The organism is Actinocrispum wychmicini (assembly GCF_004345645.1).
Lineage (GTDB): Bacteria > Actinomycetota > Actinomycetes > Mycobacteriales > Pseudonocardiaceae > Kibdelosporangium > Kibdelosporangium wychmicini.
Genome location: NZ_SLWS01000008.1, coordinates 345,844 through 402,811 on the forward strand (window position 1 = coordinate 345,844; position 56,968 = coordinate 402,811).

53 protein-coding genes and 1 pseudogene (2 of these 54 running past the window's edge) are annotated in these 56,968 nt (G+C 68.5%); 30 read left to right on the forward strand and 24 right to left on the reverse strand.

Annotation, left to right across the window (positions count from 1 at the left end):
* Together EV192_RS34455 and EV192_RS34460 are read left to right on the forward strand one after the other, a co-directional pair.
* Positions 1-874, forward strand: the 3' portion of a protein-coding gene (locus tag EV192_RS34455) for a nucleotide disphospho-sugar-binding domain-containing protein (RefSeq protein ID WP_132122774.1). Its footprint begins 239 nt before the window's first position; the window shows 874 of its 1,113 coding nt (coding positions 240-1,113); the start codon falls outside the window, past its left edge; its stop codon occupies positions 872-874.
* 12 nt (positions 875-886) lie between these two features.
* Positions 887-2,746, forward strand: coding sequence for an AAA family ATPase (locus EV192_RS34460; protein WP_132122775.1), 1,860 nt, complete (start codon positions 887-889; stop codon positions 2,744-2,746).
* Here EV192_RS34460 and EV192_RS34465 read toward each other — a convergent pair.
* Both EV192_RS34465 and EV192_RS34470 read right to left on the reverse strand, forming a co-directional pair.
* Positions 2,701-4,329, reverse strand: a complete 1,629-nt coding sequence (locus tag EV192_RS34465) for a hypothetical protein (RefSeq protein ID WP_132122776.1) — start codon at positions 4,327-4,329, stop codon at positions 2,701-2,703. The genes EV192_RS34460 and EV192_RS34465 overlap by 46 nt on opposite strands.
* 87 nt (positions 4,330-4,416) lie before the next feature.
* Positions 4,417-5,268, reverse strand: a complete 852-nt coding sequence (locus EV192_RS34470) for a mechanosensitive ion channel family protein (protein ID WP_132122777.1) — start codon at positions 5,266-5,268, stop codon at positions 4,417-4,419.
* 111 nt (positions 5,269-5,379) lie between these two features.
* On the opposite strand from EV192_RS34470, the gene EV192_RS34475 reads away from it, so the two are divergent.
* Genes EV192_RS34475 through EV192_RS34490 form a run of 4 tightly spaced genes read left to right on the forward strand, consistent with a single transcriptional unit; the run spans position 5,380 to position 10,795 of the window.
* Positions 5,380-6,240: a DUF6807 domain-containing protein gene (locus tag EV192_RS34475; protein WP_132122778.1), complete on the forward strand. Its 861-nt coding sequence runs from the start codon at positions 5,380-5,382 to the stop codon at positions 6,238-6,240.
* 32 nt (positions 6,241-6,272) lie between these two features.
* Positions 6,273-7,859, forward strand: a complete 1,587-nt coding sequence (gene boxC, locus EV192_RS34480; protein WP_132122779.1) for a 2,3-epoxybenzoyl-CoA dihydrolase — start codon at positions 6,273-6,275, stop codon at positions 7,857-7,859.
* A 5-nt stretch (positions 7,860-7,864) separates the two neighbouring features.
* Entirely contained in the window at positions 7,865-9,283 is a 1,419-nt protein-coding gene (gene boxB, locus EV192_RS34485; protein ID WP_132123017.1) for a benzoyl-CoA 2,3-epoxidase subunit BoxB, read from the forward strand.
* A gap of 6 nt (positions 9,284-9,289) precedes the next feature.
* On the forward strand, positions 9,290-10,795 hold the full coding sequence (locus EV192_RS34490) for a benzoate-CoA ligase family protein (RefSeq protein WP_132122780.1): 1,506 nt from the start codon (positions 9,290-9,292) through the stop codon (positions 10,793-10,795).
* A gap of 42 nt (positions 10,796-10,837) precedes the next feature.
* On the opposite strand, the gene EV192_RS34495 is transcribed toward EV192_RS34490, so the two are convergent.
* Together EV192_RS34495 and EV192_RS34500 are read right to left on the reverse strand one after the other, a co-directional pair.
* Positions 10,838-11,893, reverse strand: coding sequence for an LCP family protein (locus EV192_RS34495; RefSeq protein WP_132122781.1), 1,056 nt, complete (start codon positions 11,891-11,893; stop codon positions 10,838-10,840).
* Positions 11,890-12,387, reverse strand: coding sequence for a SigE family RNA polymerase sigma factor (locus tag EV192_RS34500; protein WP_243727254.1), 498 nt, complete (start codon positions 12,385-12,387; stop codon positions 11,890-11,892). Before EV192_RS34500 ends, EV192_RS34495 begins: the two co-directional genes overlap by 4 nt.
* 127 nt (positions 12,388-12,514) lie before the next feature.
* Here EV192_RS34500 and EV192_RS34505 point away from each other — a divergent pair, with 127 nt between their 5' ends.
* Positions 12,515-13,654, forward strand: coding sequence for a VanZ family protein (locus EV192_RS34505; protein ID WP_132122783.1), 1,140 nt, complete (start codon positions 12,515-12,517; stop codon positions 13,652-13,654).
* Here EV192_RS34505 and EV192_RS34510 read toward each other — a convergent pair.
* Complete coding sequence (locus EV192_RS34510; protein WP_132122784.1) at positions 13,623-15,677, reverse strand: glycoside hydrolase family 2 protein; 2,055 nt, start codon at positions 15,675-15,677, stop codon at positions 13,623-13,625. The two genes, EV192_RS34505 and EV192_RS34510, sit on opposite strands and share 32 nt — an antisense overlap.
* Positions 15,678-15,774: 97 nt before the next feature.
* Complete coding sequence (locus EV192_RS34515) at positions 15,775-16,692, reverse strand: C1 family peptidase (RefSeq protein WP_207926364.1); 918 nt, start codon at positions 16,690-16,692, stop codon at positions 15,775-15,777.
* Between the two features lie 268 nt (positions 16,693-16,960).
* Here EV192_RS34515 and EV192_RS34520 point away from each other — a divergent pair, with 268 nt between their 5' ends.
* Entirely contained in the window at positions 16,961-18,670 is a 1,710-nt protein-coding gene (locus EV192_RS34520; protein ID WP_132122785.1) for a DUF2339 domain-containing protein, read from the forward strand.
* On the opposite strand, the gene EV192_RS34525 is transcribed toward EV192_RS34520, so the two are convergent.
* On the reverse strand, positions 18,618-18,980 hold the full coding sequence (locus EV192_RS34525) for an ArsR/SmtB family transcription factor (RefSeq protein WP_132122786.1): 363 nt from the start codon (positions 18,978-18,980) through the stop codon (positions 18,618-18,620). The genes EV192_RS34520 and EV192_RS34525 overlap by 53 nt on opposite strands.
* Before the next feature lie 62 nt (positions 18,981-19,042).
* On the opposite strand from EV192_RS34525, the gene EV192_RS34530 reads away from it, so the two are divergent.
* A complete protein-coding gene (locus EV192_RS34530) occupies positions 19,043-20,215 on the forward strand; it encodes an MFS transporter (protein ID WP_132122787.1) in 1,173 nt (390 codons plus the stop codon).
* Between the two features lie 344 nt (positions 20,216-20,559).
* Here EV192_RS34530 and EV192_RS34535 read toward each other — a convergent pair whose 3' ends face one another.
* On the reverse strand, positions 20,560-21,795 hold the full coding sequence (locus EV192_RS34535; RefSeq protein ID WP_132122788.1) for an HNH endonuclease signature motif containing protein: 1,236 nt from the start codon (positions 21,793-21,795) through the stop codon (positions 20,560-20,562).
* A gap of 816 nt (positions 21,796-22,611) precedes the next feature.
* The gene (locus tag EV192_RS34540; protein WP_165960770.1) at positions 22,612-23,337 is read right to left on the reverse strand and encodes an AfsR/SARP family transcriptional regulator; all 726 of its coding nucleotides are present in this window, start codon (positions 23,335-23,337) and stop codon (positions 22,612-22,614) included.
* A gap of 105 nt (positions 23,338-23,442) precedes the next feature.
* Between EV192_RS34540 and EV192_RS34545 the strand changes: the two genes are divergently transcribed.
* The gene (locus tag EV192_RS34545; RefSeq protein WP_207926366.1) at positions 23,443-25,329 is read left to right on the forward strand and encodes an N-6 DNA methylase; all 1,887 of its coding nucleotides are present in this window, start codon (positions 23,443-23,445) and stop codon (positions 25,327-25,329) included.
* A gap of 16 nt (positions 25,330-25,345) precedes the next feature.
* Positions 25,346-26,803: a serine/threonine-protein kinase gene (locus EV192_RS34550; protein WP_165960771.1), complete on the forward strand. Its 1,458-nt coding sequence runs from the start codon at positions 25,346-25,348 to the stop codon at positions 26,801-26,803.
* Here the strand turns inward: EV192_RS34550 and EV192_RS34555 are convergent.
* Complete coding sequence (locus EV192_RS34555) at positions 26,785-27,339, reverse strand: class I SAM-dependent methyltransferase (RefSeq protein WP_132122791.1); 555 nt, start codon at positions 27,337-27,339, stop codon at positions 26,785-26,787. The two genes, EV192_RS34550 and EV192_RS34555, sit on opposite strands and share 19 nt — an antisense overlap.
* On the opposite strand from EV192_RS34555, the gene EV192_RS34560 reads away from it, so the two are divergent.
* Entirely contained in the window at positions 27,338-27,727 is a 390-nt protein-coding gene (locus tag EV192_RS34560) for a hypothetical protein (protein ID WP_132122792.1), read from the forward strand. The two genes, EV192_RS34555 and EV192_RS34560, sit on opposite strands and share 2 nt — an antisense overlap.
* On the opposite strand, the gene EV192_RS34565 is transcribed toward EV192_RS34560, so the two are convergent.
* Positions 27,724-28,563 carry an alpha/beta fold hydrolase gene (locus tag EV192_RS34565; protein WP_132122793.1) on the reverse strand — a complete coding sequence of 280 codons (840 nt, stop codon included), beginning with the start codon at positions 28,561-28,563 and terminating at the stop codon, positions 27,724-27,726. The two genes, EV192_RS34560 and EV192_RS34565, sit on opposite strands and share 4 nt — an antisense overlap.
* Positions 28,564-28,660: 97 nt before the next feature.
* On the opposite strand from EV192_RS34565, the gene EV192_RS34570 reads away from it, so the two are divergent.
* On the forward strand, positions 28,661-29,326 hold the full coding sequence (locus EV192_RS34570) for an FMN reductase (protein WP_243727255.1): 666 nt from the start codon (positions 28,661-28,663) through the stop codon (positions 29,324-29,326).
* Here EV192_RS34570 and EV192_RS34575 read toward each other — a convergent pair.
* Positions 29,252-29,734, reverse strand: coding sequence for a DUF5134 domain-containing protein (locus tag EV192_RS34575; protein WP_132122795.1), 483 nt, complete (start codon positions 29,732-29,734; stop codon positions 29,252-29,254). The two genes, EV192_RS34570 and EV192_RS34575, sit on opposite strands and share 75 nt — an antisense overlap.
* 149 nt (positions 29,735-29,883) lie before the next feature.
* Between EV192_RS34575 and EV192_RS34580 the strand changes: the two genes are divergently transcribed.
* The 4 genes from EV192_RS34580 (at position 29,884) to EV192_RS34595 (ending at position 33,488) form a co-directional block, all read left to right on the forward strand.
* Complete coding sequence (locus EV192_RS34580) at positions 29,884-30,552, forward strand: rhomboid-like protein (RefSeq protein ID WP_132122796.1); 669 nt, start codon at positions 29,884-29,886, stop codon at positions 30,550-30,552.
* A gap of 89 nt (positions 30,553-30,641) precedes the next feature.
* Complete coding sequence (locus EV192_RS34585) at positions 30,642-30,908, forward strand: helix-turn-helix domain-containing protein (RefSeq protein ID WP_132122797.1); 267 nt, start codon at positions 30,642-30,644, stop codon at positions 30,906-30,908.
* A 46-nt stretch (positions 30,909-30,954) separates the two neighbouring features.
* Positions 30,955-31,263 carry a hypothetical protein gene (locus EV192_RS34590; RefSeq protein ID WP_132122798.1) on the forward strand — a complete coding sequence of 103 codons (309 nt, stop codon included), beginning with the start codon at positions 30,955-30,957 and terminating at the stop codon, positions 31,261-31,263.
* A 98-nt stretch (positions 31,264-31,361) separates the two neighbouring features.
* Positions 31,362-33,488, forward strand: a complete 2,127-nt coding sequence (locus EV192_RS34595) for a diguanylate cyclase (RefSeq protein WP_132122799.1) — start codon at positions 31,362-31,364, stop codon at positions 33,486-33,488.
* On the opposite strand, the gene EV192_RS34600 is transcribed toward EV192_RS34595, so the two are convergent.
* Positions 33,466-34,890, reverse strand: a complete 1,425-nt coding sequence (locus tag EV192_RS34600; protein ID WP_165960772.1) for a cytosine permease — start codon at positions 34,888-34,890, stop codon at positions 33,466-33,468. The genes EV192_RS34595 and EV192_RS34600 overlap by 23 nt on opposite strands.
* Before the next feature lie 204 nt (positions 34,891-35,094).
* Here EV192_RS34600 and EV192_RS34605 point away from each other — a divergent pair, with 204 nt between their 5' ends.
* Positions 35,095-35,934, forward strand: coding sequence for an LLM class F420-dependent oxidoreductase (locus tag EV192_RS34605; protein ID WP_132122801.1), 840 nt, complete (start codon positions 35,095-35,097; stop codon positions 35,932-35,934).
* A 76-nt stretch (positions 35,935-36,010) separates the two neighbouring features.
* Positions 36,011-37,645, forward strand: coding sequence for a flavin monoamine oxidase family protein (locus tag EV192_RS34610; protein ID WP_207926367.1), 1,635 nt, complete (start codon positions 36,011-36,013; stop codon positions 37,643-37,645).
* Between the two features lie 10 nt (positions 37,646-37,655).
* Here the strand turns inward: EV192_RS34610 and EV192_RS34615 are convergent, their stop codons facing one another.
* Both EV192_RS34615 and EV192_RS34620 read right to left on the reverse strand, forming a co-directional pair.
* Complete coding sequence (locus tag EV192_RS34615; RefSeq protein WP_132122802.1) at positions 37,656-39,026, reverse strand: aspartate aminotransferase family protein; 1,371 nt, start codon at positions 39,024-39,026, stop codon at positions 37,656-37,658.
* 78 nt (positions 39,027-39,104) lie between these two features.
* On the reverse strand, positions 39,105-39,578 hold the full coding sequence (locus tag EV192_RS34620; protein WP_243727256.1) for an Lrp/AsnC family transcriptional regulator: 474 nt from the start codon (positions 39,576-39,578) through the stop codon (positions 39,105-39,107).
* A gap of 178 nt (positions 39,579-39,756) precedes the next feature.
* Here EV192_RS34620 and EV192_RS34625 point away from each other — a divergent pair, with 178 nt between their 5' ends.
* Both EV192_RS34625 and EV192_RS34630 read left to right on the forward strand, forming a co-directional pair.
* Positions 39,757-41,133, forward strand: a complete 1,377-nt coding sequence (locus EV192_RS34625; protein ID WP_132122804.1) for an APC family permease — start codon at positions 39,757-39,759, stop codon at positions 41,131-41,133.
* A gap of 12 nt (positions 41,134-41,145) precedes the next feature.
* Positions 41,146-42,576 carry a gamma-aminobutyraldehyde dehydrogenase gene (locus EV192_RS34630; protein ID WP_132122805.1) on the forward strand — a complete coding sequence of 477 codons (1,431 nt, stop codon included), beginning with the start codon at positions 41,146-41,148 and terminating at the stop codon, positions 42,574-42,576.
* A gap of 3 nt (positions 42,577-42,579) precedes the next feature.
* Here the strand turns inward: EV192_RS34630 and EV192_RS34635 are convergent, their stop codons facing one another.
* The 3 genes from EV192_RS34635 to EV192_RS34645 are packed head-to-tail and all read right to left on the reverse strand — an operon-like array spanning position 42,580 to position 44,801.
* Complete coding sequence (locus EV192_RS34635) at positions 42,580-42,786, reverse strand: hypothetical protein (RefSeq protein ID WP_132122806.1); 207 nt, start codon at positions 42,784-42,786, stop codon at positions 42,580-42,582.
* A 3-nt stretch (positions 42,787-42,789) separates the two neighbouring features.
* Complete coding sequence (locus EV192_RS34640) at positions 42,790-43,911, reverse strand: inorganic phosphate transporter (RefSeq protein ID WP_132123021.1); 1,122 nt, start codon at positions 43,909-43,911, stop codon at positions 42,790-42,792.
* A 50-nt stretch (positions 43,912-43,961) separates the two neighbouring features.
* Entirely contained in the window at positions 43,962-44,801 is an 840-nt protein-coding gene (locus EV192_RS34645; RefSeq protein WP_165960773.1) for a helix-turn-helix domain-containing protein, read from the reverse strand.
* A 154-nt stretch (positions 44,802-44,955) separates the two neighbouring features.
* Between EV192_RS34645 and EV192_RS34650 the strand changes: the two genes are divergently transcribed.
* On the forward strand, positions 44,956-45,762 hold the full coding sequence (locus EV192_RS34650) for a helix-turn-helix domain-containing protein (protein WP_243727283.1): 807 nt from the start codon (positions 44,956-44,958) through the stop codon (positions 45,760-45,762).
* A gap of 112 nt (positions 45,763-45,874) precedes the next feature.
* Here EV192_RS34650 and EV192_RS34655 read toward each other — a convergent pair whose 3' ends face one another.
* Complete coding sequence (locus EV192_RS34655; protein WP_132122809.1) at positions 45,875-47,026, reverse strand: trans-sulfuration enzyme family protein; 1,152 nt, start codon at positions 47,024-47,026, stop codon at positions 45,875-45,877.
* 61 nt (positions 47,027-47,087) lie between these two features.
* Between EV192_RS34655 and EV192_RS34660 the strand changes: the two genes are divergently transcribed.
* A complete protein-coding gene (locus EV192_RS34660; RefSeq protein ID WP_132122810.1) occupies positions 47,088-48,512 on the forward strand; it encodes an aminotransferase-like domain-containing protein in 1,425 nt (474 codons plus the stop codon).
* A gap of 87 nt (positions 48,513-48,599) precedes the next feature.
* On the opposite strand, the gene EV192_RS34665 is transcribed toward EV192_RS34660, so the two are convergent.
* Complete coding sequence (locus EV192_RS34665; RefSeq protein WP_132122811.1) at positions 48,600-48,983, reverse strand: hypothetical protein; 384 nt, start codon at positions 48,981-48,983, stop codon at positions 48,600-48,602.
* Positions 48,984-49,006: 23 nt separating this feature from the next.
* Here EV192_RS34665 and EV192_RS34670 point away from each other — a divergent pair, with 23 nt between their 5' ends.
* From EV192_RS34670 to dmpI, 5 genes and pseudogenes are all read left to right on the forward strand, one after another.
* The gene (locus EV192_RS34670; protein WP_279494781.1) at positions 49,007-49,924 is read left to right on the forward strand and encodes a LamG domain-containing protein; all 918 of its coding nucleotides are present in this window, start codon (positions 49,007-49,009) and stop codon (positions 49,922-49,924) included.
* A 73-nt stretch (positions 49,925-49,997) separates the two neighbouring features.
* On the forward strand, positions 49,998-50,219 hold the full coding sequence (locus tag EV192_RS56245) for a hypothetical protein (RefSeq protein WP_243727257.1): 222 nt from the start codon (positions 49,998-50,000) through the stop codon (positions 50,217-50,219).
* 42 nt (positions 50,220-50,261) lie between these two features.
* Positions 50,262-50,839 (forward strand): annotated as a pseudogene (locus tag EV192_RS34675) (class I SAM-dependent methyltransferase).
* A 10-nt stretch (positions 50,840-50,849) separates the two neighbouring features.
* On the forward strand, positions 50,850-51,701 hold the full coding sequence (locus tag EV192_RS34680) for a LysR family transcriptional regulator (RefSeq protein WP_132122813.1): 852 nt from the start codon (positions 50,850-50,852) through the stop codon (positions 51,699-51,701).
* Positions 51,702-51,793: 92 nt separating this feature from the next.
* Positions 51,794-51,976, forward strand: coding sequence for a 4-oxalocrotonate tautomerase DmpI (gene dmpI / locus EV192_RS34685; protein ID WP_132122814.1), 183 nt, complete (start codon positions 51,794-51,796; stop codon positions 51,974-51,976).
* A 281-nt stretch (positions 51,977-52,257) separates the two neighbouring features.
* Here dmpI and EV192_RS34690 read toward each other — a convergent pair whose 3' ends face one another.
* Entirely contained in the window at positions 52,258-52,782 is a 525-nt protein-coding gene (locus EV192_RS34690) for a polyketide cyclase (protein WP_207926371.1), read from the reverse strand.
* A gap of 51 nt (positions 52,783-52,833) precedes the next feature.
* On the opposite strand from EV192_RS34690, the gene EV192_RS34695 reads away from it, so the two are divergent.
* Both EV192_RS34695 and EV192_RS34700 read left to right on the forward strand, forming a co-directional pair.
* Positions 52,834-53,391, forward strand: a complete 558-nt coding sequence (locus tag EV192_RS34695) for a TetR/AcrR family transcriptional regulator (RefSeq protein ID WP_132122815.1) — start codon at positions 52,834-52,836, stop codon at positions 53,389-53,391.
* Between the two features lie 19 nt (positions 53,392-53,410).
* Entirely contained in the window at positions 53,411-53,944 is a 534-nt protein-coding gene (locus EV192_RS34700; RefSeq protein WP_132122816.1) for a hypothetical protein, read from the forward strand.
* Between the two features lie 46 nt (positions 53,945-53,990).
* Here the strand turns inward: EV192_RS34700 and EV192_RS34705 are convergent, their stop codons facing one another.
* The 3 genes in view from EV192_RS34705 to EV192_RS56250 are tightly spaced (at most 24 nt apart) and all read right to left on the reverse strand, a layout consistent with a single transcriptional unit that may run on beyond the window.
* Complete coding sequence (locus EV192_RS34705; RefSeq protein ID WP_132122817.1) at positions 53,991-55,604, reverse strand: phospholipase C; 1,614 nt, start codon at positions 55,602-55,604, stop codon at positions 53,991-53,993.
* A gap of 24 nt (positions 55,605-55,628) precedes the next feature.
* Positions 55,629-56,789, reverse strand: coding sequence for a Dyp-type peroxidase (locus tag EV192_RS34710; RefSeq protein WP_243727258.1), 1,161 nt, complete (start codon positions 56,787-56,789; stop codon positions 55,629-55,631).
* Positions 56,786-56,968, reverse strand: the end of a protein-coding gene (locus tag EV192_RS56250) for an EfeM/EfeO family lipoprotein (RefSeq protein ID WP_132122819.1). It continues 975 nt past the right edge of the window; the window shows 183 of its 1,158 coding nt (coding positions 976-1,158); the start codon falls outside the window, past its right edge; it ends in the stop codon at positions 56,786-56,788. The genes EV192_RS34710 and EV192_RS56250 overlap by 4 nt, the downstream gene beginning before the upstream one ends.

The following is a 56,968-nucleotide window of genomic DNA, read 5'->3' on the forward strand; positions in this document are numbered from 1 at the left end:
GGCGAACTGGGGTGCCAGCCGGCTGCTGGCGAGCGAGTTCACGCGGGCCAGGCCGGATCTGGTGGTGACGGACCCGATGGCGGCGTGGGCTGAGCGAGCCGCGCGCCGGGTCGCGTTGCCGACCGTCCTGTTCAGCACCACATTCGCCACGAACGAGCACGTCATGGCCGAGTGGATGTCGTCGCGATACCGGGTCACGGTGCCGCGGCCGTTGTTCCGGCTGCATCCGCGGGTCCGGCGGCACCGGCGGGACCTGGTGCTGGTCAACAGCCTGCCGGAGACACAGCCGGCCCGCGACAGCCTCGGCGCCGAGGTCCGGTTCGTCGGCCCGCTGCTGCGGGACCGCGAACCGGAAGCCGGCGACCTGCCCTGGCCCGCCATCCACAGTGGACCGACCCTGGCCGTGTCGCCGGGCACGGTGTTCGCCCGCCGGCCGGCGTTCTTCCGGGCCGTCGCGGCCGCGTTCGGGGACACCGAATGGGTGGTGGTGATGGCCACCGGCCGGGTGGATCCCGGCGAGCTGGGGCCGCTGCCGGCGAACGTCATCGCCCGCCGAACCGTGCCGCAGCTCGCGTTGTTACGGCACAGCACGGTGTTTCTGACGCACGGCGGGATGAACTCGGCGCTGGAGGCCCTGGCGTCCGGTGTGCCGATGGTGGTGACACCTCGGGCCGGTGACCAGTTCCTGGTCGCCCGCCAACTGGTCGCCCTGGGGGTCGGAGTCCAGTTGGACCCCGGGCTGGCGGGTCTGCGCGCGACGGTCGAGCGCCTAGCCACTGATCAGCGGGTGCGGGCCGCCGTCGCGGCGATTCGTAGCAGGCTCACGGCCGGCGCCGACACCGCCGCCGAACTGCTGCGCCGGCACGTGACTTGATACCTTTGCCCGATGCTTGATGTGCCACGGTTGTTGCCGGCACGGCCGTCCCTGTTCGTCGACCGGGGCGACGAGTACCGCGGGTTCAACGCCGCCACCAGGCACGTCTTCCTGACCGGCCAGCCCGGGGTCGGCAAGACCACGGCAGCCGTCGAGTTCGGCTACCGTTCGGCCGAGCTGTTCCCGGACGGCCAGCTGTACTACGACCTGGGCGGATCAACGCGGGCCCCGGCCACTCCCGCGGAGGTGTTGCAGCACTTTCTCGAACTCCTCGGGGTGGCCAAGCCGCCGGAGCGCGAGCAGCAGATGGGCAACGTGTTCCGGTCGGCGACGCGCGACCGGCGGATGCTGATCGTGCTCGACGACGCGGACACCATGGCCCAGGTGCGCGCGTTGCTCCCGTCGTCGGAGTCGTGCAAGGTCATCGTGACGAGCCGCAAGCAGTTGATGTTCGACACTGGGACGTTCCGCGAGATCGTCCTGGAGCCGCTGGCCGACGACCACGCACTGGCGCTCGTGTCCACGTTGTCCGAAAAGGACGGACTGGCCGCCGAGCCCGGGGTGGGCACGCTGCTGACCAGGTGCGGCGGGCTCCCGCTCGCGCTGGAGCTGGCCGCGAACCGACTGCGCCGGCGGTCCGTGCCCGCTCTCGTCGCGCGCATCGACGCCGCGCTTGAAGTCGTCGACCAGCTCCTTGACCTGTCCTACCAGGAGCTGACGCCGGACGAGCAGCGCGCCTACCGGGTCCTCGGGCGGCACTTCGGGCCGGAGTTCGGCGCCGAGGTGGCAGCGGCGATGCTGGGCGTACCCGACGCCGAGGACCTGCTGGAAGCGTTGGCGGAAGCCAACTTGCTGCGCCGGCTCGGCGACCGCTACGGCTTCCACTCCCTGATCGGCGCGCACGCCCGTCGATCCGAGGACGAACCGGGCGCGGCCGGCCGGGCCATCGACTGGTACCTGCGACGGGCGGTCGGGCTCGCCAAGGTGATCACCCGGCGGTGGTGGGCGGCGGACATCTTCACGCAGGTCCCTCGCCTGTTCGACGGCGAGGGTGCGGTGCCGCGGGCGTTGGCCGAGTTCAAGCTGGAGGGCACCAACATGCTCGCCGCGGTGCTCGCCGCCGAAGAACTGTCCGCCGACGACGTGATTCCCGCCTTCTGCGAAGCATTGTGGGCCTGGTACTACAACACCGACCGGAACGACGACATGATCACCACCCACAGGTTGGGTGCGGCCGCCGCGTTGCGGTTGGGCGACAAGAAGGTCGCCATGCGCATGCACAACGAGATCGGTACGCGACACGAGAAGCTGCGCGAGTTCGCCGAGGCGCGGGCGCAGTTCGAGCGTTCGCTGGTGCTGGCCGAGGAGATCCAGGACGTGCTCGGCCAGGAAAGCAACTTGGAGTGGCTGGGAATCGTGTCCGACGGACTCGGCGACCACGACACCGCGCTCGACTTCTTCGACCGGTCACGAGTGTTCGCCGAACAGGTACCGGACCCGGACCGGCGAGAACGCGCGCTCATGCTGCTGCGCATGCACACCGGCCGGGTGCAGACCAAAACCGGCGCGGTCGACCAGGCTCTGGCGAACCTTCGCCAGGCCGAGACGTACTTCGAGACCACAGGCGACGCGGTCAACACCGGCCGGGTCAAGGAGAACCTCAGCCGGATCCTGCCGCCCACGCAAGCAAGGCCGTTGCTGGAGCGGGCGGTGGAGCTCTTCACCCAGGCGCATGCCCGGTCGCTGCTCGCCGACGGCCTGGTGTCGTTGGCGCGGCTGGTGGACCCGGACACGGCTCTGGTGCTGCGTCGTCGGGCCGCGGCGATCTACCGCGAGCTGGGGGAGTTCCCGCTCGCGGAGGAACTCGGGTGAACCGGCGTCCCGTTGACGGTGATGGTCGTGGGCAACGGTTCGCCTGAGTCCAGCCAGGCCTGGATCACCGGGGCGTAGTCGGGGTTCCCGACGTCGATGTGCCTGCCGTCGCGGGTGGTCAGCGTGCCGTCCGGGGTCGCCACCATGGCACAGCCGGGGTGGGCGGCCAGGAGGTCCGTGGGGTCTTCGTGGTCGGTGCCGAGGATGTCCGCGTTGGCCCGGAGTGTCCGCTGTGGATGTCCGATGTGGACCATCAGGTGCGTGCCGGCGGCCGGCTGGATCTCGGCGGGGTACCGGACCATGGTCGCTTGGCCGTTCGGGATGTCCAGGGTGACGTGGGCGGAGACGGCCGTCGGGGCCGGCCGCGCGGTCAACCCGGAGTCGGATATCCGGGCGGTGACCGGTTCGGTCGGCGGCTCGGAGAGGCCCATCAGCCGGTAGAACAGCGCACGCAGGAGCCGGGTCGACTCGCCCGGCACGGCCGTCACCAGGTCACGGACCTCGGGCACCGACACAGCCCGGTCGAGCTGGGCACGCAACGGCCGGCGGCGGTCCAACCGGCCGGCAAGGCGACCGAGCAGACCCACCGCGGACTCGGCGACCACGTCGTCGTCCGGGAACGCGGCGAGCAGCACCGGGCGGCCGATGGCGGCGGCATACGTCGTGGTGGCGCCGTGATCACCGACGACAACGTCCGCCGCGATCAACGCCGCCCGCCACCCCTCCGCGGGCGGCACCAGCACCAAACCGGCCCGCAGACAGTCAGCCAACCAGGTCCGAATCTGCCACGGCCCGTGCGCCGCCCACGCGTTCGGATGCGCGAACGCCACCACCTGGTATTCGTCAATCGGTAACTCAGCGAGAAGACTACGCAACAATTCCGGCCACGAACCCAGCAACGAACCGTCGGACCATGTCGACGACACCGTCACGACTTTCCGGTCATCAGCACCCAACAGCCGCCGGTAATGCCGGCGCAGGCCAAGACTGGCGAGCATCCGGTCATAACACGGATCGCCGGCGATGACAGCGGTGTGCGCGGCCTCGGGAACGTCCCGTTCCAGTCGCGCCACCTGCTCGGGATGGGAGAACACCAGGGCTTCGGCGATCGGCTGGCCGTCGTAGAGCAGCCATTGCGGGGACAGGCCAAACGTTTGCCGCTGGCCGTTCACCGATTTCCGATTTCCGATTTCCGATTTCCGATTTCCCGGCGAGTATTTAGTGTATCCAATTCCGTGCGACATGATCGCCACGGGGGCGTTGATCTCAGTGAGTCCGCCGCCGTGATGGCTGGCGGCGATCGCCAGGTCGAACTCGGTCCGCAACGCCTGCTCCCACGGAATGGTGACCACGCCGAGCCGCCGCATGAAGTCGTCGAGACCGAGGGTGAACGGGTCCGTCCCGCTCCAACTGACCACCACCTGCACCCGGAAGTCCGAGTCGAACACGCTGAGCACGTCCATTAGCCGGGTCACCGTGGTCAGGTTGTGCGCGATGACCAGGACCCGCTTCGCCGCGGGCACGGTCATCCACTGGTGGGCCCGGACACCGACCGGCACGTCGACCCACGAACGTTCACCCACAGGGCTGAGTATCCCAGCTACCGGTGGTGGGGAGGCGGTCCGGGCTCTTTCCGCCGGACCGCCTCCCTGACTGGCAGGGCCGCGGTGTCAGTTCTTGGGCGGCTCGTCGGTTGGGCGCCCGGTCGTCCCGTTGCCGGCGGCCGGGAACTGGTCGGTGGGCGGGCCGCTGTTCTCGGCCTGGTTGTCCATCGCACCGGCGCCGGCGCGGGCCATGGCTCGGCCGGGTTCGCCGTTGTGGGCTTCCATGGTTTCGCGCATGCGCGGGATCTCGTGTTCCGCTTTGTCGAGCCACTGCTCCCAGCGCTGCTGCATCGGGCGCATCAGGCCGCCGCCGACACCGACGATCGCGATGCCGCCGATCGTGGCCAGGACGGCGATCAGCACCGGGGTGGTGACCGTGGTGGCCACGCCGATCTGGTTCAGGGCGGCGATCACGCCAAGCGCCAGGATGAACACCGAGGCGATGGTGGCCACCGCGCGCCCGTACGACAGGCCGCTCATGGTGTTGGTGATCAGGTCCTTCACCGCGCTGGCGATCGCGGCCGCGACGACCACGATGACGATCGCGATGATCAGGCGCGGCAGCCAGGCCACCACGGCGGTGAGCAGATCCGACACGGGGTTGGGACCCCACACGTTGAACGCGATCTGCAGGGTCATCAACACGATGGCGTAGTAGACGATCTTCGCGACGACGTCGGACGCGGAGTAACTCGACCTGGCCATCGCCTGTTTCAGCGCGCCGCGTTCGACCACCCGGTCGAAGCCGATCCGTTCGAGGATCTTGGCCACCGCCTTGGCCAGTATCCGGCCGACGATGATCCCGATGAGCAGGATCACCAGGAACGCGAGCAGTTTGGGCACGAAGGTGACGATGGCCCGCCACGCGTCGGTGAGCCCCGCCCCGATGTCCACGGCCGCCAGATTCGTTGACTGCATGCCAGCCAGCTCCCTTCGGTATTTCGGCCAGGTTTACCCGGTCGGACCGAACGTAATCCACTGTGGACAACACGGCCGGGCGCGTTCACCGGATCGGGTTACACTCGCCGGATGGAGCTGCGGGATGACGGCGAGGCGTTGATACTCACCGCCGAGGGTGTCCGGCTGTTCACGTACACCTACCGGCCGGACGTCGCGGCGGTCGAGTGTCCCTGCCCGAGTTTCCATCCGATCAGGACACTCGCGGGCGACGTGGTCACCGGCTACCGGCCGCACGACCACCGTTGGCACAAGGGCCTGGCGATGACCGCGTCGCACCTGTCCGGGCAGAACTTCTGGGGCGGTGTGTCGTGGGTGCGCGGCCAGGGCTACCAGCTGCGGCCGAACGTGGGTTCCTTGCGGCACCAGGGTTTCGTGCGGCCCGGGGTGGAGCGGGTGGACTGGGTGACGGCCGCGGGCGAGACGTGGATCGAGGAGACCCGGACCATCGCGTACCACCGAGGCGACGACTTCTGGGTCCTGGAACTCGGTTTCGACCTGCGCAACGTGCGCGGCGCGGAGCTGGAGTTCGGCAGCCCCACGGTGTTCGGCCGGGAACTGGCCGGCTACTGCGGGTTCTTCTGGCGCGGCCCACGCGACTTCACCGGCGGCACCGTCCTCGCGTCCACCGGGCCGGACGATCCCATGGGCACCCAGGCGGACTGGCTGGCCTACATCGGCACCCACGACGAAGTGGACCGTCAGTCCACTTTGCTGTTCCTCAACGACACACCGGTTGCGGACGCACGGTGGTTCGTGCGGACCGAGCCGTACCCGGTGGTGAACCCGTCCCTGGCCTTCTACCGCCCGCTCACCCTGGCGACGGACGACACCCTGCGGCTGCGGTACCGGCTGGTGATCGGAAACGGCCGATGGACCCATGACCGGCTCGCGGACCACTACGGAGGGCGGGAAAGTTCTACACAAGCTTGACGCCTGTCTGAAGTGGTGTCGAGAATGAGGCCATGCCCGAGGTCAGCTTCGATCGGCATCCGGACTCCTACCGCCACTGGCGGTTGCGGGTCGACGGCCCGGTGGCCTGGCTGGAGATGGCCGTGGACGAACAGGGCGGCCTGGTCCCGGGCTACGAGCTCAAGCTGAACTCGTACGACCTCGGCGTCGACATCGAGCTCTACGACGCGGTCCAGCGCCTGCGGTTCGAGCAACCCGGCGTGCGGACCGTGGTGCTCACGAGTGCCAAGGACAACGTGTTCTGCGCCGGCGCGAACATCCGGATGCTGGCCTCGTCGTCACACGAGTGGAAGGTGAACTTCTGCAAGTTCACCAACGAGACCCGCAACGCCATGGAGGACGCGACCGAGCACTCCGGCCAGACGTACCTGGCCGCGGTGAACGGTTCGTGCGCCGGCGGCGGCTACGAGCTGGCGCTGGCCTGCGAGAAGATCATCCTGGTCGACGACAACTCGTCCACGGTCGCGCTGCCCGAGGTGTCGTTGCTCGGTGTGCTGCCCGGCACCGGCGGGCTGACCAGGGTGGTGGAGAAGCGGCGGGTGCGCAAGGACCGCGCGGACGTGTTCGCCACGCGCAGCGACGGCGTCAAAGGCCGGACCGCCGTCGAGTGGAACCTGGTGGACGAACTCGCACCGCGTCGCGACTTCGCCGCCCACGTGCGTCGGCGCGCGTTCGAGTTGGCCGCGGCGAGTGACCGGCCGGACGTGGACGGCATCAGGCTGCGACCGTTGCGACGGGAAGTCGGTGCGGACGGCATCAGGTACCGCTACGTCGAGGCGAAGTACAACCGGTCGGCCCGCACGGTCGACATCACCGTGAACGGTCCTGGCGACGAGGACTGGCTGCTGACCCTGACCCGCGAGCTGGACGACCTGATCCTTCGGCTGCGGACCAACGAGCCCGAGCTGGGCACCTGGCTGATCTGCACCCGGGGCGACCCGGCCGAGGTCCTGCGGCACGAGGCCGCGGCCATCGGCCGGGACCACTGGCTGGCCAACGAGATCACGCACTACTACAAGCGGACCCTGAAACGCCTGGACGTCACCAGCCGCAGCCTGATCGCCCTGATCGAGCCGGGCAGCTGCTTCGCCGGGCCGCTGCTCGAACTGGCGCTGGCCTGCGACCGGCAGTACGTCCTGGACGACGAAGGGTCGACGATCACGTTGTCCCGGCACAACTTCGGCACGTTCCCGATGGGCAACGGGCTGTCCCGGCTGGAGTCCCGGTTCTACCGCGACGCCGACCGGCTCGACCGGCTGCGCAAGGAGGTCGACCGGCCGCTGACCGCGCGTGAGGCCGACGATCTCGGCCTGGTCACCGAGGCACTGGACGACCTGGACTGGGACGACGAGATCCGGATCGCGGTGGAGGCCCGCGCGTCGCTGTCGCCGGACGCGCTGACCGGGATGGAGGCCAACCACCGGTTCGTCGGCCCGGAGACCCAGGAGACCAAGATCTTCGGCCGGCTGACCGCGTGGCAGAACTGGATCTTCACCCGCCCCAACGCGTCCGGTGCGGACGGCGCGTTGCGCCGGTACGGCACCGGTCGCAAGGCCGCCTTCGACCGGAAGCGGGTGTGACCGCGGTGCCCGAGCGGATCGACTACGACGCCAAGATCCCGAACAACGTCAACCTCAAGGACGACCGGCGGTTGCAGCGCGCCCTTGAGGGCTGGCAGCCGAAGTTCCTCAACTGGTGGGGCGAGATGGGCCCCACCCTGGCAACACACGGCGTCTACCTGCGGACGGCCGTGAGCGTCGGACGGGAAGGATGGGCTCATTTTGACCACGTCAACGTACCGGACTACCGGTGGGGGATTTTCCTCGCCGAGCGGGACCTTGACCGCCGCATAGCGTTCGGCGAGCACAAGGGTGATCCCGCGTGGCAGCAGGTGCCCGGCGAGTACCGGGCCGACCTGCAGCGGCTGATCGTGATCCAGGGGGACACCGAGCCGGCGTCCGTGGAGCAGCAACGGCTCCTCGGGCTGACCGCGCCCAGCCTGTACGACCTGCGGAACCTGTTCCAGGTCAACGTGGAGGAAGGCCGGCACCTCTGGGCGATGGTCTACCTGCTGCACGCCTACTTCGGCCGGGAGGGCCGGGAGGAGGCGGAGGCGTTGCTGGTCCGCAACTCCGGCAGCCCGGACGCGCCCCGCATCCTCGGCGCGTTCAACGAGGAGACCGCGGACTGGTTGGCGTTCTTCATGTTCACCTATTTCACCGACCGGGACGGCAAGTACCAGCTGGGCACGTTGAAGGAGAGCGCGTTCGACCCGCTGTCCCGGACGTGCGAGTTCATGCTCAAGGAGGAGGCGCACCACATGTTCGTCGGCACCACCGGTGTCGACCGCGTGGTCGCGCGCAGTGCCGAGCTGATCCGCGAGCACGACACGCTGGACATCGCGCGGCACGGCGGCATCCCCCTGGACGTCATCCAGAAGTACATCAACTTCCACTACACCGTGTCCCTGGACCTGTTCGGCGGTGAGACGTCCACGAACGCGGCCAACTACTACACCGCCGGCCTCAAGGGCCGCTGGCAGGAGACCCGCCGCGGGGACGACCACACGCTGGCCGACGGCAGCACGTTCGTCGACCGGCCGAACCCGGACGGCACCTGGTCGCGCGACGAGGTCCAGACCTTGTTGGCGCTCAACCTGGACCTGCGCGGCGAGTACACCGCCGACTGCCAGAGCGGCATCAAACGCTGGAACAGGATCCTGGCCGAAGCGGAGGTCGGCTACTCCTTCGCCCTGCCGCACGTGGGGTTCAACCGGCAGGTCGGCATGCACGCCGGCCACCACATCACCCCGGACGGCACGATCGTGGACGCCGGGACCTGGCGGGCCGGCCGGCACAAGTGGCTGCCGACCAACCAGGACCTGGCGTTCGTCCGGTCGCTGATGCACCCGGTGTACGAGCGCGGCAAGATCGCCAGCTGGGTGGCACCACCGTCGCACGGCGTCAACCAGAAGCCGTTCGACTACGAGTACGTATATCTGTAGGACATCATGACGCTCTTCAACGCCGCAGAGTACTTAGTGGACAGACAGGACGGCGGCCGGACCGCCGTCGTCACCGCCGGCCGGACCCTCACCTACGCGGAGCTGGCGGCCGAAGTCCGGGCGGTCGCCGCCGGCCTGCGGGCCCGTGGTGTGCGGCCCGAAGAACGTGTCCTGATGTGCATGGTCGACGGAATCGAGCTGTACACGGCCATTCTGGGCGCGATGTACGCCGGCGCGATCGCGGTGCCGTGTTCGACCATGCTCACCGGACCGGAGTTGCGCAAGCTCGTTCTCGACTCGCGGGCTCGCATGGTCCTCGGCTCCCGCATGTACGCCCCGGCGGTCACCACGGCCGTCGAAGACGCGCCTGACGTGACCGAAGTGATCTTCGACGACGAGTGGGACCTGATCGGCCAGGGCTCGCTGGACTCGCCGTATCCGACCTGGCCGGACTCGCCCGCGTTGTGGCTCTACACCTCGGGAACGACCGGTGAGCCGAAGGCGGCCATGCACTCCCACCAGGACATCCGGGTGGTCGCCGAGACGTACGGCCAGCAGGTGTTGGGCGTCCGACCGGACGACCGGTGCCTGTCCGTGGCCAAGCTGTTCTTCGCGTACGGCCTGGGAAACTCGATGTTCTTCCCGCTGTCGGTCGGCGCCGCCGCCGTGCTGCAGCCGAGCCGCCCCACGGGCGACCTGATCGCGCGCCTGACCGCCGACGCGCACGTGACGCTCCTGTTCGGAACGCCGAGCTTCTGGGGTCCAGTGCTCGCCAGCCAGCTGCCGTCGGACAGTTTTTCCACGGTACGGCAAGGAATCTCGGCCGGCGAGGCGCTGCCGCCCCGGATGTACCACGGCATGCTGGACCGGTTCGGCGTCGAAGTCCTCGACGGCATCGGCTCCACCGAGCTGTTGCACATCTTCCTGTCGAACCGACCCGGCGAGGTCCGGCCGGCGTCCTCGGGCGTTCCCGTGCCCGGATACGAGATCGCGCTGCGGGACGAGCACGGCTCGTTGATCACCGAACCCGGCGTCTCCGGCGAGCTGTACGTGAAAGGCGAGTCGGCGGCGACGGGCTACTGGTGCCGGACCTCGGCGTCGCGCCGGGTGTTCCTCGGCGACTGGACACGGACCGGGGACACGTACGTCCGCAACGACGACGGCACGTACAGCAGCCTCGGCCGGACCGGGGACATGCTGAAGGCCGGCGGGATCTGGGTGACCCCGAGCGAGGTGGAGAACCGGCTGCTGGAGCACCCCGCGGTGGCGGAGGTGGCCGTCGTCGGCGTGCCCGACGAGGACGGCCTGGACCGGGCGGTCGCGTGCGTGGTCGGCACGCCAGGCGAGAAGGTGGACGAGGACGAGCTGATCCAGTGGTGCCGGGACGGGTTGGCGTCCTTCAAACGGCCGCGGCGGGTCATCGAGATGACCGACCTGCCCCGGACGGCGACCGGCAAGGTGCGGCGAAACGTCCTGCGGGAGATCGCGGGACAGGTGGGGAGTTCGCGCTAGGTCGACAGTGGGTGGAATGGGGCGCCTCCGGCGCCCCATTCGTCAGTTCACACAGGGCACGTCGCCCGGCGAGCCGCCGGCCTGGGCGCTGCCCGGAGCCGCCGGTGGCTGGGCGTTCCCGGCCAGGAACTTCGCGGCGAACTGGCTCACCTCGGCCGGGTCGACGGTGAAGCCCACCTCGCCGCTCGTGCCCCGCTGGTCCTCGCCCTTGTACGGGATCGTCGCCGCCGTGACCGGCACGCCCGCGACCAGTTCGTTGGCGAACTGCACGATGTCCCAGGCAGGGTCCACGCGCACGTCGGCCTTGACCGCGTCGGCCAGCTTGACGAAGTTCCGGCTGGTCGCCAGCTTGGCGATCAGGGCCCGCAGGAACGCCTGTTGACGGGTGATCCGGTCCAGGTCGCCGTTGGGCAGGCCGTGCCGCTGGCGGAGGAACCCGAGGATGTCGTCGCCGGTGAGGGTCTGCCTGCCGGCGGGGAGGTTGATGTTCGCGAAGTCGTCCTTCGCCGCCGCCTTGAGGCACACCTCCACGCCGCCGATGTCCGAGGCCAGCTTGCTGAACCCGCTCATGGTGACCAAGGCGAAGTGGTCGATCTTCACCCCGGTCACCGCGGTGACGGTGTCGACCAGCGCTTTCGCCCGCTCGGGCTCGAATTTTTGCGGATCGACGCTGGTGTTGCCGCCGATGATGTAGGCCTTGCTCAGCTTGGTGTTGCCTCGATACGGGACCGTGACCCACGTGTCCCGAGGCAGCGAGATGGCCCGGAACGAGCCGTCGACGCCGCGCCGGACCAGGAGCACGGTGTCGGCGAGCGCGTGGTCGTCCATGCCCACCAGCAGGATGTTCTGCTCGGCCACAGGTGCCGGCAGCGTCGTCGCGGCCGGGGGCGCCGGCGTGGCGTCCCGGGACGCCGACAGCGGGACGACCACCGCCACCACGGCCGCGGCCACCGCGAACCCGGCGACGGCCACCAGCATCCCCGTGCGGCGACGCTGTGGCCGGCGGCCGGAGCGGAGCACAGCCAGGACGGCGCTGGAATCGACCGCCTGGTTCGCCTCCTCCGCCACCGCCTCACGGATCAGAAGCTCGTCGTTCACAGCACCTCCATGGCACGGCTGGCCGCGCGCAACGCTGTCAGCGCGCGGGAAATGTGGCTTCGTACGGTCGATTCCGAGCAGTTGAGGACGGTCCCGATCTCGGCGTCCGTCCGGTCCTCGTAGTAGCGCAGCACGATCGCCGCGCGCTGTTTGCGGGGGAGCACCGCGATCCGGGCCCGCATGGCGTCACGCTCGGCGTGCCGTGTCGCGGGGTCGCCGACCGGGGGTGTCAGCGCCTCCATCACCCCGGGCGCGGACGCGATGTCCCTGGCGGCCCGCCGGCGACGCCAGGACAGGTACTCGTTGGTGACCATCCGCTGGACGTACAGGTAGGGCGCGTCCATCGCCGCGATCCTGTCCCACCTGCGCTGGGCCCGCAGCAGTACCTCCTGCACGATGTCCTGCGCCAGGTAGCGGTCGCAGGACATCGCGGTGGCGTACCGCAGGAGCCGATCGAGGCGATCGCCCACGAACTGGTCGAAACCGTCCGGCACCGCCACTCCTTTCAGCCGACGTCGAGTGCGGTGGGGAAACTGTCGAACACCCGTCATTTGTTGAGTCCGACCACCCGGCAGTGTTGTGATCCGCATCACTTGACGCCCGGTGGGGTATAAGTTCCCCGTGGTCGAGACCTTCCTGTTGCCCGTTGCCACCGCGCTGTGGGTGTTTCCGCTGGTCGTGCTGGTGGTGATGGTGCCCGTGGCGGTGGTGAGCTACCGGCGGCGGGGCCGGGCGGGCGGCTGGACCGCCGTGGTCTTCTACTCGTTCCTGTTCTACCTGCTGGCCGCGTTCCTCCAGACGATCATCCCGCTGCCCCGCGACGGCGGCGCGTACTGCACGGCCCACCACTACGCCAGCACACCCCAGCTCCGGCCGTTCGAGTTCGTCGACATCATCCGGCAGCGCGCCCGAGGCGACTGGAGCCTGACAGGCATCCTGCACAACGGCGTGCTGTGGTCGACCGCCCTCAACGTGATCCTGCTGCTCCCGCTGGGCATCCTGCTGCGGTACACCACCAAGCTGGGGATCGTGGCCACCACGGCCGTCGGCTTCGGCGCGTCCCTGTTCTTCGAACTCACCCAGCTGACCGGGCTGTGGTTCATCTACCCGTGCGCGTACCGGCTGTTCAGCGTGGACGACCTGATCCTCAACACCGCGGGCGCGTTCGTCGGCGCCCTGCTCGGCGGGCCGTTGCGCCGGATCCTGCCCGAGCTGGCGCCGAAACGGGACCTGGAGCGGTACGCCGACAAGGTCACCGTCACCCGGCGGCTGTTCGCGCTCGCCGCCGACCTGGCCGGGTTCGCCCTGCTCCTCGCGTTCAGCTTCGGCCTGCTGCGGCTGTTCGACCAGCCCACCGAGCACCAGGGGCTGCCGGTGATCACAGTCGGCCTGGTGTGGTTCGTGCTCAACCCGGCGCTGACCGGGTCCACGTTGGGCAAACGGGCGATGCTGCTACGCGTCGAGCGAACCAACGGCCGCCGGGCAGGGCCGTTGGCGCTGCTGGTGCGGTACGCGGTGCTCCTGTCGCCGCTCTGGCTGGCGTGGCTGGCGCTGTCGGTGGACGTGTGGGCCATCGCCGACCACCCGGAACGGCTGCTGATCCTGGTCGGGATCGTGCTGTCGTTCTTCGTCGTGGGGGTGTGGACGCCGCTGGCGGTGTTCTTCAGCGACGACCACAGAGCCCCCTACGAGCAGCTCACCCGCACGATCAACGTGGCGATCGTGCGGGCTAACCCAGCGTCCACGTCACCGAGTCCGTGACCGTCGTTCCGTTCCTCGTCCCGGTCACCGACACCGTGTTGCTGCCGCTGACCAGCGTGACCGGCCAGGTGTAGATGTGGTCGGCGGACGTCTTCGTGGCGACCACCTTGCTGTTCAGGGACAGGGTCATCGAGTCCGCGGTGCCGTACACCTTCACGGTCGTCGCCGCGACCGTCCGCTGGGTCCACGTTCGGCTCGTGATGTACGCGAACGACGTGTCGGTCCAGTTCGCCTTGTACCAGTAGAAGGCGTCCTTGCGGGTGCCGCGGTCGTACGTGACCAGGCCCTTGTCGTTGCGGCCCGGGGTGTCGCCCTCGGCGCGGCCGTCGGAGGCGAAGTCGAACATGTTCCACACGAACGTGCCCCACAGGTACGGCCGGGCCGCGATCTGCTTCCAGCTGTTCTCGTGCAACAGGTTCTGGTATTCCTCGGGATGGAAGGTCGACGTCGTCACCGGTTGCCGCGGCGGCTCCTGATGCTGGTTCACGCTGCCGCCGGCGCCGTACTCGCTGATCCCGATCTTCCGCGCCGGGTCCTTGGCGTGCAACGCGTCCGCCCATGAGCCGGGGCCGGTGCCGGACGAGTACCAGCCGAAGTACTTGTTGTACCCGATGACGTCGGTGTGGTTGGCCAGGCCGACAGTGTCGCCCTTGTTGTTGGCGTACGTCGACAGCCGGGTCGGGTCCTCGGCATGCACCTGGCTGTTGAGCTGGGTGAGCAGCGCGTTCGTGACCGGGTCGTCGTTGGCCTGCTCGTTGCCGATGCCCCAGAAGAAGATCGACGGGTGGTTGTAGTTCTGGCGGATCAGCTCGGACAGCTGCTGCTGCGCGTTGGCACGGAAGGCCGCGCTGTCCGTCACGCGGTTCACCAACGGGATCTCCACCCACACCGCGTAGCCGCGTTGGTCGGCCAGGTCGTAAACCACTTGGGCCTGCTGGTAGTGCGCGGTTCGCAGCGCGTTCACGCCCATCTCGTCCATCAGGTCGAAGTCCTGGACGCGCTGTGCCGGCGACACCGCCGAGCCCTCGTTCAGCCGGTCCTGGTGGGCGTTCACGCCATGCAGGCCCAAGTGCTGGCCGTTGAGGGAGAACCCACTGGCGGCGTCCACAGTGGCCGATCGAAGGCCGAGCGGCTGGGTGACCGAGTCGGTGACCCGGCCGGCGTCCAGGATCTCCACGGTCACGTGGTACAGATACGGATCCGCCTTGCCCTGCCAGCGACGCGGCTCGGTTATCAGAACATTTTGGACAGTGTCGAAGCCGGTCGCGGCGGCCACCGAACGGGTCGCCGCCGTTGTGGTGGTCACGACCGCACCGGACGCGTCGGTCACGGTCGCGCGGACCTGCGCCTGACGCGTGTCCGGATAGTTGTTCCACGCTTTGGTCGTGACGTCTACGCTGGCCGAGTCCGCGGACACGGACCGTTCGGTGAGATACACGCCGGGCCCGCCGAAGTCGCCCATCCGAACCGACAACGGGTCCACGGCCACCAGCGTGACGTCCCGGTAGATGCCGCCGAAGAACGTGAAGTCCGCGGACAGGGGCGGGACGTCCGGGTTGGCCGCGTTGGTCACGCGGACCGCGACGACGTTGTCCTGGCCGAGTTTGAGCGTGGCGGTCGCGTCGAACCGGAACGTGGCGTAGCCGCCCTGGTGGGTGCCGAGCTTGGTGCCGTTCACCCACACGTCGGCGACCGTGTTGACGCCGTCGAACTGCAGCCAGAGCCGTTTGCCGGCCAGCGAGGCCGACGGCGTGACGTGCCTGCGGTACCAGCCGACGCCACGGTAGTAGTTGTTGCCGCCGTCCTGGCCGTCCTGGGCGTTCCAGGTGTGCGGGACGGTCACCGACGACCACGCCGAGTCGTCGAACCCGGGCGCCTGCGCGCCGGTGGCGTCGCTGCGGAGGAACTTCCAGGCGCTGTTCAGGCTGGTCACCGGACGGACGAGGGGAGCGGCGGACACCGACGGGACAGCCAGCGCCGAAGCCACGAGGAGCAAGGGAAGAAGGAGCGCGCGCAGGGACATACACACACCTCGCTGTTCGTGTATGTGAACTATGTTCACGAGTGAACGCCCGGGACGGTAACGACCCGGGCGTTCACCCGTCAACGCGCGGTGGCGCTCACCCCTCGTCGAACGCGGACGAGTCCACCCATTCGGCCGACGTCATCGCCCACCAGTCCTCGGCGAGGCTCTGGGTCACGTACTCGTACGGCAGCCAGCCGTACCCCTGCTCGCCCCACGTGGTGCCCCACGAGTTGCGGATCAGGAACGCGCCGGTGGCGGTCTTGTTGTCGGTCGGGTTGGTGATCTTCTTGGCGTCGTCGTAGCCCGCGGCGCAGATGGCGTGTCCACCCAGGACGTTCTCGCCCTTGGCCGGGAACGGGATCTCGCCCGGCTTCTTCGGCTTCTGGATCGACGCGTACACCGTGAACCCGAAGATCGCCGGTACCCCCGCGGCCAGGTTCGTCTTGACCGTGGTCAGCGTCTGGTCGGCGGACTGGCCGGCCGGGTCCAGCCGGAAGTACTTCAACGCCTGGTAGTTCTGCGCGAACGCGAAGGCGAACGCGGGCGGGTCGTCCTCGAACTTCGAGACGTCGTACGGCCAGTACTTCTCCGGCGGGGCGCCGAACAGCGCCAGCGCGCCCATGACACTGCGCAGGTATGCACCTGTGTCCCCGGTGAGGCCGAGGAACTGGCGCGTCACCTTGTAGACGAACAGCCGGGACATGTCGGCGTACTTGCCGAACGACCGGCGCTGGTAGTACTCGACCATGCCGCACGCGGCGTTGGCCGTGCACGAGCCGAGCTGTCCCTGGTCCTCCACGGGCGAGAAGTACTGCCGCAGGTCCACCGACGCCGGCACGCCACTGTCCGCCGCCTCCGCGCTCCCCAGCCGCTGCAACGACTTCGAGGCGGAACCCTTGAGCACATCACGGACCTCGGGCGACTCGTGCGTCAGGTCCCGAACATCGGGGCGGTCCGGCAGCCAACCCATACCGGTTGGCTCGGTGTTGCCCGGCAACAAGATCGTGTCCATGTCTCCCTCATCTACAATCGACCTGATGCGACGGCCATGACGAAAAAGGCGCCACATTGACGTGATACGGAAAAGAGCGCGATCTGTTAGCGGTGATACCGACGAACAGGTTGCGATTCGGATTCGGTCGGCGCACGGACCGTCCCCGTCCACAGTGGATCACTACCCGGTCGGGTAACGGCTGCCCGATCGGGCAGCGCCGAATCGTGACAGACAATTGAGTAGTGTTACGGATACGCGCCATGAACAACGTCAGCACCCTGTGCGCATGGACGCGTTACACCGCCTGGCCGACGAGGTCGCCCAGCTCGGCCGCCGGTTGGAGCTGATCAGCGCCGAACTGCGCTCGTACACCCAGGACGAGCTGACCAGGCCGATCGCCCGGCCCACGCCGGTGACCTACCCGGCGCCGCCGCCGGTGTTGCCGCCGCCTGGTTATCAGGCGTACGTTCCGCCGCCGCGTGGTCCGTCGCTGATGGAACGGCTCGGTCGGGACGGCGCGGGCAGCCGGCTGCTGGCGTGGGTGGGCGGCGTGGTGACGTTGCTGGGCGTTGTCCTGTTGCTCGTTCTCGCGGTCCAACGTGGATGGTTGGGCCCGCCCGGTCGGGTGCTCGGCGGGGCCGTGCTCGGTGCGGCGCTGGTCGGCAGTGGCCTGTGGGCGTACCGCTCGCCGTACGGGCGTTCGGGTGCGTTCGCCTTGGCCGCCACCGGAGTCGCCGCGTTGTATCTCGACACGATCGCGGCCACGACACTGTTCCATTACCTGCCGGAATGGGGCGGGCTGGTGGTGGGACTCGCCGTGGCGGTCGGCGGGCTGCTGTTGGCGGCGCGTTGGGACTCGCCCATGCTGGGAACCGCCGTGGTGATCGGCTGCGCGGCGCTCGCGCCGTTCATCACCGAGGGCTTCACGCCGGAACTGGTGACGTTCCTGCTGATGTTGCAGATTGCCACAACACCTGTGCAGCTGCGGAAAACCTGGCCGTCGGTGGCGCTCGTGGGCGGCTCGGCGCCGCTTGTCGCGTCCATGATCACGACCGCGCGGACGCACGTCGTGGACCCGCTGCCGAGCGCGTTCGTGGCACTGGCCGCGCTTGTCGTCGGCGCGGTGCTGGCCGTGATCTCCAGCAGGCGAGGGGGGAACGACCAGGTCGCGCTCGGCCTGTTGGTGTGGGCGGCGGCACCCGTGCTGTTCTCGGCGCTGTTCCTGCCCAAATGGCAGGCTGTGGCGGTCGCGGGTGCCGCGGCGGCGGTGATGTTGTGCGTGTGGGTGATCACACCGATGAAGAACGCTGCCGCGATCGGGACGCTCGTGTCAGCGTTTCAGGCGACGGCCACGGCGTTCGACGGGTCCGCGCGGTCGGTGGCGCTCATGGGCGCGGCTGTGTTGCTCGCGGTGCTCGCGCTGGCGTTGAGGGACCAGCCCACGTTGTGGGGTGCGGTGGGATTCGGCGCGGCCGGGGCGGCTCTGGCGTTCGTCAAGGACGTTCCGCCGACCTTTCTGGTCGTCGAGCCCACCTCGGCCCCGAGTGGCCTGGTGGCTTCGTTGTTCTCGTCTTTGCTGGTGGTGGCGGTCGCGGTGGCGCTGCCGTGGGTGGCGACGGCCATGGGCGTGCTCGAACCGGCGTCGAAGGCCCTGGCGCCGTGGCTGTTCGCCGGCGCCGCGGCGTTGTACGGCGCCGCCGGGTTCGTGCTGTCCGCGGCGTTGCTGATCGAGCCGGACCGGTCCGGGTTCCTGCTGGGGCACGTGGTCATCACGGTGTCGTGGACCGTTGCCGCGCTTATGTTGCTGCTCAAGGGAATCGCGGTCCGTGCGCTGCGCGTGGTCGGGTTGGTGCTCGTCGGCGCCGCGGTGCTGAAGCTCGTGCTGTTCGACCTGTCCGCGTTGGACGGGATGGCGCGGGTGGCAGCGTTCCTGTGCGCCGGCCTCATTCTCCTGGCCGCGGGCACTCGTTACGCCCGGCTCGTGTCGCGGTTGTGACCATGTCCGCCAGGACGGCGGTGAGCAGGCCGGGGAAGCGGGCCTCGATGTCGTCCCGGCGCAGTTCGACCCACCGAGTCCGGCCGTCGACCACGGTGCTCGTCAGCCCGGACTCGCGCAGCACCCGCCAGTGGTGCGACAGCGTCGGCGCGGTGATCTCCAGTTCGTAGCCGGACAACGAGCACGTCTTCGGGGTGCTCGCCACGCTCAGGTCCCGGATCAGCTCGAGCCGCACCGGGTCCGCGAGCGCGTGCAGCACCGTCACGATGTCGATGTCGCCCCGGCTGGGCTGCGGCAGTAGGCGGGTCACCAAGCCTCCCTCATCCTTAGATTGTTTGACAACGGTCGAAGGGTTCCTCCAGGATACCCACCATGACTATTCGACGTCCATCAAACGATCGGCTGTCGACCAACATACTTGTCGTCCTCGCCATCGGCACGTTCATCGTGGGCACCGACGGCTTCGTCCTGAACGGCCTGCTCCCAGTGATCGCCCACGACCTGCGGGTATCCGAGTCCGCAGCCGGACAGCTGACCACCAGCTTCGCCCTGACCTACGCGATCGCCTCCCCGCTGATCGCCGCGGCGACGGGAAGGTGGGACCGTAGGACGCTGTTGGCCGGGGGCCTGGCCCTGTTCACGGTCGGCATGGCGGGCCAAGCGCTCGCGGCCGACTACACCACAATGGTGCTCTCCAGAATCCTCGCGGCCGTGGGAGCCGCCGCCTTCCAAGCGAACGCCTACGTCGTCGCCGGCGCACTGGCCTCCGACGCCCGACGCGGCCGCGCGTTGGCAACGGTGGCCGGCGGCATGAGCGTATCCATGGTCCTGGGAGTGCCCATCGGCGTGTTCTTCGCGCACGACCTGGGCTGGCGCGCAGTGATGTGGGCAATCGGCGGGATATCCCTGTTAGGCGCGTTGGCAATGCCGTCGCTCCCCTCAGTCCGTGTCCCTGCGGTCACCCTCAAAGTCCGCCTGTCAGTGCTGGTCCGCCCAGCGGTCCTGAAGGTGCTCCTGGTGACGGTCCTGGGCATCAGCGCCGCCTTCACAGTGTTCGTCTACCTGCCATTGGTGGTCGCACCCTCAGCGACCGGCACAGTGCTCTCGTGGGTCCTGGTGGGCTACGGCATCGGCCAAGTCGCCGGCAACAACATGTCCGGCCGCTGGACAGACAGATTCGGCACAGACCGAGTGCGAATGATCTCCCTCGCCGGAATGGGCCTAGGAATGGCCCTACTGACAGTCGGCGCCCAAACACTGGTGGGCACCATCCTGGTCGTCGCCGCCGTCGGCACGTTCGCAGGCATGATAATGGTCCCGCAACAGCACAGACTCTTCGCCATAGCCCCAGACGCCCCCACAGTGGCACTCGGCCTCAACGGCTCAGCCATCTACCTCGGCGGCGCGCTCGGCTCCGCTTTCGGCGGTCTGATCTTGATCGACCCAGGTGTGGCTTGGCTTCCCCTTGCCGGTGCGCTGGTTGCCTTGTGCAGTTTGGGTTTCGCATACGTCTATCGTCACAATCGGGTCGTGGCTGTAGGTTAGGCTTCCGCGCTGCAAAAGATTGTTCGCTCGCCGCTCGGGCAGGCCGCCAAGAGGGAGTCCCTTGTCGGGTTTTGCTGCTGTGGTTAGGTTGTTTGGTCGCGGCGCCTCCCTCCCGTGTGGCCTGCCCAAGGGAAACGCATCTGCCAGGTGGAGTCCAGCTTGGTCTTCCGGTCCGTATCGCACCCAGCCGGGTCGGGTCTCGTAGGCGGACCTCCCTTGGGTTCCGTGGGTGTGGACCCCACCTGGCAGATGCGATTGGCTCCGCCCAGGCCACACGGGAGGGAGACACCACTCGGGCCAGGTTTGCTGCGCGGGCACGCGCTTCTTCGTACAGTCCAATGGTTTCAGGCTGCTGTGCGAGGAAGTGGGGCATGTAGTTCGTTGCGTCTCGGTCTCTGTGACGGGTCCACATAGGCCGGTGGTGTGAACCACGGTCTACCGTCAACCATCTCGACTGTCCATGCACTGTTGTGGATCAGTCGGTGGTGACTCGGACACAATGACGCCAAGTTGTCCAATTTGGTCGGTCCACCCTGCGCCCACGGGACGACGTGGTGGGCGTCACACACGCTGGCCGGTCGTTCGCAGCTGGGGAACGAACATCCTTTGTCCCGCAAGTAAAGCCCCCGTCGAATGTGCGCCGGGGTAGTGTAGGCGGGAACCGCCACATCCAACGGCTTCGAGTCCCCACCCAACACAGCTGGCAGTACATGGGCATCGCAAGCGATCCGTCGCGCTTCACTGGCGCTCATCCGCCGGTCACCCGACAACACAACATCATCCAACGCCCGCTGCAGTTCCTCAAACGAGATGGTAACCGCAACTTCAGTCCGCACACCATTCTGGGTGGGCAACTCCGGACAGTTCGCCGCCATCCGCAGCACATCCGCGAAAGCGTCCCCAGCTCGCTCGGCATACCCTCGGGTGTCGCCGCCTTCCGTGTGCGGCTTCTCGAACGGCTTCAACAGGTTCTCGAACAGTTGCGCCGATTCGAGGTCCAGGTGACCTTTGAACTCCATGGTGCCGTCCCGGCGGATGTGCCGACGCAACATCCGCGCTGGCCGCGCTGGCTGCTCCTCCCGAGGCGGTGGCCCATCCGGGTCGACAATGTCTCGGACTCGGGTGCCGAACCGGGTCAAGGCTTTCGGGTCGTCCTCAGCGGCGCGGGTGAGCATCACTTGCTCGGCGGTGGCCCGCTGCTCGGCATCCAGGTGCGGCAGATTCGCCAAGGTCTTGCGAATAACGTCCACGTGCTCGGACCCAACTTCGCCACGCGCCAACGCTTCGGCGGTCTGCGGCAACACCGGCTCGATCACCGATCCGGTCGGTGTCGTCATGGCATGCAGATCCTGAGCCTGGGCGAGCCGATGCCGAGCTTCGGCCCGACTGAGCCGCGCGGTGTGCATCAACAGCGCGGAGGTGTTGCTGTACCCAAGTTTGGTGGCGACGCCACGACTCTCCATCTCAGCCAAGAGCCGGAGCTCTTCGGCATACAGTTGCCGACGGCGTTGTACCACAGCGGAGTAGGCATCGACCAGCTCAGAATCGCTGGCCTGCCAAAGAGGCGCTGTGGTTACCATGCAACAATTCTAGCAAACAACAAGGTAGACATGCTGGAATGCAAAGCATTCAGCTGTCGGCGAACAATAGAACTTAAGAGCCATCGGAGAAGCGCGTGCCCGCGCAACGCAACTATCCTAGAGTGGTGACTCCCTCCCGTGTGGCCTGGGCGCAGCCAATCGCATCTGGCAGGTGGGGTCCACACCCACGGAACCCAACCGGAGGTCCGCCTACGAGACCCAACACGGCTGGGTGCGATACGGACCGGAAGACCAAGCTGGACCCCACCTGACAGATGCGATTCCCTTGGGCAGGCCACACGGGAGGGAGACGCCACGACCAAACACCCCAACCACACCAGCAAAATACGACAACAGACTCCCTCTTGGCGGCCTGCCCGAGCGGCGAGCGAACAATCTTTTGCACCCAGGAAGTCCGCAGCCGGCAACAAGAAACTACTGCGACAGCGAAGAACAACCGGCGCCAAGCGAGAACCTAGCCAGTCAGGGGCAAGGCTGGCAGTCCTAACGATAAGGATCTAATCCTGAAGGGACAGATGAGGACGACGCTGAACCGAGAAGCGAGCGAAAGGCTCGCGCCGCTCCCCGGATCAAGCGGGAAGATCGGCCGAAGGTGGGCTCAGCAGCGAGCGAGAAGGTCCTTGCCAGGAAACGAAAGACGAGCAAAGTGCTACGCGGCAACAAAAGGTCCGCGCCGAGCGGTCCGTACCGAGCGGTCAGCACCGTGGCGGCCCGGGCCGGACGAACTGGATGAACCGGCGGCGACGGTGCTCGCGTCATCAGGCTCAGCAAGAAGGTGGGCGTTGTAGGCAGGGGTCAGGTGGCGAGTACTTCGGATTGGATTCGGCGGAGGAGGGGGCCGGGTTCGATGCCTAGTTGGTCGATCAGTTCGGTTCGGGTTTGGTGGTAGACGGTCAGGGCTTCGGCTCGGCGGCCGGCTCGGGCAAGGGCCACCATCAGTTGGGCGGCGAATCGTTCTCGTAAGGGGTATTCGCGTACGTAGGTGGTGAGTTCGCCGATCACCGCTGTTGCTCGGCCGGCGGCCAGTTCGGCGTCCACCCACTCTTCCACCACCATGATCCGTTCTGCTTCCAGCCTGACCGCTTCCAGTTCCAGGTGGGGTTGGGCGAAGTCGGTGCCGCGCCACTGGTCCAGCGCGCGGCGGAAGTGGGCGGCCGCGAGGGTGGGGGCGGCTGCCGCTCGGCCGGCTTCGGTCTCCGCGCGGAACACGAGGAGGTCCAGGTCCGCTGTGTCCAAGCTGATCCGGTAGCCGCCCGCGACCAGGTCGATCGGCACGCCATCGAGCCGCTCCCGCAGCCGCGAGACGTAAGTGTGCAGATTGGACACGTACGACTTGGGTGGCTCGTCACCCCACAACACCTCGACCAGCCGGCCGAACGACACCGCTTTGTTGGCGTTGAACAGCAGTTCGGTCAACAGGGCCGGTAGCCGGCTGCCGCGCAGGGCGACCGGTGCGCCGTCCCTGTTCACGACGGTCAGCGGGCCGAGAACGCCGAACCGCAGGCAAGCGACCTTGAACATGGGATTCCTCTCCGAATCGGTGTTGCGGAGTATTATCAGCATGTGCTTGTGAACTCTGTCAACACATGAATCGGTGATGAGGTATGTTTCCATCTGATTCGCCGTGTGAACTCGAAGGGAGCGACCCTGGTGTCGAACGAGGCAGCCGTCACCGCGGCCGACATCGCCCGGCTGGCCGGGGTCGGCCGCGCCGCGGTGAGCAACTGGCGTCGCCGCTACGAGGACTTCCCCGCACCGGTCGGCGGCACCCCGAACAGCCCGCTGTTCACCCTCGCCGAGGTCGAACGCTGGCTACGGGACCAGGGAAAACTCCAAGCCGGATCGCCATGGGAACGGCTGTGGCAGCTCGTCGAGGCGCACCGCGGCGACAGCGAGCCCGCGGACTTCCTGGCCGCGATCGGCGCGTTCATGCTGGGCCGCCCCGTCCAGATCCCGCCAGCTCTGATCCCCGAGCTGGAGACGCTCGCGGCCGTGCACGGTTCGATGGGCACGGCGGAATCCCTGTGGGAACGGTATGTGCAGGCCAACGCCCGATGGATCGCGGTCACGACACCTGAGACCGCCCGCCTGATCGCCGAACTCGTCGACGCGAAAGGAGTCGTACTCGACCCGGCCTGCGGCGCCGGCTCGCTGCTGGCCGCGGTGTCCGGACACGGCCTGCTGCATTCCCTCGGCCAGGAGATCGACCCGGGCCTGACCGGCCTGGCTGACGTCCGGCTGGCACTGCGCGGTGTCCCGACCGAGCTGCACGTCGCGGACTCGCTGGTCAACGACGCCTTCCGGGGACGCCTGGTGGACGTGGTCGTGTGCGACCCGCCAGTCGGCGAACGCCAGTGGGGACACGAGGACCTGCTGCACGACGAACGCTGGGAGTACGGCATCCCGCCGCGGATGGAGTCCGAGCTGGCGTGGGTGCAGCACTGCCTGGCGCACGTCAAGCCAGGCGGACTCGTCGCCATCCTGATGCCGCCGTCGGTCGCCGCCCGGAGATCCGGCCGGCGGATCCGCGCCGAGCTGCTCCGTCGCGGCGCGCTACGGGCGGTGATCGCGCTGCCCGGACCCGTGCACCTGTGGATGCTGCGCCGGCCGGCCCAAGAGGCGGCGCACAACCTGTTGGTCATCGAGAGCACGGCGTCCGAATGGGATCAGGCCGCCGAGCTGGTCATCTCCGCCTGGCGGACATTCGACAGCGGGCAGGGGAATGTCGACGAACGGCCAGGCGTGGTGCGCTCGATCCCGGTGCTGGACCTGCTGGGGGAGGAGGTGGACCTGACCCCCGCGCGCAACCTGCCCGTGACGTCCGCCCCGGACACCGCGGAGAAACTCCTCGCCGGGCACCGCGAGCTGAGCGCGCGGCTGTCGGCGCTCGTGCCGATGCTGCCCGCGTTGGACTGGACCGGCCCGAACCGGCAGCGCCGGGTCACGATGACCATCGGCGAACTGATCAAGACCGGCGCGTTGACGTTCCTCCAGTCCGACGCGCCCGCGGGGGACGCGAGCGGCGACACGGTGCCCGTGCTGGACCTGTCGGACGTGCTGGCCGACCGGCCGCCGACCCGGCGGATGTCCCGGCAGGTGGCCGGGCCGGCGGTCCGGGTCGAGCCGGGTGACGTGGTGCTGCCGACCGCCGGGCACAAGCTGGTCGCCCGGGTCATGAACGACGCCGGCGCGGTCCTCGGCCGCGGCCTGTGCCTGCTGCGCGCCAACCGCGAGGTGCTCGACCCGTGGTTCCTGGCCGGGTTCCTGACCGGTTCGGCGAACTCCCGGCAGGCCAGCACGCACCTGTCCGCGGCGGCCCGGCTGGACGTGCGGCGGTGCGAGATCCCACGGATGCCGCTGCCGGACCAGTACCGGTTCGCGGCGGTGTTCTCCGCCCTCGGTACCTTCTCTACCGCGCTCGGCCGCGCCGGCGCACTGGCCGACCAGGTCATCCAGGCCACTGTGGATGGTCTGGTGGACGGTCTGGTGGCGCCACCGAGGCCGCCAAGCTAGGGGAAGGACACGGGGGATGGATCGGATCGTCGGCAACAGGTACGAACTGGTCCGTCCGCTCGGCCGGGGTGGGATGGGGGAGGTCTGGCTCGGCCGGGACACCCGGTTGGACCGGGATGTCGCGGTGAAGCTGTTACGGCCCGGCTCGTTGCCCGCGGGCTCCGATGTGGAGACGCTGATCAGCCGGTTCGGCCGGGAGGCGCGGCTGATGGCGAAGCTGGAGAACCCCGGGGTGCCCGCGGTGTACGACACCGGCACCGACCACGAGGACCTGTACCTGGTCATGCAGCTGATCGGCGGCGCGGACCTGGCCGAGTTCGAGGCGGAGAACGAGCCGGTCCCGATCGGCTGGGTCGCGGCGATCGGCGCGCAGATCGCGTCCGTGCTCACCGCCGCGCACGCCGCCGGGCTCGTGCACCGGGACCTCAAGCCGCGCAACGTGATGATCACCCATTCCGGCGAAGTGAAGGTGCTGGACTTCGGCATCGCGGTGCTGCGCGACGCCGACCTGACCCGGATCACCCGCAGCGCCGAGGCCGTCGGCACCCCCGCGTACATGGCGCCCGAGCAGGCCATGCACGGCGTCTCCAGCCCGAGCAGCGACCTCTACTCCCTGGGCTGTGTGCTGTACGAGCTGATCACCGGACGGCACGTCTTCGACGCCAGCACGGCGCTGGCGATCATGCACCGGCACTACTCCGAGGTGCCCGCGCCGGTGAGCGCGTTACGCCCGGAGACCGACCCGCACCTGGCCGACCTCGTCTCCCGGCTGCTGGCCAAGGACCCCGGGGCGCGGCCGGCGAGCGCGAAGGAGGTCTTCGACGTCCTGGTCCGCCTGATCCCCACCGGCGGCAACGGCGCCGCGATCCCGATGGACCCGACGCGCCCGTTCCGCGAGTGGCGAGCCGGCCCACAACGGGCCACACCGCCACCGCCGCCACTGTTGCCGCCGCCCATCTTCCCGGTCCCGGCGCACACCACGCCGATCCCCAGATACGTCGACCCGCCGACCGCCCGCGTGTCCCGGTTCGACACGCCGGGCCGGCGGTTGACCGAGGGCACCCTGCTCACGCTCGGGTTCATGTTCCTCGGGTTCGTCCTGGACGACGCCCTCGACCACAAGACGCCGACCGAGATCACCGCGGGTCTCGCGTTCTCGCTGCTGTTGCTCGGCATCGGCGTGTGGATGCGCCAGCGCCGGCTGCGGCTGCGGTTTCCGTGGTCGTTGGCGTGGCGGCGGGTGATCCGGCCGGCCACCAAGGTCGAGCGCGGCGTCGAACGCACCCTGCTGATCGTCGGCGGGCTGATGGTCGCGGTGTACCTGGGCGGGGTGATCCTGGACTGGGCCGGCGTCCAGCGCTGGGACTACACCAACAGCCGGGTCTTCGACCTGACCATCAGCCTGGGCCTGTTCCTGCCCGGCGTGATCATGCGCCAGCACCGGCTCGGCAAACGCTATCCGTGGTATGTGTAGTACGAGTCGACCGCCGGTTGGCCGGTGTAGTTCGGACCGGCGCTGTCGTCCGCGCCCAGGTAGTCGAACGGCAGATCCACCGCGGCGTGCCCGTCGAGACGGATCCGCCTGGTCCGGGCGTTGTAGTGGAAACCGGCTAGGCGCAAGGCTTTCGTGACGTTCGGTGCCTTGACCGACGACACGTCGAAGTTGGCCACGAAGAGGCCGTCCGGCGTGAGCCACGACGCCGCCCTCGCCAGCAGGCCGAGCTTGTCGCCGACGTAGTGCAGGCCGTGCACACACGTGATGAGGTCGTACGCGCGGGCCGGCCGCCACGTGCCGACGGGCGCGGCGACGAGCTCCACTGTGGCCGGTGCCGGGCCGGCGAAGAAGTCGACCAGGTCGACTCCGGTGATCCGGGTGTCCAACACCGACGCGGCGTCCAACAGCGCGCGTCCGCTGCCGCAGCACAGGTCGAGCCAGTTGGCTGGGCGCCGGGCGACAATGTCCACTCCGAACCCTATGTGTACGCCATGGGCGGCGCTATCGTTCGGCATGCCTCGTTCCGGGTATCGGTTCGACTATCTGGTGGCCCCGCTGCGTTGTCCTCGGTGTGGGCTGGTGGCGGAGGCCGACGAGATGTTGGAGATGACCACGCGGCTGCGCGCCGAGCCCAATCTGGCGTACCTGACCATCGGCGACGACCTGCCCGTCACCCCGGAGCGGGCGGCCTCGGCCGGCTATGTCCAGCTGCGGTTACCCGGGCCGGACGAGCCCACGATCCTGTTGCACACGTGGACGTGTGCGTCGTGCGGCGCGGCCGGCAACTGGGCCGAGGTCGTGGTGGAGGAGGACGTGATCGAGGCCATCGACGAGGCCGAGTTGGACGCGGACACGATGGCCCGCGCCCATTTCAAGGTCTCCGACGACAGCAGGCACCGCTAGCCCAGGAACGCGTTGACGGCGGCGGCGAAGCCGGTCGGGTCGTCCACCCACGGGAAGTGTCCGGCGCCGGCTCCGACGACGACGGTCGCGTCGGGGAAACGCGGTATCGCGGTGCGCAGCGTCGCGGGTGTCACCATCGCGTCCAGTTCGCCCGCGTACAGCAGGACCGGAGCGGTGAGTTCGGTCAGAGCGGCCTTGGTCGCCGGGGCGTCCAGGGTGACGCCGGCGAAGTAGCCCTCGCGGGCGGCGACGTGCCGCTCGGCGATCCCGACACCCGCGTGCGCGCGCGCCGCGTCGTCCCACCGGCCGTAGAACAGTGGCCGGGACTCGTGGAACGTGGCCAGCGTCAGGTCGCCGCCCAGGATCTTGTCGAGCGCGGCGCGTGCGGACGCGTACCACGGCTCGCCCGCTCGGTTCCGCAGGGCGGCGGCGAGTTCGTCGTCGGTGCCGTGGACGTCGATCGCGGCCAGGTTGGGGGTGATCAGCGCCAGGTTGGCGACGCGGTCGGGGTGGGCGGCCGCGTACAGCGTGCCGAGGATGGCGCCGGCCGAGTGGGCGAGCAGATCCATCCGGTCGAGGCCGAGGTGCGCACGCAGCGCGTCGAGGTCCGCGACGAGCCGGTCGACGCGGAACGTGGTGGGGTCGGCGGGATCGGGAGAGTCGCCGACCCCTCGCGGGTCCAGGAGGACGAGTTGGCGGGATGTGTCGAGGCCGCCGAGGTTCCCGAGGTACGCCGCGGCTCGGCCGGGCCCGCCGGGCACGCACAGCAACGGCCGGCCGGTCCCGAGGACGTGGTAGTCGAGTTCGGTTCCGTCGTACGACACGAACGTGGGCATGTGTGGATCATATGGCCGGCCTGGGCTGGGCCGTCTGCGCCGACAGCGAACAAGGATAGTAAGGAATAGTGACTATCTGACGGGTGTTGCACAGCGTGTGACAACACTCGCCGTGATCTCAGCGGGCCTGAGCCAGCCCTCGTCCACCCGCCTGCTCGCCGACCGGTTGACCGCCGCGACCCGGGCCGACCTGGGTGACGTCGACGTCCAGGTGATCGAGCTGCGGGACCTGGCCGTGGACATCGCGAACAACCTCGTCACCGGCTACCCGAGCCAGGCGTTGCGGACCGCCGTCGACACGGTCACCGGCGCGGACGGCGTGATCGCGGTCACGCCGATCTTCACCGCGTCCTACAGCGGCCTGTTCAAGTCGTTCTTCGACGTCATCGAGGACACCGCGCTGGTCGGCAAGCCGGTCCTGATCGCGGCCACCGGTGGCACCGGCCGGCACTCGCTCGCCCTGGAGCACGCGGTGCGGCCGATGTTCGTCTACCTCCGGATGATCGTGGCGCCGACCTCGGTGTATGTGGCGACCGACGACTGGGGTGACACCGGCCTGGCCGAACGCGTGTCCCGGGCCACGGGCGAGCTGGCGGCGTTGATGGCGAACCGGCCGATCGTGGCCGCGCCGCCCGCTGTGCTGCCGTTCGAACAGCAGTTGGCAGCGCTGCGAAAGACCGAACCGGCCTCACACCATGGTCAACAGCAGCACGCCCATGCCGAGGCTCATCGCGGCGTGGCCGGCGGCGTCCAACGGGCGTAACCGCCGTCGCAGCGCCCCATAGCCGAACGGGAGCGACGCGACCACGAAGTACCAGGCCAGCACCGCGGTGACGACCGTGATCACCGATAGTCGGCCCACCGACATGGTGACCACCATCCACGCCATCGCCGCCGCCATCAGGGCGTGGTGCATCGCGGGCAGGCCCTCGGACCGGTGTGGGACCGTGGCCAGGCCCGCGAACCAGAACGTGACCGCGCCGAAGTACGTGACCTGCAGCCACACCGGCAGTTCGGTGCCCCAGACCATGCCGATCATGGTCAGGCCCATCAGGACGTGGGTGCCGCGGGTGATCCGCTCAGAAGTACAGGCGACCGGCCGCGCGCACCCGACCAGGAACCACGTCGCCGCGGCGGCGAAGACGACCGTCAGTGCCCAGCTCGCCGGCATCGAGCCACCTCCACGTTCCACTATCACCCGCCGACCGGGTGTGACAAATCGCCCAATCGGGCAGTGGCTCTCCCGAGCTTTCCCGAGAGTCCGCTGTGAGTACAGACCTCAGGCGGCGCGCGAACTCATCGGTGAACTACCGTTCAAAAGTGACCTTTGTGCGGCGCAACCCGGGAACCGTCGCCTACCTGGCGTTGCTCCTGGCGGGGTCGCTGGTGGTGTTCGGGATCCTGCCGGACGACGCCGCGGACGACGCGCTGCGATCGGTGAGCACGAACCTGGCCAACGTCGACTGGCTGTTTCCGTTGCGGCTGCTGGCAAGCGGGCTCGTCGCCGACCCGTCGGCGTACACCTTGGTGCTCGTCCTGGCCGGCGTCATCGGCTCCATGGGATGGTTGGAGCGGCGCTTCGGGGCGGCCAGGGCGTTCGGGATCTTCCTCGCGGTCCACATAGGTGTCACGTTGCTGACGTTGCTGGTCGTCGTGGTCGGCGTCCGGACCGGGTTCTACCCGCCGGCCGTCCGGGACGACCTCGACTACGGCATCAGCTACGGCGCGATCGGGTGCGCCGCCGCGGTCACGGGCTTCCTGCCGAGATGGGCGCGGGTTCCGGCCGCGCTGGTGGTGTTGTTCGTCCCGTTCGTGGCGGCGGAGTGGTACGGCTGGGTCCCGGACTTCGCCACGATCGGCCACGTCCTGTCGGCGTTGGCCGGCTTTGTCACCTCGGCCGTGCTGGTGCGCAGGCGAACTGTCCACAGTCACCAGTCGAGCTGGGGGAATGCCCGAACGGACACTCCGGTGTGCACCAAAACTCACTGATCAGGGCCCGTCGGACGGCACTTTCCTCGGTAGCGTCGGTGTCGGCGCCACACCAGGTCCTCCTACGGTTGCTTCGGGAGCCCGCCGAGATGCAGACACGCTCGCGGAAAGATCATCACGTCGTCGTGCTCGACCAGGAACAGCGGAACCTGTTGCACCTGCTCGCGTCTGGCCTGCCGGACACCGCCATCGCGCGCCGCATGTGCCTCGCGCCAAGGACTCTGGCCCGCCGGATCGCGAGCCTGTACGAGATGCTCCACGCGGACAACAGGTTTCAGGCCGGGGCCGCGGCCGAACGGCTCGGCCTGCTGGACGGGGACGGCCCGGCGGGCTCCTCGACCCGGCTGGCCGGCTAGCCCGTTACTCGAACACCTGTTCGACGAATATGGTAGGTTCAAGGTCATGCCGAGTCGCGTGATCAGGGTCTACCAGCCGTGGCCGACGCCGGTGCGGGCCGCCCGCTACACCGACGCGTCGGTCCTGCCGGAGATCAGCGCGTGGGTCACCCGGCTGCGGGAGCAGGGACTGGTCCCGCCGGACGTCGACTTCGCCATCCGGGACGGCGCGGACGGCCTGGTCGGCGTCCTCGGCGACCGGTGCGGCGAACACGAGCTCCGGCCGACCGGTTTTCTCGTCTTCGGTCGCCGCGGTCTGCGAATACTCGACGAGGCGTCGTTCTTCGGCCAGTACCACGATCCGGATGTCGGTTAGTCCCAATGGGTTGACTCGTCCGAACCGAATGGTCGCGGTTCGGCCCCGCGTGCGCGCGTCTGCAATAGTGTCCGTGTGCGCACAGTCAAGGGAGCCGCATGAGCGGGCGCCCGCCGCGGCCCGCAAGGGCCTGGCTGTTGTATCTCGCGGTAGGACTCGGCATCGAGGTCGTGTACTACCTCGTGCCTGCCAGCAGCGGCGGGGTGGTCGCCCGGGTCGTGCTGTACTGCCTGGTCTCGGCGTCGGCGAGCGTCGCGGTGTTCGTCGGCGTGTGGCGCAACGAGCCGAGGCCGCCGCTGCCGTGGATCCTGCTCGGGTTGAGCCAGGTGGTGTACGCGTCCGCCGACGCGTACTTCTATGTCGCGCACTACCTCCTAGGGGATTTGGACTACCCGTCCGTCGCCGATCCGCTGTACCTGGCGCACTACCCGCTGGTCGTCGCCGGGCTGCTGTTGTTGATCCGGCAGCGCAGGCCGGGGCGTGACCTGCCTGGCGTGCTCGACGCGGCGGTGCTCGCGGTGGTGGCCGCCATGTTGTCGTGGCTGTACGTGATCGGGCCGCAGGCCCGGATGGACTCACCGATCCTGGCGAAACTGGCGTCGCTCGGCTATCCGGTGATGGACCTGGCGCTGCTGTCCGTGGCGTTGCCGCTGGTGCTGGGCGAGGGCAGCCGGCCACGGTCGTTCTTCCTGCTGACCGCCAACCTGGTCGGCATCATGACCGCCGACACCATCTACGTCCTGCAACAGCTCGCCGGCACGTACCACGCCGGGAACTTCCTGGACGCCATCTGGCTGACCGCGAACCTGGCGCTCGGCACGGCCGCGCTCGACCCGACGATGAGCAGGGTCGGCGAGAAGGCGCCGCCCCGGGTGTCCCGGCTGGGGCCGGTGCGCATCGCCGTCACGTTCGCCGCGGTCCTCGTCGCGCCGGCCACGCTGGTCGTCCAGTACGTCACCGACTCGCTGCAGGACGTCCTGGTGGTGGCGGTCGCGTGTGCCGTGCTGTTCCTGCTGACCATCCTCCGCATGGTGGGACTGGTTGCCGCGCAACGGAAACTCGCCATCACCGACGGCCTGACGGGGCTCTACACCCGACGGTTCTTCGAGGCCCAGCTGCCGATCGAGCTGGCGCGGGCCCGGCGCGCCAACGGTTCCGCGGCCGTGCTCATCATCGACGTCGACCGGTTCAAGTCGATCAACGACCGGTACGGGCATCCCGCCGGCGACCGGGTCCTGATCGAGATCGCGGCCCGGCTGAGCCGGACCGTCCGCAGCGGCGAGGTCCTGGCCCGGTACGGCGGCGAGGAGTTCGCGCTGGTGGTGCCGAACATCAGCGAGGAGACCCTGCCGATCGTCGCGGAACGCCTGCGGGCCCAGGTCGCGGCCGGTCCGATCGCGATCACCCAGCAGACCGCGGTGCCGGTCACGGTGTCCGTGGGCACGGCCAGCTACCCGGTGCACGGCGACACCCCGGGCGAGCTGGTGTCCATGGCCGACCGGGCGCTGTACGCGGCGAAGGCGTCGGGCCGGGACCGGATCGTGGTCACGGGCCTGTTGTCGGCCAACGGCGCCCCCGGGCCGGACGTCGACCGGATGCTCGTCGACTACCTGTGCGAGGTGGCCGACCAGGTCGACGGCTGGCTGTCGAGCTACGAGCACAGCCGCGCGATCGGCCGGTGGTCGACGGTCCTGGCCGAGCGGATGGGCCTGGACACGACCGCGGTGCGCTGCTCGGAGATGGCCGGCCGGCTGCACGACGTCGGCAAGATCGTCATCCCGGAGTCCGTGCTGCGCAAGCCCGGCACGCTCGCCGAGGACGAGTGGCGGCTGGTGCGCAGCCACCCCGACTTCGGCTTCCGGCTGGCCCGGATGCTGCCGGGGTACGACGGGGTGGCCAGGGTGATCCGCCAGCACCACGAGCGGTTCGACGGCCAGGGCTACCCGGAGGGCTTGTCCGGCAACGAGATCCGGGTCGAGGCGCGGCTGCTCGGGGTGTGCGACGCGTGGGCGGCGATGCGCTCCGACCGGCCGTACCAGCCGGCGCGCACCGAGGACGAGGCCCGGGTGGAGATCCGCGACGGCCGGGGCACCCAGTTCGACCCGGACGTCGCGGACCTCTTCCTAGACCTGCACCACAAAGGTTTGGTGGGCGAGCTTCAGCTGATCGTGCCCACCGCCGACGGCCTGGTGTTGCCGCCGATCAGCCATCCACGTCCGCGCTAGCGAACCCGAGCAGGGTCCGTGCGCCAGACGAGCGGGCAGCGACGGTGCCGAGCAGGAGGTAGACGAGGCCGGCGATCAGCCATGCCTCAACGGGAACGAGCCCCAGGCTTGGTGTGGACCCCTGGCCGGGCAGCAGGCCGAGGCCCCAAGCCCCGAACAGGACGGCCACGAGCACCGCGGCGATCGCCGGCCAGTTCGCCAGGCCGGCCGCACGCCAGCTCGGCACCGCCGCCGGACGCTCCACAGGCGACAGTCGCGGTAGGACGAACTTGTCCACGCACATCACCACGGTCGCGCTGGGCAACGCGATCGACGTCCACCCGGCGATGCTGAAGAACCCGTTCTGCAGGTGCGGGAACCACCAGGTGAACACGGCGGCCACGCCGGCCATCAGCAGGCACGTGTAGAGCCTGCGCCAGCCCTTGGCCTGGCCGAACAGGTTCTGGCCGGCGTTGATCATCTCGTAGTAGTTGCCGTCGTTGATGGCGATCTGCAGCACGGTCGCCACGATCGCGCCCAGCCACAGCGCCCCGAACAGCGAATACTCGACGGAGTAACGGAAAGCCGGCCCGATGTCGTACTGGCCGACGCCGGACAGCGCGCCCATCAGCCACCCACCGGCCACGAACAGCACCAGCCCGATGGCGAACGCGACCACGAGCGGCAGCGTCGGCCAGAAGAACCGCGGCTTCCCGTACCGCCAGGTGTCCGGCTCGTTGCCCCACATGACGGCCCCGATGGCGAGGCCCACGCCGGACAGGAACGGCAGGTTGTCGCTGGTCCCGGCGCCCATCACGGCGCCAGGGACCGTGGCGATGCCCTTGACGAGGAGGTACACCATCCACAGGATCATCAACGGCGCCACCAGATACCGGGCGAACGCCGCGATCCCGCCGAACCCGAACACGTTGTTCGTGACCCCGACGACGGCGAGGACCACACTGATGAGAACGACGTTGCCCCAGCTGAACAACCCGTCGTACAACGTGGCCAGCAGGTTGAACGCGAACGCCGTCCACCCGGCCGCGACCCCGATGAGGATGAGCGAGACCACGACCGACCCGATCTTCCCGAAGATCGACCGGGTCAGCAGACTGTGCGTCAACCCGGTCGTGGACCCCAGATAGGCCGCGGGTAAGGCATACAGCAGGTAGGCCACGGCGCCGACCGCCCCGGCGCCGACCGCGCGCCACAACGAGTATCCGGCGTCGTGGTACTGGAATCCGAGGAACAGGTACGTGAACCCGGCAGCGAGCGTGATCCACAGCGCCGTGAAGTGGTACAACGACCGCCGTTGGCTCAGCGGCACCTCCCCGGCATCGCTTGTCGAGTAGTCATGGGACAACCCGATGACCAGCTCTTGACCGGTCGAACTCGGTGATGTCGATGAAGTCGCAGTCACGTGCCACTCCCGCCTGGTCGGTTGGTGGGCAAACGTTAACCCCGCGAGCCACGCGGTAGGTTCCCCGGGGATGGTGTCATCGCGTGACGATCTGGTGGAGCCCCGACTTTGGGTACCAACGGTTGCGAAACCGCCGGACGGGTCTCACCCATAGTGAGGGCCGCCATGTTGCGAAACTGAAACACGTTCTAATATTGTGGGTGGATGCGCCATGGGGTCGTGTTGTTCGCGAGCGACCGGGGGATCACTCCGGCTGATGCCGCGCGGGCCGCGGAGGACCACGGGTTCGACACCATCTACGTGCCGGAACACACGCATATCCCGGTGAAACGGGAGTCGCCGCATCCGCGGACCGGCGATTCGTCCCTTCCGGACGACCGGTACAAGCGGACCTTGGACCCCTGGGTGGCCCTGGCCACCGCCGCCTCGGTCACGTCCACCATCCGCCTGGGTACGGCTGTCGCGTTGCCGGTGGAGAGCGATCCGATCACCCTCGCCAAGACGATCGCGACACTCGACCATCTGTCCGGTGGCCGGGTCACCGTGGGGGCGGGCTTCGGGTGGAACGTGGACGAACTCGCCGACCATGGGGTGCCGGGGGAGCGGCGGCGGACGGTGCTGCGTGAGTACCTCGAAGCCATGCGCGCGTTGTGGTCCATGGACGAGGCGAGCTATCAGGGGGAGTTCGTCGCTTTTGGACCGAGTTGGGCGTGGCCCAAGCCGGTGCAGCCGAGGATTCCGGTGTTGGTCGGGGCCGGCGGCACCGACCGGACGTTCCGGTGGATCGTGGCCAACGCGGACGGCTGGATCACCACGCCGTCCGAAGTGGACATTGACGACCAGGTGGCGCGGCTGCGGGAGATGTGGCACGCGGCCGGCCGGGTGGGGGAGCCGGAAATCGCCGCGTTGGGTGCCCGGCCGGATCCGGAGCGGTTGGCGCACCTGGCTTCGATCGGGGTGACCGAGGTGATCTTCGGGTTGCCGGACCGGGCCGCGGCCGAGGTGACGGCGTGGGTCGGCCGGCTGGCGCGAAAGCTGACATAACACCGTGGTTTCACCACGGATTTCGTTGCGTTCCACCCGTTGACAGTGCGGAATTCGTGCTGCTTCGATCTGGGGTGTGCCGCGTACCGAGATGTTCCGCTTCCTGCGTCGGGTCGCTGTCGACCATGCCGCCGCCGACCGCCTCGGCGTGCCCGTCCTGGAGTTCCGCGAGGCCAGGCTGGCCCGCGAGGCCGGTACGTTCAGCCGCCGGACCGTGTTGAAGATCGGTGGCGCCGTGGGTGGCGCGGCGCTGCTTCTCGGCGTTCCCCGCCGGGCGGCAGCCGCTCCCGTCGTCAAGGGGGACAAGCCGCGAGTGGCGATCGTCGGGGCCGGCATCGCCGGTCTGAACGCGGCGCTCACCTTGGCCGACGCGGGTATTCCGTCGACCGTCTACGAGGCCACGGACGGGGTCGGCGGCCGGATGTACTCGGAGCGCGCGTACTGGGACGCCCACCAGGTGTCGGAGTACGGCGGCGAACGGATCGACACCGGGCACACGGTGATCCGCGACCTGTGCGCCCGGTTCGGCATCGGCCTCACCGACGTCCGCGCGGCGGCCCCGAAGGGCAGCCACGACGTCCTGTTCTTCGACGGCGCCTTCCACTCGCACAAGCAGTTCGTCCAGGACTTCGGCCCGGTGTACAAGGCACTCCAGGACGACATCGCCAAGGCGCCGGACTTCCCCACGTGGGACGCGAGCACGCCGGCGTCGACGGCGCTGAGCAACATGAGCGTCCAGGAGTGGATCGCCACCCGGGTACCTGGCGGCTACCACACGTGGCTGGCGCGGTTCATCGACGACGCCTACGTCATCGAGTACGGCCGGGAGACCTGGGACCAGACGGCCGTGAACCTGGTGTACCTGCTGGCCGAGCAGGGTGACCTGAACAATCCGGAGATCTGGGGCGGGTCGGACGAGACGTTCCACATCACCGGCGGCAACCAGCGGCTGCCCGAGGCGATCGCCGGCCACCTCCCGGACGGTACGGTCCGGCACGGCTGGCGGCTGGACGCGATCGTCCGGAACGCCGACGGCACCCAAACCCTGACGTTCAACGGCCACAAGCAGATCACCGCGGACCGCACGATCCTGACGGTGCCGCTCGGTGTCCTGAAACGGATCGACTACCGGCGGGCCGGGTTCGACCCCAGGATGAAGGCCGCGATCGCGAACCTCACCATGGGGTTCAACACCAAGCTCAACATGCAGTTCACCGACCGGCCGTGGCTCGGCCGCGGCCCGTGGCCCGGGACTTCGACCGGGTCCAGCTTCAGCGACACCGGCTACCAGCAGATCTGGGACGCCACCGCCGGCCAGGCCGGCACCGCGGGAATCGCGATCCAGTACGGCGGCGGCGAACGCGCCCAGGAATTCCAACCCGGCAAGCCGTTCGCCACCAGTAGCGACCCGTACGTCCGCGCGGCGGTCCACCGGAAGCTACGTCAGTACGAGGCCGTCCTGCCCGGCATCACCCGCCACTGGACAGGCAAAGCGACCCTGTCCGCCTGGCACCTGAACCCGTACTCCCACGGTGCCTACAGCTGTTTCCCGGTCGCATATTGTCACCTGTATGCAGGATACGAAGGCCAGCACCAAGGCAACATCCACATCGCCGGCGAGCACACCTCGTTGGACTTCCAGGGATTCATGAACGGCGGCGCCGAAAGCGGCGCCCGCGCCGCCAGCGAGGTCCTGGCGGCGCTGCGCTGACCCAACGCGCTTAGAGCAGGTCCCAGGCGTGGGTGAGGACCTTGCGGAGGGTCTGCTCGATCTCGTCGAACTGGTCCTGGCCGCAGATTAGCGGTGGCGAGAACTGGATGACCGGCTCGGCCCGGTCGTCCGCGCGGCAGTACAGGCCGTTCTCGAACAGGGCCGTGGACAGGTAGCCGCGCAGGACGCGCTCGGACTCCTCCGCGGTGAAGGTCTCCCTGGTTTCCTTGTCCTTCACCAGTTCGATGCCGTAGAAGAAGCCGGCGCCGCGGACGTCACCGACGATCGGCAGGTCGTATAGCTTGTCCAGAGTGGACTTGAAGGCGTCCTCGTTGGACAGGACGTGGTCGTAGATGCCGTCGCGTTCCATCAGGTCCAGGTTGGCCATTGCCACCGCGCACGACACCGGGTGGCCGCCGTAGGTGGAGCCGTGCATGAACGTGGTGGTGCCCTTGAGGAACGGCTCCATCAGGCGGTCGCTGGCGAGCACCGCGCCGAGGGGCGAGTAGCCGGAGGTCAGGCCCTTGGCGACGGTCAGCAGGTCCGGTTGGTAGCCGTACCGCTTGGCGCCGAAGTCGTGGCCGAGCCGGCCGAACGCGCAGATCACCTCGTCGGACACGAGCAGCACGTCGTACTGGTCGCAGATCTCACGTACCCGTTCGAAGTAACCCGGAGGCGGGACGAAGCAGCCGCCGGTGTTCTGCACGGGCTCCAGGAACACCGCGGCGACCGTGTCCGGGCCTTCGAACTCGATGGCCTGCGCGATCTGGTCGGCGGCCCAGCGGCCGTACGCCGCGTAGTCGTCCTGGTGGACCGGGGCGCGGTAGAAGTTCGTGTTGGGGACCTTGATCCCGCTGGGCACCAGCGGTTCGAAGTCCTGCTTCGCGGCCGGGATGCCGGTGATCGACAGCGCGCCCTGTGACGTGCCGTGGTAGGCGAGCGAGCGGCTGATCACCTTGTGCTTGGTGGGTTTCCCGGTCAGCTTGAAGTACTGCTTGGCCAGCTTCCAGGCCGTCTCGACCGCCTCGCCGCCGCTGACCGTGAAGAACGCCCGGTTGAGGTCGCCTGGCGCGGCCGCGGTGATCCGTTCGGCCAGCTCGATCGCGCGTGGGTGCGCGTAGCCCCACAGCGGGAAGTACGCCAGCTCGGCGGTCTGCCGGGCGGCGGCCTCGGCGAGTTCGGTCCGGCCGTGCCCGACCTGCACGGCGAACAGGCCGGCGAGGCCGTCGAGATACCGCTTGCCCTCGGTGTCGTACACGTAGGCACCTTCACCGCGCACGATCACGGGCACCGGGCTGTCGGCGAAGCCGGAGTGGCGGGTGAAGTGCATCCACAGGTGCTCACCCGCCGAGCGGGACAGGTCTTCAGGCGGCGGTGTCATACCTCGTTTATCGCATATCGAAACGTTGATCGCAAGGGAATCCGTGGTTACGGATCGCAAAATCTGCGGATTTCGTTGTCATCGGGTCCCCCACTGGTAGGACTGCTTGCACAGCCTGAGGTAGACCAGGGTCTCGGCGTACCGTACGCCCGGGACCGTGCGGATCTTGGTGGAGATCAGGTCCAGCAGGCTCGCGTCGTCCTCGCAGATGACCTCGCACAGGATGTCGAACCGGCCGGCGCACACCACCACGTAGTCGATCTCGTCCATCGCGCTGAGCGCGTCCGCGACCGGGTCGAGCGGGCCCTCCACGTTGATCGCGATCATGGCCTGCCGGAACAGCCCGACCTGCATCGGGTCGGTCACCGCGACGATCTGGATCACGCCGGCGTCGGAGAGCTTCTGGACCCGTTGCCGGACCGCGGCCTCGGACAGGCCGACCATTTTGCCGATGGTCGAGTACGGCAGCCGCCCGTCCTCCTGCAGCAGCTCGATGATCCGCTTGGCGATGTCGTCGAGCAGGGGGTGCTGAGCGGCGTTCTTCCTGTTCACGAGGGCATTATCGCTGCCACCGCCGGGTCGGGCACGCGACACCCGTCACCGTTGAAAACGGATCAAGAGCGGCTGAAGACAACGGATTTCGTTGTAAAAGGGACGTTGACATCGCTGGATTCGCGTTGTTCGATGCGTCACACCACACAAGGGGGCGGATATCCCGAGGAGACCTACGGTGACCGACACAGCGACGACGCCGGCGCCCACCCTGAACGACACCGCGCCGCGGCCGCTGACTCGGTCGATCGGGGTCGTCGGCGGCACCCTGCTCACCCTGAGTTGCCTGACACCCGCATCGTCCCTGTTCGTCGTCGTGCCCCCGTTACTCGGGCAGACCGGTACCGGGACCGTGCTCACCATCGTCCTGGCCGCCATCCTGTGCGTCGGGGTGGCGTTGTGCTACTCGGAACTGGGCACGCTCGTGCCGAGCGCGGGCGGCGAGTACGCGATGGTCGGCACGCTCGCCGGCAGGTTCGCCGGCTGGATGATGTTCGTCCTGTCGTTCATCATCGTGCTGATCATTCCGCCGATCATCGCCCTGGGCACGGCCGACTACATCAGTTCCGTCGTGGACATCCCCGCGCCTGTGGCGGGCGCGGCGGTGATGATCCTGTCGACGTTGATGGGCCTGCTCAACCTGCGCGCGAACGCATGGATCACCGGCATCTTCCTGAGCCTGGAGATCATCGCCATCGCCGTCGTGTCGTTCCTCGGCTTCACACACGTCGCACGCCCCGTCGGCGTGCTCGTCCACCCCACCCTGACGGAGCCGTCGTCGCCGCTGGGCGCGCTCACGATCATCGCCGGACTCGCCGTCGCGCTGTTCGTGCTGCAGGGATTCACCACGGCCGTGTACCTGTCCGAAGAGATGCACAACCCGCGCCGGACCGTTGTGCGTACGGTCTTATGGACGCTCGGTATCGGTGCGGTCGTGGTGATCATTCCCGTCATCGCGATCACGCTTGGCGCGCCTGACATCGCGACTCTCACCGCGGGCGACGTCGCGGGCATGGTCACGTCATGGAGCAACACGGGCGTGGGCACGTTCATCAGCCTCTGCATCGCCCTGGCGATCATCAACGCTGTCATCGTCATGGTCATTCAGAACTCGCGCGTGCTGTACGCGTCCGCTCGCGACCGCGCGTGGCCTGCGGTAGCCAACCGCGCCATCAGCACGGTCAGCAAGCGGTTCGGTTCGCCGTGGGTCGCCACGCTGATCGTCGGCCTCGGCGGCGGCGCGCTGTGCTTCGCGCCCGTGGACACGTTGAACGGCGTGACAAGCGTGGTCGTGACCGCGATGTACCTCGGCGTCGCCGTCGTCACACTGTTCGGTCGACGCGGCTCGTTCGGCAAGGCCTCGGCGTGGCGGATGAAGGGTTGGCCGGTGCTGCCCGTGCTGATCTCGCTGGTGCTCATCTACGTTCTGGTTCAGCAGAGCTGGAGTGACTTGCTGATCACACTTGCCACACTCGTGGCGGCTGCCGTCTACTGGGTGCTGTACCTGCGGCCCCGCGCGGCGAACCGCTGGGTGGTCACCGTCCCGTCCGAGTAGGAAGCGATTCTCTTGTCCGACAAGCAAGTCTTCCGCAATTTCGTCAACGGCGAGCACACCGACGCGGCCGACGGCCGTACGCTCGACATCGTCAACCCGGCCACCGGGGAGGTCTACGCCACCTCGCCACTGTCCGGACAGTCCGATGTGGACAAGGCGGTCGCGGCGGCCGAGGCGGCGTTCGAGAGCTGGCGGGACACCACGCCGGCCAGCCGCCAACTCAGCCTGCTGCGGATCGCCGACGCCCTGGAGGCGCGCGCCGAGGAGTTCAACCAGGTCGAGGCCGAGAACACCGGCAAACCGCTGGCCGTGACCAGGGTGGAGGAACTGCCGGTCGCGGTCGACCAGATCCGCTTCTTCGCCGGTGCCGCCCGGATCCTGGAAGGCAAGTCGGCCGGGGAGTACATGGACGGCTTCACCTCGTACGTCCGGCGCGAGCCGGTCGGGGTCTGCGCCCAGGTCACGCCGTGGAACTACCCGCTGATGATGGGGATCTGGAAGATCGCCCCAGCGGTGGCCGCCGGCAACACCGTGGTGCTGAAGCCGTCGGACACCACCCCGGCGAGCACCGCGCTGCTGGCCGAGCTCGTCGCGGAGTTCCTGCCGCCGGGTGTGGTCAACGTGGTGTGCGGCGACCGGGACACCGGCCGGGCCCTGGTCCAGCACCCCACGCCGGCGATGGTGTCGATCACCGGCTCGGTCCGGGCCGGCATGGAGGTCGCCGGCGCCGCCGCGGCGGACCTCAAGCGCGTCCACCTGGAACTCGGGGGCAAGGCGCCGGTCGTGGTCTTCGACGACGCCGACATCGACGCCGCCGCGGCCGCGATCGCCGGCGCCGGCTACTTCAACGGCGGCCAGGACTGTACGGCGGCGACCCGGGTGATCGTCGCCGAAGGCATCCACGACGACTTCCTCCTGGCCCTGTCCGCCGCCGCGGCCGAGACCCGGACAGGCGGGCCGGACGAGGACGTCACGTACGGCGCCTTGAACAACGCGGCACAGTTGGAGCGGGTCGCCGGGTTCATCGACCGCCTCCCGGCGCACGCGACCGTGCAGGCCGGCGGGAACAGGGTCGGCGACCGCGGCTTCTTCTTCGCGCCGACCGTGGTGTCCGGGTTGCGGCAGCGGGACGAGATCGTCACCACCGAGGTCTTCGGTCCGGTGATCACCGTCCAGAAGTTCGCCGACGAGGCCGAAGCCATCCGCCTCGCCAACGACGTCCAGTACGGCCTCGCCTCGTCGGTCTGGACCAAGGACCACGCCCGCGCGATGCGGATGACCCGCCGGCTCGACTTCGGCTGCGTGTGGGTGAACACCCACATCCCGATGGTCGCCGAGATGCCGCACGGCGGGTTCAAGCACTCCGGGTACGGCAAGGACCTGTCCATGTACGGCCTGGAGGACTACACCCGGATCAAGCACGTCATGTCGGCCCTTGGCTGACAGCTACTTCGCGACGACGAGGTAGATCCCGTACCCGACGATCGCCGCGCACGCGAGGAGGCACACGCCGGCCACAGCCAGGGCGGTTGTGCCTCCTTCGGCGCGGCGACCGTAGGAGACCACGGCCAGTGAGAACAACGTGACCAGCCCGACGCCGGCGACCAGCGCGATGACGAAGACCTCACCGAGGCCACTCCAGTTGACGTGCATCGGTCAGCTCCCCGTCGTCGCCAGCTCGGGTACGTCGTTGACATTGTCGGCGTGCACCGGGTTACGCCTGGACATCATGTAGATCCCGGCCGCGATGGCGACCGCGATCAGCGCCACGATGATCGTTCCCGCCGTGCCCTGGGACGCGGTCTCACCGGCGAGCGCGCCGACGACGGCCGCGGCGGGCAGTGTCAGCAGCCACGCGATGACCATCCGGCCGGCGGTGCCCCACCGGACTTCGGCCAGCCGCTTGCCGATGCCGGAACCGATCACACCGCCCGAGCACACGTGCGTGGTGGACAGCGCGAACCCGACGTTCGACGACGTCAGGATGGTCGCGGCGGCGGCTGCCTCGGCCGCGAAGCCCTGCGGGCTCTCGATGTCCGTGATGCCCTTGCCGAGCGTGCGGATGATCCGCCAGCCACCGAGGTACGTGCCGAGGGCGATGGCTGTGCCGGCGCAGATGATCACCCACACCGGCGGCTGCGACCCGGGAGCCAACGAGCCCGCGGTGATCAGCGTGAGCGTGATGATGCCCATCGTCTTCTGCGCGTCGTTCGTGCCGTGCGCCAGGGAGACCAGCGACGCGGACACGATCTGGCCGGCACGGAAGCCCGCCGTGCGCGTGGTCGAGTCGGTCCGGCGGGTCAGCTTGTACGCGATGAAGGTCGCGAGACCGGCCACCACGCCCGCGACGAGCGGAGACGCCACCGCCGGAATGAGCACCTTCTCCACGACCGTGGTGAAGTGCACCGCACTCGACCCGGACGCCACCCACGTGGCCCCGATCAGGCCGCCGAACAACGCGTGCGACGAACTCGACGGCAGGCCCAGCAACCAGGTGGCCAGGTTCCAGATGATCGCGCCGACCAGGCCGCCGAAGATGATCGCCGGACTGATCCGGCCCTCGTCCACGATGCCGCTGGAGATCGTCTTGGCGACCTCGACGGACAGGAACGCGCCACCCAGGTTCAGCACCGCCGAGATGGCCACCGCCACTTTCGGTTTCAGCGCACCGGTCGCGATGGACGTGGCCATCGCGTTCGCGGTGTCGTGGAAGCCGTTGGTGAAGTCGAACGCCAACGCCGTGACGATGACAACGATGACGATCAAGGAAACGCCCATCATGCGCACACCGTAGATGTGCAAGGCCAACACAGGGTTAACGCAGGCGATCACTCCTCGGCGCGGGACAGGCGCGCGAGCACCCGGCAGATCCACACCAGGCTCTGCCGCGGACTCAACGCCAACGCGGCCACCATCTCGATGATCCGCCGGGCGTCCGCGACCTGCTCCGGATCCTCGACCGCGACCAGCCCGAGGGTGGTGTCGGTGAACGCCACGTCCGGGTCGTCCGCGTCCGGGAACGACAGCACCACCAGGGATCCGCGCAGTCCTTCGTGGACAGTCTGGCCGTTCGGCACGATCTGGAGGGTCACGTTCGGCAGCTCGGCGCGTTCGGCCAGCTGGGTCAGTTGGGACCGGGGAATTCCTTGGTGCAGCGCGGTTTCGTGGACCAGGGCGTGCAGGGTCAGTGGCGGGTCGGCGAAGAGGCGTTGCTGGCGGCGCATCCGGATCTCGACCTCGGTGTCGATGGCTTCCTCGCTGCGCTGCTTTCCGGTGTGGGCGAAGACCTGCCGGGCGTACTCCTCGGTCTGCAACAGCTCCGGCACGTAGCCGAGCTGGAACTCGGACTTCGTCGCCGCCTCGTCCTCCATTCGGAGATATCGCGGGTCTTTCAGCTGATACGGGCGCCACCATGGTGGTTTCCTCGCGTGCTCCCAGAGGTCCAGATAGGGCTGCCAGTCGCTGGACAGCACCCCGTAGATGTCGAGGATGGCGCAGAGTTCGTGGTAGCTCGGCAGTTGGATGGTCTCCAGCCGGCTCAGCTTCTTCAGCGGGATGTGCGCCCGTTCCCCGGCTTCGGCCTGGGTGAGACCCGCTCTTGTCCGGAGTGCCCGGACTTCGCGGATCAGCTTGCGGCCGAAGTAGTTCGGCTCAGGTGTGTGCCCCATGTGTGTTTCTCCCCGTGAACCCCAGGTTGGTGCGCACCATCTTTGCCGGTACGCATCTGCTACGCAATGTATCGATCGGGCGATAGATAGTCGCCGTGAGTCACCGCTACTCTCTTGCTGCATGGGCACAACCAGCGTCGGCGTACCGCGACTTATGACACTCGCGGGGGCTCTCCGGAACGCGCGTCGCAGGGCGCGACTGACGCAACGCGATGTCGCGCGCCACATGGGCGTCGTACACACCACGATCGGCAGGTGGGAGAACGGCGAGAGCGCGCCTGACGCGGACGACGTGTCCAAGCTCCTGACGTTCCTCGGCGTCACCGGCGAGGAACTCGACGACATCATCGCCCTCGCCACGGACACCGGTGAGGACGCCTGGCCCGGCGTGTCACAGCAACTCGCCGGGCTGCTGCGGTGCGAGCGCGCGGCCAAGCAGATCACCAACTGGGAACCCCTTGTCGTGCCTGCGATGCTGCAGACCAGCGAGTACGCGCGGGCCATCCTCGGGTCCGGCACGCTCACGCCCGCGGAGATCGACACCCTGGTGACCGTGCGGATGGGCCGGCGCGACGCGTTCATGCGCCTGGACGCGCCACAGGCCGCGTTTCTGGTGGCCGAACCCGTGATCCACGGTGGGATCGGCGGTCCGCGCGTGATGGCCGGGCAACTGCGCCGGCTGCTGGACCTCGGCAAACTTGATCCGGTCACGATCCGGCTGGTGCCGATGGACGGCGAATGGCATCCCGGCTTCGCCGGATCGTTCCACTGCTACAGGTTCAACTATGACCGCACAGTCGTGCACATCGAACACCACCGGGCCGGCCTCTTTGTGGTGGACGACGACGATGTGGCCGCTTACGAGCTTGCGACGGACACGATTCGCCGGGTGGCGATGAGCCCGGAAGAGTCCGCGGAACGCATCGCCGAAGTCCTCACCACGCTGGAGAACCGGCTGTAACCCGCGGGCGTATCTGACTACGAGGGACTGGCCGTCACCGGCACAGCCCTCGGGGATCCGCCAGGGGGAGCGGTGGCGGCCCGCGGGTTCTCCCTTGCCCGGCCCGGCACCGTCACATGTCGAGCGCCTGGGCGACGTCCGCCCAGATGTCGTCCGGGTGCTCGACCCCCAGGGCGATCCGGACCTGGTTCGGCCCGACACCGGCGGCCCGCATCTGGTCGTCGCTCAGCGACCGGTGGGATGTCGTCGCCGGATGCATCACGATGGTTTCCGTGCCGCCCAAGGAAGGCGCGTTCAGCACGAGCTTCAGGGCCCGCATGAACACCAGGGCGTCGGGCACGTCGAACGCGACCGTGCCGCCGTATCCGCTCAGCAGCTTGGCGGCCCGCTCGTGACTCGGATGCGAAGGCAGGCCAGGGAAGTGCACGGCCCCCACCCGAGGGTGGGCCGCCAGGTGCTCGGCCAGGAACACGGCGTTCGAGCACTGCCGTTCCACCCGCAGCGGCAGGGTTTTCAGGCCGCGCACGATCAGCCACGCGGCGAACGGGTCGATCATCACACCGAGTTTGACCGCGTGCTGCCAGGCCGCGAGGTACCGCTCGCGGTCGGCGAAGACGGCGACGCCGCCGATCACGTCGTGGTGGCCGCCGAGGTACTTCGTGGCCGAGTGGATCACGATGTCCGCGCCGTGCTCGATCGGCCGGCACAGCAGGGGAGTGGCGAAGGTGTTGTCCACCACCGTCACCAGACCGGCGTCGCGGGCGACTGCGGCGAGCGCGGGCATGTCCGGCACGTGGCCGACCGGGTTGGCGATGGTCTCCAGGTGCAGCAGGCGGGTCGTCGGGCGGATCGCCGCGCGCAGCTCGTCCGGCGCGACGCCGTCGATGTACGTGACTTCGAGGCCCCAGCGGTCGACCAGGTTGTTCAGGACCGACACCGTGCCGCCGTACAACGCGCGCTGCGCGATGACGTGGTCACCGTGCCTGAGCAGTGAGTGGAACACGGCGTTGACCGCGCCTGTCCCTGAGCCGGTCGCGAAGGCTGCGACGCCGCCTTCCAAGGAGGCCATCGCGTCTTCGAGGGCCCGCGAGGTCGGGTTGGCGTATCCGCTGTAGACGAACGACTCCGGGCCGGTCATCGCGGCACCCACGGCCGCGGGCTCGTCGAAGACGAAGTTCGCGGTCTGGTACAGCGGCACGGCGAGCGGCCGTCCGGGGTCGGGCGCGGTCAGCCGGACCGCTCGGGTTTCGCGGTGGTACGTCATGGCCCCGAGTCTCGAAGATGAATTGGACCCGCCATAGGGCCAATCTGGCATCATTGGTTTGGTGACCACCCCGGATGACCTGATCGCCCGGCTCGGCCGCTGGTCGGCCGGGCACGGTCCGCTGTACGTGCTGCTGGCCACCCGGATACGGCAGCTGATCGACGACGGCGCCCTGCCGCCGGACACCCCGCTGCCGCCGGACCGCACGCTCGCGGCCCGGCTCGCGGTCGGCCGGACCACTGTCGTCGCCGCGTACGACCTGCTGGCCCAGGACGGCAAGATCATCAGGCGGCAGGGCAGCGGCACCCGGGTCGCGCCGGCCGTACTGCGGTCCGACCCGAGCCGGCCGGTGGACGGCGCCAACCCGCTGTTCATGCACCTGCTCGAACCCCTGGACAACGTCCTGCAGCTGACGTGCGCGGCGCCGAAGGTGGTGCCACCGGAGGTGAAGGACGCGTACATGCGCGCCCTCGACATCAGTTACGTCGGCGACATCGGCTACCGCCCGGTCGGGCACCCGTTGCTGCGCGAGGCCATCGCGGCCCGCTACACCCGGCGCGGCGTGCCGACATCGCCGGCCGAGATCCTGGTCACCACCGGCGGCCAGCAGGCGTTGGCGCTGCTGGCGAAGCTCCTCGTCGGGCCGGGCGACCGGGTGGTGGTGGAGGCGCCGACGTATCCGGGCGCGCTGGAGGTGTTCCGGGAGTCGTCGGCGGTGTTCCGGCCGGTCGACCCCGGTGACGTCGACGCGGTCGTGCGACGGATGCGCGAGGACAGCCCGGCCGCGGTGTACCTCATTCCCACCCACCAGAACCCGACCGGATCGGTGCTGTCGTCGTTGGCGCGCAGGCGGATCGCCGAGGCGGCGCTGATGTACGGCACGAAGGTGATCGAGGACGAGGTGATGGCCGAGATCGGCTTCGATCACGCGCCGCCGCCGCCGCCGATCGCGGCATACGCGCCCGTCCTCACCGTCGGTTCGTTGAGCAAGGTCATCTGGGGCGGCCTGCGGGTGGGCTGGATCCGCGGCCCAGAGGCGCTGATCATGCAACTCGGCCGCATCAAAGCCATCCACGACCTGGGCAGCAACGTCCCCGCCCAACTGGCCGCCGCCTACCTGGTGGCCAACCTGGACGCACTGCGGGCGGTCCGGATCGCCGCCCTGCGCGCCAGCCACGACCGTCTCTGCGCGGGCCTCGCCGCGCATCTGCCGTCCTGGCGGTTCACCCAGGCGCTTGGCGGCCAGACCCTGTGGGTCGAACTTCCGCACGGGGACGCGACCTCGTTCGCCCAACGCGCGCTGCGGCACGACGTCGCGCTGCTGCCCGGCGTGTCGCTGGACGTGTCCGGCGAGAGCAAGCGCCACCTGCGTATCCCGTACCTGGAACCACCGGACGTCATCGCCGAGGCGGTGCTGAGAATCGCGTCCGCGTGGCGCGACTATGTGCCCAGCACGGCCACATCGCTCACTTCGCTGGTGGTGTAGTCGGCTGTGCTGTGCTCCATCTGAGTGAGGGTTTGGTTGCCGGGCAACCTTTCCGGCGGGCAGGGCGACTTCTGGTCGTACCGTCTCTCAGGGGTCACCCGACGCCTCGACCTGGAACGGTGCCGGTCCGGCCACGGTCGGCCTGGGCACCGCCCCGGCGGACGTCAGCCGGTCGTTCTTCGTCATGGATTTGTCGGCCGTGCGGGACAAGCGTACCCACCGGGCCAAGTCAGCGGTGGCGTCGGGCACGTCGGGGTGTTCACTGTCAACGCCGACGGCGATACCGATGTGACCGGGTTCCTGTACGGCCTCGCCGATCCACCGTTTACACCCCTGGCCGCCGACCGGCCAGGCGGCGTCGCCACGGTGCGGATCACGCCGCTGCGACGCGCCACCAACACGCTTTACGTGCGATCCGTTGACGCGGCCGGAAATCTCGGGCCGATCGCGCGATACACCTTCCGTGTCCACACCCAGACGCCGCCGGTGGGATATTGGCCGCTGGACGACCACGGTTCCACAGCCGCCGACACCTCGGGCAACGGCAACGACGGCGAGCTACGCGGCGGAGCCACCTGGCACCAGGGCAGAATCGGCAGCGGAGCAGCCAGCCTGAACACGGCGCACGCGTCGTCACCGTCCGGCCGTCGGTTCCCACCGAGCAGAACTTCGCTGTGTCCGCTTGGGTCCGGCTCGCCGGACGGGCCGGCAGCGGTGTCGCGATCAGCCAGGACGGCGGCTTCGCGCTCGGCTATTCGTCCGATGTGGACAAATGGGCGTTCACCGTGCGCGGGTCGAGCGGTCAGGTCGACGTGGCGGTCGCGGACGCCCCAGCGCAACACGAGGTGTGGACCCACTTGGCCGGGGTGTACGACTCGGCGGGAACCGGGTCACTGCGGCTGTACGTCAACGGCCGCCAGGCCGGCGGCACCGCCCACCTGACCACGTCGGCCGCGGCCCTGCCGCTGTCCATCGGCGGCGGCCCGGCCTTCTGGCGGGGAGCCGTCGACGACGTCCAGGTCTTCGACCGCGCGCTGGGCGACCGTGAGCCCCAGGACCTCGCTCAGGCCCCCGCCCTGCTCGACGCTTCGTGGAGCTTCGACGAAGGCAGCGGAACCGCCACGGCGGACAGTTCCGGCAACGGCCACTCCGGCCGCTTGACAGGCGGCGTGTCCTGGCAGCCGGGGCGCCGCGGCGCGGGATCGCTCACCCTGGACGGGGCGACCGGTTCGGTACGCGTCGACCAGCCGATGATCCACACCGAGGACAACTTCACCGTCGCGGCCTGGGTCCGGCTGGACGACAAAACGGGCGGCGCCCGGGTCGCGGTGAGCCAGGGCGACCGGTCAACGGGCACGTTCACGCTGGGCTATCACCCGGACATCGAGATCGCGGAACTTTTCAACGAATAAGTTATCGTCGGGCGCTTTCGAAAGATTTGTTAATGTGATATAATAGCCGCAGGTGGTTATAAGGTCTGCTGGTATGAATAGCGTTGCTGTGAAAAATACCGCGTTGCTGGCCGCTGCCGCGCGGGCCGCCCACCTGATTGTCGACGCCGAACCGCGGATCTTCGCGGACACTCTCGCGTATGCCATCCTGGGCGCGCGGGCCGAGGAGTTGGTCGGCTACCACCGGTTGCACGGCGCCCATGTCGTGTTGTCCGGTGCCCGGACGAGTGTGGTCACCCGGAGCCGGTTCACCTAGGATCGGCTGGCCGAGGCGGTCGCGTGCGGGGTCGGGCAGTACGTGATCCTGGGCGCGGGCCTGGATTCGTTCGCCTGCCGGTCCCGGCTGGACGTGCGGTGTTCGAGGTCGACCACCCGGCCACCCAACAAGGGAAACGTCTTCTGCTGGACGCCGGGTCCATCGCTTCCAGTGCCACGTTCGTGCCGGTCGACTTCGAATCCGACGCGCTGCTCTCCCGTCTCGTCGAAAACGGTTTCGACCCGGCCGAACCGGCGGTGATCAGCTGGCTCGGCGTGGTCATGTACCTCACGAGGGGCGCAATTGACCGTACCTTGGCTGAAATCGCGAAATGCGCGTCCGGGACTGAACTGGTTCTGGACTATCTGCTCACCGAGGACCTTCGGGACGAACGCGGCCAGACATATGTGGACATGGTCGCCTCGCACGCGGCCGAGAACGGCGAACCGTGGCTCAGCTTCTTCACCCCGGACGACATGGCCGAACTCCTGGAACGCCATGGCTTTCGGGCGATCTGGCAGGCCGGGCAACGTGAGTCGGTGCCCGGGGCGCTCTGGGACAGGACGGACGCGGTCGTCCCGTCGACCCTCTCGGTGATCGCGCACGCCGTGCTCGGGTGACACTGTTGGGGTGGAGCTTCGCCAACTTCGGTATTTCGTGACGGTCGCCGAGGAACTGCATTTCGGGCGGGCGGCGGACCGGCTGCACATCGTGCAACCCGCGGTGAGCCAGCAGGTCCGCAAACTGGAGCGGGAGCTGGGGGTCGAACTGTTCGACCGGTCGCCGCGCACGGTCCGGCTGACCGCCGCCGGCCGCCTGTTCCTGCCCGAGGCGCGGGCCGTGCTGGCGGCCGAGGCCAGGGCTCGTGATGTGGTCGCCTCGTTGAACCGTACGGTCCTGCGGCTCGGCACCAGCGACGGCCTCGGCGAACACCTGGACCGCGTGCTGGATCGGCTCAGCTTCGAGGTCGAGCTGGTCTCGGCGGCCACCCAGGCGAGGCTGGACAGGGTGCGGGCCGGCGAACTGGACGCGACCTTCGTGCGCGGTGTCGGCGCCAGCCCTGGCCTGCGCCTGATCCCCCTGTGGCAGGACCAGCTCACCATCGCGCTCCCGGTGAACCACCCACTGGCGGACGCGCCGTCGGTGGACCTCGCCGACCTCGCGGACATGCCACTGAGGCTGGCCGAACGCGGCCGGAACACACCACTGCACGACCTGGTGGTGACCGCCTGCCGGGCAGCGGGCTTCGACCCCGTGTTCGGCCCGCCGTTCACCACGATGCAGGACACCCTCGCCAGCATCGGCCGCAGCGACACCTGGACCGTGCTGTACGAGTCGCACGCCCGCCGTCTGCCGACACCCCGCGTGGCGTTCCGCCGGACCACCACGCCGATCCGCATGACCACCTTGCTGGCCGTGTCCGAATCCAGCCCGCCAAAGTACCTGGACGAACTGCTTAGGGCGTGCGATCACGACTCGTGATCGCAGCGAGAACAGAGTGGGTCTTGGTCGGCGGACCGTTCCCCTGTGGACTGGTGTCAGCGAGAAAACCTAGTGACACCAAGGAGAACGAGATGCCGATCGTGACGGTCCAGCAGGGCCCGCGAACCACCGAACTCAAGCGCGAACTGGTGAAGCAGATCACCGACGCCTTCGTGACCGCCTACCAGATCCCAGCGGAAACCGTGCAGGTCTGGATTCACGAAGTCCCCACGGACAGCTGGGGCGCCGCCGGAAAACTCACCGCTGACAAGTAGTGAACGAGCGGCCCTGCCCAGGGGCCGATGGCGGCCGGGCACCGGCAGGCGGCCGGCCGCGGGCAGGCCTGCTGGCGTTGGCAGGTCCCCGGTCGTCGGTAGGTGTCTGGTCGTCAGTAGGCGGCCGACCGCCGCCAGGTGTCTGGTCGTCGGCAGATGACTGGTCACCGGCAGGTCTGTGTGCGTTGGCAGGTGGCCGGCCGCCGGCAGCTCTGCATGCGTCGACACGCGATCTAGCACTGACAGGAAACCGAGCGGAGCCTTTCCGGCTGCCTGAGGGGTCATCCGGGAAGGCCGCGTCGGTGGTCGCGCTCTGCGTACTTCTTCAGTGTCAGCAACTGTTTGCGCGTCATCAGCAGGTCGCCCCATGCCATTAGGCGGCCCCGCAGGTGTCGGTCGACCACCAGCCGGCACACCAGTCGACACGAGTCCGGGCCGGCGGGTTCGGCGGCGTAGGTGATGGCCATCCGGCCGAACAGTCGCTCGGCGGACGGCAGCCCGCGGCCGGTGAACTGGTGGCCTGGCTGGACGTCCACCAGGTCGAACACCATCAGCCGCTGTCCCACGGTCAGGTTCTCGGTGCCCGGGACGAGTTCGGTCGGGCTCCGGCGGCCCCAGTTGTCGACCAGGTCGTAACTGTAGGGCGCCAACGAGATCTGGCACATCCACCGGTACATCAGGTCGGCCGGCGCGTGCACGGTCACCGCCCTGTCCAGGACGCGCACCGGGCCGGTCAGGCAGTCGCCGGCGGGGTAGGGACGGGCCCGTTCCGTTTCCGTCGCTCCCCAGTTGCTCGCCGTGATCATCAACGGCCTCCGTACGGTAGCGTATGTTCTTCCATACGGTACCGTACGGGAATGGCGACAAGAAAGCGCCTTGGCCGTACCGACTGGACGGACGCCGCCCTGGAAGCCCTGGCGGAGGGTGGGCTCGCCGCGATCGCGGTGGAACCCATCGCCGCCCGGCTCAACACCACGAAGGGCAGCTTCTACTGGCACTTCGCCAACCGAGACGCCCTGGTAGCGGCCACATTGGAGCGATGGGTCGACGTGCACACCGAGGCCGTCATCCGCGAAGTGGGCAAAGCCCCACCCGCAGATCGCCTGGACCGCCTGTTCGCCACCGTCTTCAGCCACGCCCTGGAGAACCGCGTGGACCTGGCCCTCCTCGCCGACGCGGACGACCCCATGGTCGCGCCAGTGCTCGCATTGGTCACCGAGCGTCGCGTCGCGTTCATCACAGAGTGCCTACTGGAACTGGGCTTCACGAAACAACAGGCCCGACACCGTGCGGTACTGGCCTACACCGCGTACATCGGCCTCGTCCACGCGCAACGCGCCAGTGGTGGGAAACTCCTGCCGGTCGCCGCCCGCGCCGGCTACCTGGACTTCCTCAAACAGGCCCTGACCCCATGAAAGCCGGTACGGTCCGTGAGTGTTGTCGCGGACGAAGGTTGTAGTGATCATCGTGTTGTCGGTGGTGGGCGTCTCCGCGATCGGAGTCCTTGCCGGCGCTGTCCTTCTGCACGTCGGGAAGACGAGTTGTCCCGACGTCGAGGAGGCGATGGCGCAAGAGCTTGCCGACAGCACAGTGTTGCGACTCGTCCCGCCGAACTCGTCGAGCGTCTACAGGTACGTGACCAAGCCGTGCAAGGACGACGACAACATCGGACAAGTGGGCATCGGTTTCGGTTTCTCCGGCGCCGACTCGGCGTTCCTCGACTACTACAAGACCGAACTGCCTCCGCTTGGTTGGACATTGCGCGGCGAGCTGCCCGCGGAGGTTCCAGGGGAGGGACTGGCCCTGGGACGTCCTCAGCTGTGCTTCGAGAACACCGGCAAACCTGGTGTCATCCTGAACGTCGATCTCCCCATCCCGGCCATGGGGGACCTGCCGGCCTCCCCGTACTTCCTGGAGTACCGGTTCACCAGCGAGGGGCTGTCTTGTAGCGACGTGCAACGTCCCTGACGGAAACCCCCGCGAGTCCGGGGACTCGCGGGGGTCGGGTAACACGTCAGTGGCGGGCCACTGCTCCTGTTGCCGGGTCCAATGTCAGGCGGTCGGCCATCGGCCACCAGAAGTTGAACATGTTCCACAGCCCGCCCGCGCGGCTGTCGAACGAGTGGTCGCCGATTCGCCCGGCGAACCAGTTGTCCTCGATGAAGCGCAGGACCGAGGCCTGGTCCGTTTGGGTGTGGTCGACGAAGTTCGGCTTGCTGAACGGGGAGATCACCATCAGGGGCAGGCGTGGGCCGTAGCCGCAGCGGTCGGCGTAGCCGTCGAGCCGGGTGGGCTTGGCGGTGCAGACGGCCTGGTCTTGTGCGGCGTCGTGGGAGCCGTTGACGATGTCCGAGCTGACGTGGTCGTACCAGCCGTCGGAGTCGTCGTAGGCGAGGACGATCGCGGTGGACCGCCACTCCGGTGAGTGCTGGATCTTGTTGATCTCGCTGACCACGAACTGCTGTTCGTCCAACGGGTCCGAGTACCCGGCGTGCCCGTCCTGGTACTCGGGGGCTTTCAGGAAGCTCACCGCGGGCATCGACCCGGCCTTCAGCGCGGTGTCGAAGTCGGTGATGTCGTACTGGTGGTTGGCCTGGTCGGTCTGGCCGATGGCCTCCGCCGACGACGGCGGCAGGTGCTTGGGGTTCGCCGTCGACCGGTAGTACTGGAACGGCTGGTGGTGCGGGCTGTAGTCGCCCACCGTGAAGCCGCCGGTGTTCTTGTGGGTCTCGCCGCAGACCGCGAAGCCGTTGGCGGTGCCGGTCGGCTTGAAGCCGCCCTGGAACCAGCCCCACGTCACCCGCCGCTGGTTCAGCAGGTCACCGACGTTGCGGCCCTTGAGGTCGGCGAGGTTGTCCTTGGTGGTGTGGTTCTTGTCCGAGCAGTCGTCCCACGCCGGGTCCGGGTCGTTGATGACCGTGCCGATGCCCTTGGCGTCCGGCGAGACCACGGCGTACGCGTCGGTGGTCGGTTCGTGGGTCACCGAGGTGACCGCCTGCGCGCCGTGTGTCTGGCCGGAGATCAGGTTCAGGGCACCCGGGGTGGACGGGCCGAACACGGTGTTGAACGAGTTGTCGTTCAACGTGTAGTGCTGGGCGTAGTTCCACATCCCGGTGACGGTGTTGCCGTCGTAGTAGTCCATCACCAGACCCGGCTCACCGAACAGGATCGGCTGTCCGGTGCACTTGTCCGTCTCGGTCTTCTCGACGAACTTGTCCATCCTGCCGCCGTTGAACGCGGCCTGCTCGGCGCCGTACCCGTGGTTCTGGTCGCAGGTCATCGCCTGCTCGTGGGTGAGGCGTTTCGGGTTGTACGCGTTCGGGTTGTGGGTCAACAGGTCATGGCTGAGCCCGTTGACGCGAGGGGTGCCCCGCCTGGCCTGGAACGGCGTGCCGTCGGTGTTGGCCGCGTTCGGGTACGTCCCGAAGTAGTGGTCGAACGAGATGTTCTCGCCGAAGATCACCACGACGTGCTTGATCGGGGTGATCGTCGGCAGCCACTCGGCCGGCAGCCGGTGTAGCGGTTGCGCTTCCGCCGTGGCCGCGGCGGAGCCAGTGACCACCGCCAGCACGGCCGCCGACGCGAGGGCGCCAACGCCGTACAGTGTTCTGCGGCGTCGTAAGTTCACTGGTTTTCCTCTCGTGATGGGGGATTATCCGAGCAACGCCCGGCCGTAGTGGTCCTGCGGACCGGTAACGCCTGGCAGCGCGTAGAAGTAGCCGCCGCCATAGGGGGAGATGTAGTCGACCAGCGGCTCGTCCGCCAGCCGCTGCTGGACCGCCTCGAACTGCCGCTCGAGGTCCCGCTGGTAGCAGGTGAAGATCAGGCCCATGTCCAGGTTCCCGTTGGTGTCCACGCCACGGTCGTAGTTGGCCGCGCGGCGCAGGATCCGGCTGTCGTCGGTCTCCGGCGTCCGCGGGTTCGCCCGGCGGATGTGGCTGGTCAACGGGATCACCGTGCCCACCGGGTCTTCGGCGTACCGCGGCACGTCCTTCTCGTCGGCGCCGTCGAGCGGGGCGCCGGTGTCGCGGCGGCGGCCGAACATGTTCTCCTGCTCGGCCAGGGACACCCGGTCCCAGAACTCCACCAGCATCCGGATCAGCCGGATCACCTGGTAGCTGCCGCCGTCTTCGGTCCACACCAGACGGTCGACGGCCGCGCCCTCGGGGTTGGCGATGCCGTCCTTGAAGCCCATCAGGTTGCGCGGCGTGCCCGCCGGTCGGGGCGGCGAGCTGAACCCGTTGATCTTCCAACGCAACTGCATACCGCCGCGGGTCGCCCGCGCCAGGTCGCGCAGGGCGTGCAGGACCGTGTCCGTGTCGCTCGCCGCCAGGATGAGGCTGAGGTCGCCGTGGCACTGGGTGGGGTCGAGGGCGTCGTTGGGGAACATGGTCATCGGCTTGAGCTTGGCCGGTTTCCGGTCCGCCAGGCTATATCGGTCGTCGAACAGGGACGCGCCGACGCCGACGACCACCGACAGGTCGCTGGTGGGGACGACCGGTCCGAGCACGCCGGAGTCGGCGGGCGGGGCCGTGATGCCGAGCGTGGCGGGCGCGCCGCCGGTGGTCAGGAACCGCGCGCGGTCGGTGATCGACTTCATCAGGTCCGTCAACTCGGCCTTGTTCTCGGCGATCACGTCGAACGACGCCACCACGCTCTGCTGCGGCAACTCACGCAAGATGCCGGCCTGACGTGCGCCGTGGAACGGGACGGTCTGGGGGTTTCCGCTGGCACTTGCGGTGACTGTGCCCGCGGTGGCGGCCAGACCGGCGCCGACGACCGCGCCGCGCAGGAAGGAACGACGTGTGCTCACGACACCCTCCTCGGCTCCGCGATGGCCGCGATCGGGGCGAGTTGCTCGGTCAGTTCGCTCACGTCTCCGTTGATCTTCTGCCGGGTGTGCTGGTCCAGGTGGGCCACCGGGGTCCACGTGCCGTCCGGTCGGCGGGTCCGGTCCAGGTCGGACGCCGTCCGGCCGAGCCATTTGTCCAC

What these genes read in the sequence shown, in the direction of transcription:
- EV192_RS34615 (WP_132122802.1), bottom strand. Translation starts at nt 39,026, where the DNA reads ATGACACCGCCGCCTGAAGACCTGTCCCGCTCGGCGGGTGAGCACCTG.
- EV192_RS34635 (WP_132122806.1), bottom strand. Translation starts at nt 42,786, where the DNA reads ATGCACGTCAACTGGAGTGGCCTCGGTGAGGTCTTCGTCATCGCGCTG.
- EV192_RS34530 (WP_132122787.1), top strand. Translation starts at nt 19,043, where the DNA reads ATGACTATTCGACGTCCATCAAACGATCGGCTGTCGACCAACATACTT.
- EV192_RS34655 (WP_132122809.1), bottom strand. Translation starts at nt 47,026, where the DNA reads ATGACGTACCACCGCGAAACCCGAGCGGTCCGGCTGACCGCGCCCGAC.
- EV192_RS34460 (WP_132122775.1), top strand. Translation starts at nt 887, where the DNA reads ATGCTTGATGTGCCACGGTTGTTGCCGGCACGGCCGTCCCTGTTCGTC.
- EV192_RS34555 (WP_132122791.1), bottom strand. Translation starts at nt 27,339, where the DNA reads ATGCCGAACGATAGCGCCGCCCATGGCGTACACATAGGGTTCGGAGTG.
- EV192_RS34520 (WP_132122785.1), top strand. Translation starts at nt 16,961, where the DNA reads ATGGACGCGTTACACCGCCTGGCCGACGAGGTCGCCCAGCTCGGCCGC.
- EV192_RS34605 (WP_132122801.1), top strand. Translation starts at nt 35,095, where the DNA reads ATGCGCCATGGGGTCGTGTTGTTCGCGAGCGACCGGGGGATCACTCCG.
- EV192_RS34690 (WP_207926371.1), bottom strand. Translation starts at nt 52,782, where the DNA reads ATGATCACGGCGAGCAACTGGGGAGCGACGGAAACGGAACGGGCCCGT.
- EV192_RS34475 (WP_132122778.1), top strand. Translation starts at nt 5,380, where the DNA reads ATGGAGCTGCGGGATGACGGCGAGGCGTTGATACTCACCGCCGAGGGT.
- EV192_RS34565 (WP_132122793.1), bottom strand. Translation starts at nt 28,563, where the DNA reads ATGCCCACGTTCGTGTCGTACGACGGAACCGAACTCGACTACCACGTC.
- EV192_RS34640 (WP_132123021.1), bottom strand. Translation starts at nt 43,911, where the DNA reads ATGGGCGTTTCCTTGATCGTCATCGTTGTCATCGTCACGGCGTTGGCG.
- EV192_RS34515 (WP_207926364.1), bottom strand. Translation starts at nt 16,692, where the DNA reads ATGGACACGATCTTGTTGCCGGGCAACACCGAGCCAACCGGTATGGGT.
- EV192_RS34590 (WP_132122798.1), top strand. Translation starts at nt 30,955, where the DNA reads ATGCCGAGTCGCGTGATCAGGGTCTACCAGCCGTGGCCGACGCCGGTG.
- EV192_RS34510 (WP_132122784.1), bottom strand. Translation starts at nt 15,677, where the DNA reads ATGTCCCTGCGCGCGCTCCTTCTTCCCTTGCTCCTCGTGGCTTCGGCG.
- EV192_RS56245 (WP_243727257.1), top strand. Translation starts at nt 49,998, where the DNA reads ATGAATAGCGTTGCTGTGAAAAATACCGCGTTGCTGGCCGCTGCCGCG.
- EV192_RS34650 (WP_243727283.1), top strand. Translation starts at nt 44,956, where the DNA reads ATGACACTCGCGGGGGCTCTCCGGAACGCGCGTCGCAGGGCGCGACTG.
- EV192_RS34535 (WP_132122788.1), bottom strand. Translation starts at nt 21,795, where the DNA reads ATGGTAACCACAGCGCCTCTTTGGCAGGCCAGCGATTCTGAGCTGGTC.
- EV192_RS34575 (WP_132122795.1), bottom strand. Translation starts at nt 29,734, where the DNA reads ATGCCGGCGAGCTGGGCACTGACGGTCGTCTTCGCCGCCGCGGCGACG.
- EV192_RS34595 (WP_132122799.1), top strand. Translation starts at nt 31,362, where the DNA reads ATGAGCGGGCGCCCGCCGCGGCCCGCAAGGGCCTGGCTGTTGTATCTC.
- boxC (WP_132122779.1), top strand. Translation starts at nt 6,273, where the DNA reads ATGCCCGAGGTCAGCTTCGATCGGCATCCGGACTCCTACCGCCACTGG.
- EV192_RS34470 (WP_132122777.1), bottom strand. Translation starts at nt 5,268, where the DNA reads ATGCAGTCAACGAATCTGGCGGCCGTGGACATCGGGGCGGGGCTCACC.
- EV192_RS34550 (WP_165960771.1), top strand. Translation starts at nt 25,346, where the DNA reads ATGGATCGGATCGTCGGCAACAGGTACGAACTGGTCCGTCCGCTCGGC.
- EV192_RS34540 (WP_165960770.1), bottom strand. Translation starts at nt 23,337, where the DNA reads ATGTTCAAGGTCGCTTGCCTGCGGTTCGGCGTTCTCGGCCCGCTGACC.
- dmpI (WP_132122814.1), top strand. Translation starts at nt 51,794, where the DNA reads ATGCCGATCGTGACGGTCCAGCAGGGCCCGCGAACCACCGAACTCAAG.
- EV192_RS34560 (WP_132122792.1), top strand. Translation starts at nt 27,338, where the DNA reads ATGCCTCGTTCCGGGTATCGGTTCGACTATCTGGTGGCCCCGCTGCGT.
- EV192_RS34490 (WP_132122780.1), top strand. Translation starts at nt 9,290, where the DNA reads ATGACGCTCTTCAACGCCGCAGAGTACTTAGTGGACAGACAGGACGGC.
- EV192_RS34645 (WP_165960773.1), bottom strand. Translation starts at nt 44,801, where the DNA reads ATGGGGCACACACCTGAGCCGAACTACTTCGGCCGCAAGCTGATCCGC.
- EV192_RS34585 (WP_132122797.1), top strand. Translation starts at nt 30,642, where the DNA reads ATGCAGACACGCTCGCGGAAAGATCATCACGTCGTCGTGCTCGACCAG.
- EV192_RS34695 (WP_132122815.1), top strand. Translation starts at nt 52,834, where the DNA reads ATGGCGACAAGAAAGCGCCTTGGCCGTACCGACTGGACGGACGCCGCC.